This window comes from Maribacter sp., from assembly GCA_020629415.1.
GTDB lineage: Bacteria > Bacteroidota > Bacteroidia > Flavobacteriales > Flavobacteriaceae > Maribacter > Maribacter huludaoensis.
Genome location: JAHDDL010000010.1, coordinates 1 through 57,671 on the forward strand (window position 1 = coordinate 1; position 57,671 = coordinate 57,671).

The 57,671-nt window shown below is 35.5% G+C and carries 47 protein-coding genes and 1 tRNA gene (1 of these 48 running past the window's edge); 24 read left to right on the forward strand and 24 right to left on the reverse strand.

Annotation, left to right across the window (positions count from 1 at the left end; translation table 11 throughout):
- Positions 1 to 9: 9 nt before the first annotated feature.
- The 12 genes from QZ657_RS05900 to QZ657_RS05955 all read left to right on the forward strand — a co-directional run bounded on the left by QZ657_RS05900 (position 10) and on the right by QZ657_RS05955 (position 11,125).
- Positions 10 to 549: a PaaI family thioesterase gene (locus QZ657_RS05900; RefSeq protein ID WP_291965582.1), complete on the forward strand. Its 540-nt coding sequence runs from the start codon at positions 10 to 12 to the stop codon at positions 547 to 549.
- Positions 550 to 713: 164 nt separating this feature from the next.
- Complete coding sequence (locus tag QZ657_RS05905; RefSeq protein WP_291965583.1) at positions 714 to 1,307, forward strand: GNAT family N-acetyltransferase; 594 nt, start codon at positions 714 to 716, stop codon at positions 1,305 to 1,307.
- Between the two features lie 140 nt (positions 1,308 to 1,447).
- Positions 1,448 to 1,867 carry a DUF2147 domain-containing protein gene (locus QZ657_RS05910; RefSeq protein ID WP_276472070.1) on the forward strand — a complete coding sequence of 140 codons (420 nt, stop codon included), beginning with the start codon at positions 1,448 to 1,450 and terminating at the stop codon, positions 1,865 to 1,867.
- An 8-nt stretch (positions 1,868 to 1,875) separates the two neighbouring features.
- The gene (locus QZ657_RS05915) at positions 1,876 to 2,799 is read left to right on the forward strand and encodes an NAD-dependent epimerase/dehydratase family protein (RefSeq protein WP_291959484.1); all 924 of its coding nucleotides are present in this window, start codon (positions 1,876 to 1,878) and stop codon (positions 2,797 to 2,799) included.
- 443 nt (positions 2,800 to 3,242) lie between these two features.
- The gene (locus QZ657_RS05920) at positions 3,243 to 5,198 is read left to right on the forward strand and encodes an FAD-dependent oxidoreductase (protein WP_291965585.1); all 1,956 of its coding nucleotides are present in this window, start codon (positions 3,243 to 3,245) and stop codon (positions 5,196 to 5,198) included.
- Positions 5,199 to 5,212: 14 nt separating this feature from the next.
- A complete protein-coding gene (locus tag QZ657_RS05925) occupies positions 5,213 to 6,310 on the forward strand; it encodes a hypothetical protein (RefSeq protein ID WP_291965587.1) in 1,098 nt (365 codons plus the stop codon).
- Between the two features lie 219 nt (positions 6,311 to 6,529).
- Positions 6,530 to 7,108 (forward strand): Crp/Fnr family transcriptional regulator, encoded by a 579-nt coding sequence (locus QZ657_RS05930; protein WP_291959479.1) that lies wholly within the window; start codon positions 6,530 to 6,532, stop codon positions 7,106 to 7,108.
- 99 nt (positions 7,109 to 7,207) lie between these two features.
- Positions 7,208 to 7,651 carry a DUF1569 domain-containing protein gene (locus QZ657_RS05935; RefSeq protein ID WP_291965588.1) on the forward strand — a complete coding sequence of 148 codons (444 nt, stop codon included), beginning with the start codon at positions 7,208 to 7,210 and terminating at the stop codon, positions 7,649 to 7,651.
- 4 nt (positions 7,652 to 7,655) lie between these two features.
- On the forward strand, positions 7,656 to 8,282 hold the full coding sequence (locus tag QZ657_RS05940) for a hypothetical protein (protein ID WP_291965590.1): 627 nt from the start codon (positions 7,656 to 7,658) through the stop codon (positions 8,280 to 8,282).
- A gap of 184 nt (positions 8,283 to 8,466) precedes the next feature.
- Positions 8,467 to 9,318 (forward strand): hypothetical protein, encoded by an 852-nt coding sequence (locus tag QZ657_RS05945; protein WP_291965592.1) that lies wholly within the window; start codon positions 8,467 to 8,469, stop codon positions 9,316 to 9,318.
- 99 nt (positions 9,319 to 9,417) lie between these two features.
- Positions 9,418 to 9,990 (forward strand): Crp/Fnr family transcriptional regulator, encoded by a 573-nt coding sequence (locus tag QZ657_RS05950; RefSeq protein ID WP_291965594.1) that lies wholly within the window; start codon positions 9,418 to 9,420, stop codon positions 9,988 to 9,990.
- A gap of 31 nt (positions 9,991 to 10,021) precedes the next feature.
- Positions 10,022 to 11,125 carry an alpha/beta hydrolase family protein gene (locus QZ657_RS05955; RefSeq protein ID WP_291965596.1) on the forward strand — a complete coding sequence of 368 codons (1,104 nt, stop codon included), beginning with the start codon at positions 10,022 to 10,024 and terminating at the stop codon, positions 11,123 to 11,125.
- Between the two features lie 72 nt (positions 11,126 to 11,197).
- On the opposite strand, the gene QZ657_RS05960 is transcribed toward QZ657_RS05955, so the two are convergent.
- Together QZ657_RS05960 and QZ657_RS05965 are read right to left on the reverse strand one after the other, a co-directional pair.
- Positions 11,198 to 13,444 (reverse strand): FUSC family protein, encoded by a 2,247-nt coding sequence (locus tag QZ657_RS05960; RefSeq protein ID WP_291965598.1) that lies wholly within the window; start codon positions 13,442 to 13,444, stop codon positions 11,198 to 11,200.
- A gap of 113 nt (positions 13,445 to 13,557) precedes the next feature.
- Complete coding sequence (locus QZ657_RS05965; protein WP_291965599.1) at positions 13,558 to 14,724, reverse strand: glycosyltransferase; 1,167 nt, start codon at positions 14,722 to 14,724, stop codon at positions 13,558 to 13,560.
- 287 nt (positions 14,725 to 15,011) lie between these two features.
- Here QZ657_RS05965 and QZ657_RS05970 point away from each other — a divergent pair, with 287 nt between their 5' ends.
- From QZ657_RS05970 to QZ657_RS05980, 3 genes are read left to right on the forward strand one after another with little or no spacing between them, the layout of a single operon-like run.
- Positions 15,012 to 18,101: a hypothetical protein gene (locus QZ657_RS05970; RefSeq protein ID WP_291965601.1), complete on the forward strand. Its 3,090-nt coding sequence runs from the start codon at positions 15,012 to 15,014 to the stop codon at positions 18,099 to 18,101.
- Position 18,102: 1 nt separating this feature from the next.
- Positions 18,103 to 19,350: a hypothetical protein gene (locus tag QZ657_RS05975; protein ID WP_291965603.1), complete on the forward strand. Its 1,248-nt coding sequence runs from the start codon at positions 18,103 to 18,105 to the stop codon at positions 19,348 to 19,350.
- Positions 19,331 to 20,878 carry a glycoside hydrolase family 2 TIM barrel-domain containing protein gene (locus QZ657_RS05980; protein WP_291965605.1) on the forward strand — a complete coding sequence of 516 codons (1,548 nt, stop codon included), beginning with the start codon at positions 19,331 to 19,333 and terminating at the stop codon, positions 20,876 to 20,878. The genes QZ657_RS05975 and QZ657_RS05980 overlap by 20 nt, the downstream gene beginning before the upstream one ends.
- Before the next feature lie 57 nt (positions 20,879 to 20,935).
- Here the strand turns inward: QZ657_RS05980 and QZ657_RS05985 are convergent, their stop codons facing one another.
- From QZ657_RS05985 to QZ657_RS06005, 5 genes are all read right to left on the reverse strand, one after another.
- Positions 20,936 to 22,165 (reverse strand): glycosyltransferase, encoded by a 1,230-nt coding sequence (locus QZ657_RS05985; protein WP_291959447.1) that lies wholly within the window; start codon positions 22,163 to 22,165, stop codon positions 20,936 to 20,938.
- A 69-nt stretch (positions 22,166 to 22,234) separates the two neighbouring features.
- A complete protein-coding gene (locus QZ657_RS05990) occupies positions 22,235 to 23,491 on the reverse strand; it encodes a sugar isomerase (RefSeq protein ID WP_291959445.1) in 1,257 nt (418 codons plus the stop codon).
- A gap of 36 nt (positions 23,492 to 23,527) precedes the next feature.
- The gene (locus tag QZ657_RS05995) at positions 23,528 to 24,667 is read right to left on the reverse strand and encodes a response regulator (protein WP_291959443.1); all 1,140 of its coding nucleotides are present in this window, start codon (positions 24,665 to 24,667) and stop codon (positions 23,528 to 23,530) included.
- A 270-nt stretch (positions 24,668 to 24,937) separates the two neighbouring features.
- Positions 24,938 to 26,167 carry a glycosyltransferase gene (locus QZ657_RS06000; protein WP_291965607.1) on the reverse strand — a complete coding sequence of 410 codons (1,230 nt, stop codon included), beginning with the start codon at positions 26,165 to 26,167 and terminating at the stop codon, positions 24,938 to 24,940.
- Between the two features lie 265 nt (positions 26,168 to 26,432).
- On the reverse strand, positions 26,433 to 27,680 hold the full coding sequence (locus QZ657_RS06005; RefSeq protein ID WP_291965609.1) for an oligosaccharide flippase family protein: 1,248 nt from the start codon (positions 27,678 to 27,680) through the stop codon (positions 26,433 to 26,435).
- Positions 27,681 to 27,904: 224 nt separating this feature from the next.
- Between QZ657_RS06005 and QZ657_RS06010 the strand changes: the two genes are divergently transcribed.
- The 3 genes from QZ657_RS06010 (at position 27,905) to QZ657_RS06020 (ending at position 32,429) form a co-directional block, all read left to right on the forward strand.
- Entirely contained in the window at positions 27,905 to 29,965 is a 2,061-nt protein-coding gene (locus QZ657_RS06010; protein WP_291965611.1) for a tetratricopeptide repeat protein, read from the forward strand.
- Positions 29,966 to 30,226: 261 nt separating this feature from the next.
- Positions 30,227 to 32,014 (forward strand): sensor histidine kinase, encoded by a 1,788-nt coding sequence (locus tag QZ657_RS06015; RefSeq protein WP_291965613.1) that lies wholly within the window; start codon positions 30,227 to 30,229, stop codon positions 32,012 to 32,014.
- A gap of 1 nt (position 32,015) precedes the next feature.
- Positions 32,016 to 32,429: a response regulator gene (locus QZ657_RS06020; RefSeq protein WP_276472048.1), complete on the forward strand. Its 414-nt coding sequence runs from the start codon at positions 32,016 to 32,018 to the stop codon at positions 32,427 to 32,429.
- A gap of 19 nt (positions 32,430 to 32,448) precedes the next feature.
- Here QZ657_RS06020 and QZ657_RS06025 read toward each other — a convergent pair whose 3' ends face one another.
- The 11 genes from QZ657_RS06025 to QZ657_RS06075 form a co-directional block, all read right to left on the reverse strand.
- On the reverse strand, positions 32,449 to 33,156 hold the full coding sequence (locus QZ657_RS06025) for a LytR/AlgR family response regulator transcription factor (RefSeq protein ID WP_291959433.1): 708 nt from the start codon (positions 33,154 to 33,156) through the stop codon (positions 32,449 to 32,451).
- Positions 33,157 to 33,477 (reverse strand): Hpt domain-containing protein, encoded by a 321-nt coding sequence (locus tag QZ657_RS06030; RefSeq protein WP_276472046.1) that lies wholly within the window; start codon positions 33,475 to 33,477, stop codon positions 33,157 to 33,159.
- Positions 33,474 to 34,538: a sensor histidine kinase gene (locus tag QZ657_RS06035; RefSeq protein WP_291965615.1), complete on the reverse strand. Its 1,065-nt coding sequence runs from the start codon at positions 34,536 to 34,538 to the stop codon at positions 33,474 to 33,476. The genes QZ657_RS06030 and QZ657_RS06035 overlap by 4 nt, the downstream gene beginning before the upstream one ends.
- Complete coding sequence (locus QZ657_RS06040) at positions 34,538 to 35,668, reverse strand: FIST signal transduction protein (protein WP_291965616.1); 1,131 nt, start codon at positions 35,666 to 35,668, stop codon at positions 34,538 to 34,540. Before QZ657_RS06040 ends, QZ657_RS06035 begins: the two co-directional genes overlap by 1 nt.
- Positions 35,669 to 35,679: 11 nt before the next feature.
- Positions 35,680 to 37,656: a PAS domain-containing sensor histidine kinase gene (locus QZ657_RS06045; protein ID WP_291959428.1), complete on the reverse strand. Its 1,977-nt coding sequence runs from the start codon at positions 37,654 to 37,656 to the stop codon at positions 35,680 to 35,682.
- Positions 37,649 to 38,191 (reverse strand): heme NO-binding domain-containing protein, encoded by a 543-nt coding sequence (locus QZ657_RS06050; RefSeq protein WP_291959427.1) that lies wholly within the window; start codon positions 38,189 to 38,191, stop codon positions 37,649 to 37,651. The genes QZ657_RS06045 and QZ657_RS06050 overlap by 8 nt, the downstream gene beginning before the upstream one ends.
- 80 nt (positions 38,192 to 38,271) lie before the next feature.
- Positions 38,272 to 38,673, reverse strand: coding sequence for a response regulator (locus QZ657_RS06055; protein ID WP_276472041.1), 402 nt, complete (start codon positions 38,671 to 38,673; stop codon positions 38,272 to 38,274).
- A gap of 120 nt (positions 38,674 to 38,793) precedes the next feature.
- A complete protein-coding gene (locus QZ657_RS06060; RefSeq protein ID WP_291965618.1) occupies positions 38,794 to 40,044 on the reverse strand; it encodes an NAD(P)/FAD-dependent oxidoreductase in 1,251 nt (416 codons plus the stop codon).
- 10 nt (positions 40,045 to 40,054) lie between these two features.
- The gene (locus QZ657_RS06065; protein ID WP_291965620.1) at positions 40,055 to 41,062 is read right to left on the reverse strand and encodes a 4-hydroxyproline epimerase; all 1,008 of its coding nucleotides are present in this window, start codon (positions 41,060 to 41,062) and stop codon (positions 40,055 to 40,057) included.
- Positions 41,063 to 41,071: 9 nt separating this feature from the next.
- Positions 41,072 to 42,658 (reverse strand): aldehyde dehydrogenase (NADP(+)), encoded by a 1,587-nt coding sequence (locus QZ657_RS06070; protein ID WP_291965622.1) that lies wholly within the window; start codon positions 42,656 to 42,658, stop codon positions 41,072 to 41,074.
- 107 nt (positions 42,659 to 42,765) lie between these two features.
- Complete coding sequence (locus QZ657_RS06075) at positions 42,766 to 43,683, reverse strand: dihydrodipicolinate synthase family protein (RefSeq protein WP_291965624.1); 918 nt, start codon at positions 43,681 to 43,683, stop codon at positions 42,766 to 42,768.
- A 133-nt stretch (positions 43,684 to 43,816) separates the two neighbouring features.
- Between QZ657_RS06075 and QZ657_RS06080 the strand changes: the two genes are divergently transcribed.
- From QZ657_RS06080 to QZ657_RS06105, 6 genes are all read left to right on the forward strand, one after another.
- A complete protein-coding gene (locus tag QZ657_RS06080) occupies positions 43,817 to 44,659 on the forward strand; it encodes a helix-turn-helix domain-containing protein (RefSeq protein WP_291965626.1) in 843 nt (280 codons plus the stop codon).
- A gap of 87 nt (positions 44,660 to 44,746) precedes the next feature.
- Positions 44,747 to 44,830 (forward strand) — tRNA-Leu (locus QZ657_RS06085).
- Positions 44,831 to 44,939: 109 nt separating this feature from the next.
- The gene (locus QZ657_RS06090; RefSeq protein WP_276472035.1) at positions 44,940 to 45,839 is read left to right on the forward strand and encodes a MerR family transcriptional regulator; all 900 of its coding nucleotides are present in this window, start codon (positions 44,940 to 44,942) and stop codon (positions 45,837 to 45,839) included.
- A gap of 14 nt (positions 45,840 to 45,853) precedes the next feature.
- Positions 45,854 to 47,311 (forward strand): phytoene desaturase family protein, encoded by a 1,458-nt coding sequence (locus QZ657_RS06095; protein WP_291965627.1) that lies wholly within the window; start codon positions 45,854 to 45,856, stop codon positions 47,309 to 47,311.
- A 6-nt stretch (positions 47,312 to 47,317) separates the two neighbouring features.
- The gene (locus tag QZ657_RS06100; RefSeq protein WP_291965629.1) at positions 47,318 to 48,157 is read left to right on the forward strand and encodes a phytoene/squalene synthase family protein; all 840 of its coding nucleotides are present in this window, start codon (positions 47,318 to 47,320) and stop codon (positions 48,155 to 48,157) included.
- Positions 48,157 to 48,603 (forward strand): sterol desaturase family protein, encoded by a 447-nt coding sequence (locus tag QZ657_RS06105; RefSeq protein WP_291959415.1) that lies wholly within the window; start codon positions 48,157 to 48,159, stop codon positions 48,601 to 48,603. Before QZ657_RS06100 ends, QZ657_RS06105 begins: the two co-directional genes overlap by 1 nt.
- A 21-nt stretch (positions 48,604 to 48,624) precedes the next feature.
- On the opposite strand, the gene QZ657_RS06110 is transcribed toward QZ657_RS06105, so the two are convergent.
- The 6 genes from QZ657_RS06110 to QZ657_RS06135 all read right to left on the reverse strand — a co-directional run.
- Positions 48,625 to 49,179 carry a TlpA family protein disulfide reductase gene (locus tag QZ657_RS06110; RefSeq protein ID WP_291965631.1) on the reverse strand — a complete coding sequence of 185 codons (555 nt, stop codon included), beginning with the start codon at positions 49,177 to 49,179 and terminating at the stop codon, positions 48,625 to 48,627.
- Positions 49,180 to 49,257: 78 nt separating this feature from the next.
- Positions 49,258 to 51,531, reverse strand: a complete 2,274-nt coding sequence (locus QZ657_RS06115; protein ID WP_291965633.1) for an aconitate hydratase — start codon at positions 51,529 to 51,531, stop codon at positions 49,258 to 49,260.
- Positions 51,532 to 51,696: 165 nt separating this feature from the next.
- Positions 51,697 to 54,471 carry a bifunctional aconitate hydratase 2/2-methylisocitrate dehydratase gene (locus tag QZ657_RS06120; protein ID WP_291965635.1) on the reverse strand — a complete coding sequence of 925 codons (2,775 nt, stop codon included), beginning with the start codon at positions 54,469 to 54,471 and terminating at the stop codon, positions 51,697 to 51,699.
- A 366-nt stretch (positions 54,472 to 54,837) separates the two neighbouring features.
- Entirely contained in the window at positions 54,838 to 55,791 is a 954-nt protein-coding gene (locus tag QZ657_RS06125) for an AAA family ATPase (protein ID WP_291959410.1), read from the reverse strand.
- A gap of 4 nt (positions 55,792 to 55,795) precedes the next feature.
- Complete coding sequence (locus QZ657_RS06130) at positions 55,796 to 57,259, reverse strand: peptidylprolyl isomerase (RefSeq protein ID WP_412759644.1); 1,464 nt, start codon at positions 57,257 to 57,259, stop codon at positions 55,796 to 55,798.
- A protein-coding gene (locus QZ657_RS06135) for a peptidyl-prolyl cis-trans isomerase (RefSeq protein WP_291965637.1) crosses the window boundary here: on the reverse strand, positions 57,228 to 57,671 show its 3' portion. 438 nt of this gene lie beyond the right edge of the window; 444 of the gene's 882 nt are visible here — the last part of the coding sequence; the start codon falls outside the window, past its right edge; it ends in the stop codon at positions 57,228 to 57,230. The genes QZ657_RS06130 and QZ657_RS06135 overlap by 32 nt, the downstream gene beginning before the upstream one ends.

The following is a 57,671-nucleotide window of genomic DNA, read 5'->3' on the forward strand; positions in this document are numbered from 1 at the left end:
TAATTACATATGTCCGTTTACCAGAAAATAGAAGCTTTAGCCTCTAAAGTACTTAAGAAGAATACCATATTTAGACTTGGCTTTAATTTATCGCCAATGTATAGAAGAAGTACCGCTAAAATAATAGAGGTTTCAGAAAATCTATTGCATGTAAAAATCATCATCCCCATTAGTTATAAGAACAAGAACTACGTAAACTCCATTTTTGGAGGTAGCATGTTCTCTGCCGTAGACCCAATCCCTATGATTCAACTGCTGAGCATTATGGGAAATGACTATGTAGTCTGGGATAAATCTGCAGAAATACTCTTTAAGAAACCTGCAAAAGAAAACCTATATGCAGATTTCAATTTTACAGAGAAAGAACTATCCGACATTAAAGAACAAGTAGCCGAAAAGAAAGAAATTACGGTAATTAAAAAAACGCAGCTAACCAATAAAGAAAAATCCGTTATTTTTTGTGAAGTCATCAAAACCATTTACATAGCAGAAAAAGATTTCTTTAAACAAAAACAAAAGAGTAAAAGAACAGCTAAAACCAAAAATTAGTTGGTTGTTTGTTCCATAAAAATATAGGTTTTGAGAGGTATACTATATTAAAAAGGCTCGTTCACTTTCTGACAATACCACTGAAATAAATTACAAAACCTTAAAAAAATCTTCTCCCGCCCCACATACGCTATATTTAAAGCTTCTCTAATGCTTTAAATTATATGAACGTTGCTATTTTAAACACAGATATACAACTAGAAAATGAAAGAGTACTGTTACTACCCTTTCACCATAGACGGCACCAGGAACTTAAAGAAATAATATTCGATGATTCTATTTGGAAGTTCATGGGAATGCACATGAAAAATGATGAAGATTTTAGCAATTATATCTTTAATACCGCCACGGACAAACAAATTGGGATTTGCTATCCTTTTCTAGTTATTGATAAAGAAACCAACCAAGTTGCCGGTAGCACCAGATACGGTTATATTAATAGTGCAAGTGAGAAGTGTGAAATTGGTTGGACCTGGTATGGAAAAAAATTTCAGGGCACAGGGCTCAACAATGCTTGTAAATATGCGCTTTTACAATTCGGATTTGAAACTGTAGGTTTTAGAAGAATTCAGTTCAGTGCAGATGAAGAAAATATTAGGTCACAAAAAGCTATTTTAAAATTAGGCGCCACAAAAGAAGGCATTTTCAGAAACAACTACATTGACCAAAATGGTCAGAGCAGAAATGATGTATATTTCAGTATTATAAAAGAAGATTGGCGTGCAATTAAAAAGGAAAAATTTTCGACGTTCCAATAACGACAAGTTTTCAGCAAATAGCTTCAACAAATAGTATTCATGGACAGATTATCTATATTTTTTACCATCTTTGTTCTCTGGAGTTTCGGCTGAAACTGACAACAGACAAGTAAAATTGAAACTAAAAAATAGCACAAAACATGAAAAATCTATTCTTCCTATTAGTAATGACAATAAGCTTTATCAGCTACGGACAAACAATTACCGGTCAATGGGAAACGTATGATGACGAGACCAATGAGAAAAAGGCACTCATAGAAATTTATAAAACAAACGATACCTATTTTGCCAAAATAGTAAATAGCTATAAAAGTGATGCAGACAAAGTTTGTGAAAACTGTAAAGGGGCTAAAAAAGGTCAAAAAATTAGAGGCTTGGTAATTATTGAGGATATAAAAAAGGATGGTGATGAATATAATGATGGTACCATTCTAGATCCCGAAAACGGTAAAGTATATAAGTGTTACTTAGAACTTGAAGAACCTAACAAATTAAAAGTTAGAGGTTATTTAGGGTTTTCATTATTGGGAAGAACCCAATATTGGATAAGAAAGCAATAACAAGATTTATGCACACTATACTTGGCGCCAATGGTCAAATAGGAATTGAATTAGCAAAAGAACTTAACAAAAAGTACACTTCTAACATAAGGCTTGTCAGTAGAAACCCTAAAAAGGTTAATAATACCGACGTACTTTTTTCTGCTAATTTACTTCACAAAAAAGAAACCGAAGAAGCCGTAAAAGGGAGTGAAATTGCATATCTAACAGTTGGTCTACCCATGAATACCAAAATGTGGGTAGACCAATTTTCCACAATGATGCGTAATGTAATAGATGCATGCAAGAAGCACCAAGTAAAACTAGTCTTCTTTGATAATACCTATATGTATGCACAGAACGATACTCCTTTAACCGAAGAAAGTAAATTTGCACCTGTTGGACCAAAAGGAAAAGTAAGGGCAGAAATTGCCAATATGCTTTTGGCAGAAATAAAATCAGGCCAGTTAGAAGCTGTTATCTGTAGAGCTCCAGAATTTTATGGTCCCGGTAAAACCCAGAGTATAACCAACGAAATCATTTTTAACAATATTAAAAATGAGAAGAAACTTAAGGTATTTATAAAAGACAATACTTTAAGAACATTAATTTGGACTCCGGATGCGAGTAAGGCCATGGCTTTGATCGGTAACTCCCCAGATACATATAACCAAACTTGGCACTTGCCATGTGATGATGCTAGACTAACCTACAAGGAATTTATAGCTAAGGCATCCGAGATTTTTGGAAAGTCGTTTAAATACTCCGTTGTTCCAAAAATTGCATTTACAATTGGCGGTCTCTTTAATTCGCAACTTAAAGAATTACAGGAATTACTGCCTAGGTATAAACATCATAATATTTTTATTTCTACCAAGTTTAAAAATAGATTTCCAGATTTTAAGGTTACCACCTATCGTGAAGGTATCGAGAGAATAAAGAATGAATTATAGATATTTAAATCCTACAATTCATTTATTATTCATATACCTTCTTACAAACCTGCAGTTTTACAAATAACACTCTAACTAATTTACCAAATCTTAATAATTAACACTAGTTTTTTGTGAATTCACATCAACCAAAACAGCTGTAACTATGTTTTACATGATTCTAAATTAAAAATTCAGCTAAAATTTCTGATAAAAAACTAGACAAGTACGGTAATTCAATTTCCCTCCTTAAAAGAAAATTTAAAATTTCTTATTATTACTACTACGGATTATATAGAAAGAATGTGTGCTTAACTATTATTCTAGTTAAGATTTTACAACATAGAAATCCTATCAATTTATTTACATCAATATTTTTTTAATTATTGGTCCAAATATTTTTTCAACCACAGTTCATAAAATATACCGAACAACTAAGAATCAACTCAACCTATTGACCCAAAATGAAAAGAAGAAAGTTTTTTGAAAAATCTGTAAAAGCAACTCTAGGTGCAAGTGTTATACCGCTGACCGGATATTCCAACGAATCGGAAAAAGTAAATAGTACAGGTACTTCACCAAAAAAACCATTTGGAAATACAGACCCCAATCAATGGCACCAAATGGGTACGGGCAAAAAGCCAAGACCGGACAGACGTAAAACGGAAACTTATGATGTTGCCGTAATAGGTGGTGGAGCTGCAGGCATGTGTGCCGCAATAGCAGCTGCAAGAAACGGCTCTAAGGTAGTTTTAATTCAAGATCGCCCCGTATTGGGCGGTAATTCCTCAAGCGAAATCCGTGTTCACCTTAACGGAGTAAATCACTTAAGAAACGGTTTACCAGAAAGGGAAACCGGTATCATAGAGGAGATACTTTTACACAATCGCTTTCATAACCCACAAGACTCCTACCCCGTTTGGGACCATATTCTTTACGACTTTATTACCAAAGAAGAAAACCTTCATCTTAAATTGAATACCACGGCAATTAGGTCCGTAATGTCAGAGGATGGTAAGATTAAGGCCGCATATTGCTGGCAATTGACCACTGAAACAGAATTTACCATTGAAGCAGAAATTTTCATAGACTGCTCTGGTGACGGCCTACTAGGTGCTACCGCCGGTGCACTTTACAGAACCGGAAGAGAAGCCTCTTCTGAATTTAACGAGAAATATGCACCCAAAGAGGCAGATGGTTGGCAAATGGGCTCTACCGTACTATTGGGTTCAAAAGACATGGGTAGACCTATGCCTTTTGAACCGCCACATTTCACCCTTAAATATGACGCGGAAAAATCTCATAAAGGAAGACAATTAAAACCTTTTGAACTAGGTTTTTGGTGGGTAGAGGTAGGTAGTGATGAAGATATAATTGGTGAATTTGAAGATAACAAACATAAACTTTTAGGATATGCCTATGGGGTTTGGGACTATATGAAAAACTCAGGTAAATTCCCTGAAACAGAAAACTATGCTTTAGATTGGGTTTCTTCATTACCTGGCAAAAGAGAAAGCCGCAGATTTATTGGCGATTATATCCTTAGCGAACCAGATTTGTTGAAGAACAAACAGTTTAAAGATGCAGTGGCCTTTGGCGGTTGGTCCTTGGATGAACACAACCCTGGCGGAATTGAAAACCTTAAAGAACCGCCCAGTTACTTTCATGAAGATTTTGAAGAGCCGTACCAAATACCATTTCGTTCCCTATATTCTAAAAATGTTCCAAATCTGTTATTTGCCGGCAGAAATATTAGTCAGACTCATATAGCCTTGTCATCTTCGCGAATTATGGCTACATGTGCGCTTGAAGGGCAAGCAGTAGGCACTGCGGCAGCCTTGTGTGTACAAAAGAAGGTGCTACCGCGTACTTTAGGTAACGCACATATTAACGATTTACAAGAGCAATTGATAAGGGACGATGCATTTATTCCCAACAGACCTGCAAATGACAGCACAGATCTGGTTAAACGAGCAGCATTGATATTTGGCTCTAGTACATCTTCTGGCAATGCACAACTATTGAACGATGGTTGGTCCAGAGATTACAATGACAAACCACATCATTGGCAATCTGACGGACTACCTGCGCATGTTCAAATTGAATGGGATGACCGTATAAATATCTCACAGCTTGAGTTAAAATGTGATACCAATGTAAAACGAAATTTAATGCTACGTAGAGATAGTTTAGAAAATGATGTGTATACCACTAAGGTTCCAAAGGAACTACTACAATCCTTGGATATAGAAGCTCGTATAGATGGTAATTGGGTTAAAATAGGTAGTATAGATAAAAACAGAACCCGCTTGATCAAATTCAATTTTGAAACCATAGAGACCACAGCGGTCCGTATAAATTTAAAAAGTACCTATGGCGCAGATCATGCCAAATTATTTGAAGTAAGATGTTATAGTTAACTTGAATATAACATATGAAGCACATCATCTATTTCGCCACATTTTTTTGCCTTTTTATATGGGTCAGCATTATTTCTACAGATGAAATCAAACATACATTACATGTTATTCATAAAGGCATCAGTTTTACTGAGCCTGTTGCTTGCACATTGGTAGAAATAACCAATGAAGAAGCATTACCACATGAGTTTTACATGGATGTAGAATCTGTAGTATGTGGCGATAATCAATGTAGAATAGACGTAGTTCGCATTTATTGGGATGAACTGGGACGGTTTAACAAACTTGTGCTACCTGATGATGTAGCATTGGAAAAATCTGAAGGCGAAAGTTTTACCGAAGATGATTACAAAAAATTACATAGAATATTAAAGAATGAAAATTCTGCTCTAAAAGATGTTTATAAAGATGAAATTGTAGGAACGGTAGGCAGTGAAGGTGTAGATGCAATGTCCGGTGAAACCATTTTACTAGAAAAATCGGCTTATGTAAAAGGAGCGGTCTGGACCTGCTATTCCCTCTGGCATTGGGCTCACGGAGATGTAAAACGGCACATTAGAGATATTACCGGAAACTCATATTCCACCAAGCAATTGTTATCTTTTTTAAGTAAAAAGGATTATCAGCTCTTTGCACTTGAACAATTAACTAGAAAAAAAGAGTTTTCAGATAATACGGTCACTGCCATTTTAAACGCAATAAGAAATAATCCTGAACTATTGAGAGCCAGCATGCGGTACTGGAATAGTGCTCCAGGCAATATATACCAATACAGTGCCGAACAATTATTACCTATGGCCAACTCTGCAAATAAGATCTTATACTTAACCGATATTTTACACACTGACCAAAAAGTAAATACTGCCTTTATCAATAAAATAAATTCTTTGATATCTGAATTCAGCTATCAAGAAATTGATCTATATTTAAGTATTCTAAAAGAAAAGAATTTAATTACGAGCAAAACTACTTCACAATTAACCTCGCTTTTAAAAACAGATAATTTTCTAATAGCCCGTAGGGTGTATTACTTTTTAAAGTCACAAGAATTGTCCGCAGATGATAAATTAATAATTGAAGACTTTTATAAGCAATGGAAAAGTAAACTCTAGACCAGTAGTACTAGTTTTCAAAACCATCTATTGCCTTTTATTTTAATACTTATTTGAAATTTTCATTTATGCCTTTGGCTGTGCCTGTTTAGTTCAATGAACTATAAGAGAATATCTTATTAAGATTAATAACTAAAAGATAACTAATGAGTATTATTTTATCCGTAGCTTAGATACTGGAAATTGTACTCCGGCAGGGTCATTGAAAACAAACTTAAAATGCAAACCAAGCACTTTTTAAATAACATATTTTCTACCGATACATTTACAAAAAGCCAGCTAGATATAATTATTCCAAAATTTAAAAAAGTAAGCTTTTCAAAAAATGAATATCTGTTAAAAGAAGGTAAAATTGAAAACCATTATTGGTTCATTGAAAGTGGCTTTGCCCGTTCTTTTGTAAATGACACGAAAGGAAATGATATAACTACCAACTTTTATGGTCAAGGAGAAATTGCAATAGACTGGTCATCGTTTTTTCTTCGCAATCCCACAAGAGAGAATATACAGGCTTTGACGGACATTAATTGTTGGCAATTAGATTTTGAAACCTTTCAAGAACTATTTCATAGCATAGAGCCGTTTAGGGAACAAGGTCGGAAAAAACTAGTCAGTTCTTATTTTAGTCTTAAAAATGAACGCGTATCGTTTATAGCAGATGAAGCAAAAGAACGCTATTTACGTTTAATACAAGAGAAACCACATATAATTAAAAACGTTTCTCTACAGCATATAGCCACCTATTTGGGTATTACCAAATATTCCTTGAGCCGTATTCGCAAAGAAATTACATCATAAAATCCGTTTTTGCCATAAGGCAACTTTTTAGTTGAAAATCAAGAATATATTTGACGTAATAGTTAAACAAATATTCATCAATTTTTAATCTACCGGATTATGAAAAGTATATTCCATAAGGATACCAACTCTGAATTAATAGAGCGCATAGATAAATTGCAAGAAAAGGACCATGCGCAATGGGGCAAAATGAATACCTACCAAATGTTGAAACATTGCACATTGAGCGAAGAATTGTTTCAAGGTAAAAAGAAGTACAAGCGCTTGTTCATAGGCAGGCTGTTTGGTAGTACGGCTTTAAAAGGTATTGTAAGGAACGAAAAGCAAATGAAGAAAAATCAACCTACACATCCGGCATTCAAGATAACCGGTACGGGTGATTTTGAGAATGAAAAAGCCAAATGGATCAATTTATTAAATAACTATACCAATTTTGAAAATTCTCCCCTCACCCATCCATTCTTCGGAGAAATGACTTATGATGAAATTGGCATATTCGTATACAAACATACGGATCATCACTTAAGACAATTTAATAGGTAACTATATGCTACAGACCACATTTATAATACTTACGCTGTTGACCATGTTCTTATTATACAGAGGAACGGGAAAAAATAAGCAGGTAGTTTTTCTAATCTTTTTTTGGCAACTAATAATAGGTTTTTTATCATTTACCGAAGTATTTAAAAATACCCCGTTGTTATTTCCATTGGCAATTGTTGGCACTATTATAATTACCGTTTTTTGTGTAAGCAAATTGGCAACAGAAAAACTGAACACAGACTATCTACTAGGCATTCATATGATAAGAATTCCGGTAGAACTATGCTTGTACCAACTTTTCCTAGATGCACAAATTCCTAAAATAATGACTTTTTCAGGGTATAATTTTGATATTTTAATAGGAATATCAGCGTTGGCATTAGTGCTGTATCGATTTCTAAAAAAAAAGGATATCAGCAAAAGGTATTTTAAAACTTGGAATATAATTGGGATCTTATTTCTTTCCAGCATCGTTATCATTGCCATATTATCTGCTCCCTTACCTATTCAGCAATTCGCCTTTGACCAACCTAATATTGCACTTTTAGAATTTCCATATAGCATGTTACCTACTTGCATTGTTCCCATAGTGTTCATCTCCCATATAATGTTGTTGAAAAAACTATAGTACCAACTGTTGATATAGCACAAGGCAACAATTTATCGTGTAGGACAAGACTAGTCTTGTATGAACAAACCCTTTAATATCAGTATCATAAGCTATTAAAGATTTAAAATCACGTATTCCTATTTTAACTTAAATTTTTAAATTTTTAAATAACGGCGTAGTATTTTTAGCACAAACACAGCCATTGCCAAAACATTCTATATTTTTATTTGCAGCCGTACTAGCCTCGTTTTTAGGGTTTGGTCAAGATAATGTCATACTATTAAAGGGTAAAGTTACAAGTAGTAAAAATGATATAACTAACGTGCTGGTCGTTAATCTTAATTCTAAGAAATCTACCATTACAGATTCTTTGGGGTTATTCTCGATTGAGGTTAAATTAAAAGACTCGCTTCGCATTCGTGCAGTGCAATACCTACCAAAAGATATAGTAATTAGCAAATCTCACATGAATAGTAGTATGATAACTATTCAACTCATTGATAATATTATTGATCTAAATGAAGTTACAGTTACGCCCTATAATTTAACCGGAGATATTGACAGAGATATAGATAGATTGCATTTAGAACCAACCGTAACATCCTATTCTTTGGGACTACAAAATGCAGATGTAACCAAAATGACCCAAAGCGAAAGGCTGTTACAAGAAGCTGATAGAGGAAAATATGTTAGTCTACAAACAATGGATGAGTATGGTAAATTGAACGAGATATTGAGTTACGTAGGTTTGAGTGTAAAGGTCAACACCCATAAAATCATGAATAGGTTCTCTGGCAGAACCAAGTCACTTGAGGAAATGGTAAAGCGTGATGAAAACATGGCTTTGGAAAAAGAAATAATTTATAAATTTTCAAAGCAAACGATAGCGGAACAATTTAACATTCCAGAATCTAACGTAAACGGCTTTCTCACCTATTGCCTTTCGCAACCTGATTTTAATGATTTATCCAATTCAAGAAATATGTCAGAAATTTGGACTTACCTTGAAACTAAAAGTACAGATTTTAAGCGTTTGGATATATCCAAAGAGTAATACGAATTCTAAAAAATTACCGTATTTGTAACCAATGACATTTTCTAACTTACAAATGAGATGAAAGATAAAAAGTAAGTTACAGTAAAAACATACCTAATGTTAGACTATTTTAAAAAATATATAGAGAAAAATACAACTTTACCTAAAGAGCTTTTAGATACTGTAACAAATTGTTTTCATTATTTTGAAGCAACAAAAAATGAGATCATAATTCCACAAAATAAAATCAGTAAAAAACTATTCTTTGTTAAGAAAGGTTGTCTTCGTGTGGTTTGTACCAGGGATAATGGTCAAGAATGGACAAGACAAATTGCAACCGAAAATGATTTTATTACCATTTTTCCAAGTTTTATAGAGCAAAATATCAGTGCTTCTTATTTACAGGCTGTAGAAACTAGCTCATTATATTATATTTCACATAAAGATTTTATACAACTGAATGCCACAATACCTGCTTGGAGGCTGTTCTATACAAGGGCTTTAGAAACAACTTATGCCAATAGTATAAAGAGAATAGAACAACTAATAACAATGAGCGGCAAACATTTATATGATGATTTTAGAAGCAACCAAAGTGAACTGATGGCAAGGTTGCCGAACAAGGTTCTTGCCAGTTATCTTGGATTGACCCAAGAAACGCTAAGTAGGTTGAAAGCCAAAAAACAATAAAATTGATAAAAGTCAATTTTATTTTAAATGAATGACGATAGTTTTACCAAAAAAACAAATGGATTACAAAGTACTACTAAATGCTTTTAGAGCACTATCTTTTTTAATTCTGTTTTCATGTAAAAATGACCATGATGTACCACCTACTTTTAAAACTTATTTAAAGACACATACTTACGCTATAGGTCAATCTAAAATGGTAATTACAGACGCTACCAGAAATAGGCCGCTAATTACCGAGATTTGGTATCCTACCAAGGATACCACTAAGGTAAATGCAACTTTGGATTATCCTTTTAAATTACCGCCTACTTCAAAAGACGCAGCTTTTATAGCTAATAAATTTCCACTTATTCTAATATCTCATGGTACTGGCGGTAATAGAATAAACCATTCTTGGTTAGCAAGCGAGTTGGCATCTAACGGATATATTGTTGCGGCTATTGATCATTACGGTAATACTTACGACAATAAAATTCCTGAAAATTTTGTAAAAGCTTGGGACAGGCCCCTTGATGTCAGCTTTACTTTAGATCATATTTTAAACAACTCCAAATTCAAAAACATCATTGACCCTTCAAAAATTGGTGTTGCCGGGTTTTCTTTAGGTGGTTATACTACCATTGCCCTAGCCGGCGGGGAAATTGACTACGAGGCATTATCTAATTTTTCTAAAACGGACGAAGGTAAAAACGAATGTAATACCCCTGAGTTTGGTGATATATCTAAATATATGAACCCTAAAATCATTGAGGAAGGCAATACTACCTTTAGACATTTGAAAGATAATAGAATTACAGCTTTTGTAGCAATGGCACCCGCCATAGGTCAAGGTTTTGTACATGAAGATCAATTGTCAAAAATCAATGATTCCATTTTGATCATCAGCGCAGAAAATGACTCTAGGGCACCGGTTAAAACCAATGCCGGGCACTATCATAAAATGATCAAAAAATCTAGACATATAATATTACCAGGTAAAGTTGGCCATTATGTATTTATGAACGAAGCTAAATTGGTATTGGAAAAAGAAGCTCCTTTCCTATTTAAGGATGATGCTACAGTTAACCGTAGAAAAATACACAACCAAGTCTCTAAAAGCGCTCTCAAATTTTTTGAAAATCAATTTTACTAACTCAAAAGTCTAGATTGTAATACATGAAGCTATAGAGTGGATCATTCCTAGTGACTAAAAACTAAAGGAACATCATAAACTTGATGTTAACCTTAACATGGTAGAACTTAAAGAATATAACCAACGTAACTGCTCCCAAATAAGTTGTTCTTCTTGGTGCTTACGCTTTACGGCAACATTATCTACGTTACTTAAGTTAACGTTTTCAGATTCAAACTTTGGTAATTGTTCTTCAAACAACACTACCTCATCTAAATTTAATTTATTGTCGTTCTCAGCTACATTGGCCAGAGAATTTAATACAAAAGAAAGATTTTCATCGATCTTACTTACTATACCGTTAAAACGTTCAGAAGCTTCAGTGGTTGTATGATGCTGAATATATATACTTAATGATGCCAACGAGGATAAAAAGTTATGGTTCAACTCTACCAGTTCATAGATCTTGTTTAAGTTCTTTTGTTTTGAATGTGGTTCCTGTGTCATTCGCTGAAAGGCGGAACTCAGGTTAGAAGTCTCTAGGAATGCATTTTTACGTGCCAAACGATAACTGGTAGGTACATTACCTTTGTGGATATAAAAATCAGCAATTTTCGCCAGATATACTTTATTGGCTTCAACACTTTTGGTAACATCTTTCTGTATTTCTTCAAAGCTCCAACTAGGCCATAAAAATAAAAATCCTACATAGGACAATGCGGCGCCCAAAAGCGTATCAATAATTCGGTATTGAATTACGGTCATTACATCTGGTTGTAAAATACCGTAGATAAACACAATGCTGAGGGTAACATATATGGCAGATGCCTTGTAATTCTTTTGTAGCATGGATAGTGCAATAACAAACGAAATCAATGCCAAGGTTGCATACACATATACATCTTGTACCAAATAAACAATTACCGTAGCAATGGCACCGCCAATTAAAGTACCGGTTGTACGATCTTTAGATCTTGTCTTGGTAAGACCATAGTTAGGCCTCATGATCAAGATAATGGTCAGCAAAATCCAATACGGATTTTGAAAATCGAATAAATTACCTAGTACAAAACCGATCATTAAAGTAATTGCCATACGTAACGAATGCCTAAAGATAGTAGACCTAAAACTTAAGTTTCGCAATAGAATGCGCGGACTATAATCTTGAGAGATCAAGAATCGCTTTAAAATTTCCTTATCGATAAATTCTTCTGATGCAACATCGTGATCACTTAACAGCCACTTTATACGTTTCAGTTTATCGAACTGCTTTTCTTGGTATTCCAAAAAATTCTGAAACATTATATATGCTTCGTATGCCTTTGCATCCTTAGTTTTTATAAGGTCTTCTATTTTTGTTCGTATTTCATCAAAACGCGCATTTAGCTTATCATGTTTGGGTAATTTACTGGGCTTGTTACCAATCTTTGCAATGGTCCGTAATTGCTTTGCCATTTGAAATATGAGGTTTTGAAACAGTTTGGTAAATTCAGGATACATTTGAAACTGCTTATCCATTTTGGTATAGTTGACCGGATTAGCACCTGCAGTCTCTAACATTTCTATTAGTTGTACCAAAACCAGCACCCGTTTACCATTGTATACAGATCTACCAGAATTTTTACGTGATAGTATAAGAATTTCGCGAAGTGTCTCGTGTTGTTCGGTCAATTGGCTCTGCATCAAGAACAAGCTTTTTAGTAGCTTTTTTCTATTAGAATGCCCATCTATAAGTTTTCCTCGCTTTTTCATCAACTTACCGGTACTGGCTATAGTTTCATATAGGATCTCTTCTGTCTGTCCTTTAGGGTTTATTTTATACCAAAGAAGAGATACTGCCAAATACCAAAGTCCGCCAAGACCTACCAATAAAGAATATTCATAAATTTTTAACTGGCCAGGCGTATGGGCAAAGCTTAATATCAATGCCAACAATCCTGAAAAACTAATGAGGGAAGCTCTAAATCCGTAAGATGAAATTAAAGAAATACCAAAACTAGTTACCCCTAAAATCAGCAAAGAAAGCCAATTGGAGTAATGAACATAACCGCCAATAAAACTAACGACCATAACCAAGGCAGCAGAAAATAAAATACCGTATACCTTATGCTTAAGACTACCGTTAACATCACTGGGGTTACACCAAAAAGCTCCAAAACAGATAGCCACACCGATCTCTGCATATCCTGTTACAATACCAATTGCCAATGGTGTTACTACGGCAATTACCTTAAGCACGGATTTAGAAAAACTTGTGCTGCTAAGAAACTGTAACAGTTCTTTAAAAGATGTTGTAATGTAATCTTGAATTTTGCCCAATACCGTAAGAATGTACCACAAAGATACACTTTGGTAATAACAGGCATTGACTACATAAAAACAAAAAGTGCTGAGATAACCTGATCTCAACACTTTTATGAAACTTAACCAATAAACCTAAATTTTTAATAGTATTATCTGTAATGCACGGCTATTTGTGCAAGTTGACCTACAATTTTAACGGAGTCTTTCATAGAAAGTTTAGAACCATCTGCATGGATCCATCTTTTAAGCGGTTGTTCACATATCATATCTTTAACGATAGTTTTACCGAAATACTTTTTCATTCTCATGAACAGTTCCACATCAAAAAGCCATTTGGTAACAAACTTTTTATTGAACATTTTTGAGGCAATTTCCCTATCCATTACTTTGGCACCACATTGAGTGTCCTTAAAAGGCATTCCCAAAATAGTTTGAATGATCAAGTTTATGGTAGTACTTATAATTTTACGGGCAGATTCCTTTGTGATATTGGCACCCATTCTTGCAATACGGGAACCACTTACTATTTTAAAATCTGAACTTTCAATAGTTTTTACCAAATCATCAAAATCCCTAAAATCCGTAGAAAGATCCGCATCTAAAAAACCTATATAATCTAACTGTTTATCTTTTACCAAATGAAGAATGCCCTGCCTTACAGCTTCTGCCTTACCACCATTCTGTTTACAGTTGTAGATACTGATATTATCAGGGTTCTCTTTTTTTAGTTCCTCAAGAACCGCCAATGTATTGTCCGTACTACCATCATTTACAAAGCATAAACGATACCCTAAATTTTTATGGGCAAAATCTTTGAATGCTTCACTTGAAAGTCGCTCTTCCTCATTATAACAAGGTATGACCACACCAACACAATTCTTTTGTAGTATACGTGTATCGGATTTTTTTGATTCAACAACGGTCTTGGTTTTAGGTGCCCCAATAATTCTCTTAATTCTAGCTGCCATCTCATCTAAACTCACTGGTTTTTTAAGATAATCGTTTACGCCCAAAGAAAAATTCTGCATGATAAGCGACTCGTCCGTATTACCGGACATTACTAAAATTGGCGTATCGTTTCGCATAAATAATCGAATATATTTTACCACTTCCGTACCGGTACATGAAACAAGTTCAGTTCCGGACATCTCGGGCATATTCATATCAAGTAATACCAGATCCGGTTTAAAAGAATTAAATAACTGTATACCAGTTTCTATTGAATTGGCGGTCTGTACTTGGTAACCTAACTCTGACAGTCGTTTCTCAACAGAGAGAAGAATAAGCTTTTGGTCGTCTATAGCTAAAATTTTCATACGCTTGGTTATGATTAGTAATGGTTAACAGTGACAAATCTACATACCAAGTACTAAAATCAGGAAACCGACAAGATGGCTGACAGTTTACTGTAGACGAATGGTTTATTACAATAGACCACAATAAATTATGCTTTTTAAACAACAGACCACACAACGGTATATCTTATAATAGCTATTGAAATTGTAGGTATTCTATTATTAAAATTTAAACTAATCCCTTTTAATTGTAATCATCATCTTATATATTTAATACCTTTATATTGAATTAGATTCTAATACAAGCATTGAAAAAAAAAACCAACACTCTTTTAATACTGGCATTAATAGTAGGTCTGGCTTTTCATGGTTCAGCTATTTTCTTTACGTTAGAATCTACTTATGATGCCTTAATTCATTTATTCTTTGCCGACCATTATGCCAGTAGCTGGTTTGACCCCTGGGAGTATAGATGGTATACGGGTTTTACCGTACAGTCCTATCCGCCATTGGTACATCAGCTCATAGGCATTCTCTCATATATTGGCGGCTTAAAATTTGGCATGTATACCGTTGCCCTAATAGCCATAGTACTTTTTATAACCGGTGCATATAGGTATACCCTTTTAATGACCGGAAGCCGAAGAATAGCAGGCTATGGTGCCGTAATGGCCGTTTTCTCATCAACGTTCGTAGAGACCTTACATATTTTTGGGCAACTGCCAAGCGTTTCTGCATTGTCCATCTTATTACACGCAATGACAGAAATATACTTGTGGATCAAAACAGGTAAAACGCGTTATTTTATTACATCGGCAACCATGCTTGCGGTTACGGTAACCTCACATCATGTTACGCCCCTTTTCGGTATGGTATTCTTCATTGCACCTTTAATGGGCATGGCGGTTATGGATGCCGCCAGGGAAAAAGTAGCATCGTATAAAGCGCTTACCTTTAAAGTTTTCTGGGGTACCACATTACAGCATTTTTGGCGAATTGCGAAATTTGGCGGAACGGCAATATTTTTGCTCGTATTCTGTATTTTTCCATATTGGTATAACTCTAAAAGAAACCCCATTACACAAGTTGCCATACCACATGGGTCAAGAGACAATTTCTTGGAAATAACGTCATCAGGTCTTGTGTTCTTTCTGATTCCGTGGGGCGTATTCCTTTTTATACTACCCTATTTCTTTTACAGATATTTTAGTAAAAGGTATGTTTTTTTCGGCTTATCGTTTACCCTATTGACCATACTGGGAACGGGAGGCACCACCCCCATACCACGTCTCATGTTGGGCGAAATGGCATTCAATATTTTAACTTTGGATAGGTTTACCTTATGGGCCACCATTATGGCGCTTCCCATATTTGCAGAATTTGCCTACCGGATGGTAGAAGGTGACCTAAAAACCTTGATACAGGAAAAATTCGGCGGGGTCTACCATAGAGTCTTGGGCGGACTGATTGCCGGAGGAATGCTTTTTATGGTATTGTTTACCATGACATTAGGCTATTTTAGACCCTCGCAGCCCGCTAAAATTAAAATGCTGCCCATAGTAAACTTTTTGGGTGCGGATTCACATGATTCATGGCGCTATCTACCGTTAGGTTTCGGTGATCAAATGGCATGGCTGTCCGCCCAGAGCGGAGCCATGACGGTAGATGGCAATTACCATTCTGCAAGGCGACTGCCAGAGTTGACTACCCGGGCCATTGAAAGAATAGAGAATTCTAAATTTAGGGGTGTAGAAGGTATTGGTTCTTTACAACAGTTTTTGACCGTACCTGAAAAATACAACTTAAAGTATATTTTCTCTAACGATAAATTTTATGACCCCATACTCTACTATTGTGGTTGGCAACGTTTACAGCAACTAGAAAACGGAATTATGGTATGGGAAAAACTAAATGTTGCCCCAATACCACAAATAATGCCCAAGCAAGATGTACCCACTATCATGAAGATCATGTGGGGTGTTATACCGTTGACCACCGTGCTAATAGCCATATTCGTAAATATTCAAATGATATGGGTAAGACTTTTAAAATCTAGAAAAACGCCGGTACACTCTTTTATGAAATTAGAGTTGCCTTACAACAAATTTCCTTCCAAGTTATTGACCTTTTCCCATTGGTGGGCATTGGTAGTGCTTATCTGCATAGGGTATGGCATGTATATTTTTTACGTAAAGAACGTTGCACAATTATCTCCAAACAACGTAGTAGAATCGTATTATGATGCATTGGACTTTAAAGAGTTCTCCACTGCACACTCCTACTTAGATCCAGAAGACAATATAGACATAGCGCAGTACATGCTAGAAGTTTCCGTTACAGATGGCATATTAAGCTCTTATGCAAAACTAGATTCTTTGGGCATAGAAATATATGATGAGACCGAAAATAGCGCAAAGGCAAAAGTTGCCACTAGATGGATCACGCCTTTAGAAAATGTTTTTAATAACGATTATCATGAATTGGTAAAACGTAAGAACAAATGGTACATTAAATCTAAGAAGGTAGACAACGATATTCCGCCAGACCAGTTATTTACTGCCAACGGCACAACCTATTACAACCATGGTAGACGAAAAATAACTACTCAAGAAACCTACCATGAAGATGTTCTAAAACAGCCGGTACTAGAAATTTTATCTGCAAAATTGGTTAAATACAAAGGGCAGTACAGTGTTATAGGAGAGCTACAGAATGTAGACAATACACCTGCAGATGTGGTCATAAAGGCTACTTTGTACAATGACGATGACAAAGAGCTGGCAAATTACAATGCCAAACATCAAATTAAACATAAGCTAATGCCCAAGGAAACTACGACCTTTAAAATAAATTTTGAAGGTATAGCGTGGTCGTCCACTAAAGATACCTTGCCCCCTACTTTTGACCCGGACCAGTTTACACCTGTCAGTTTTGAAGAACAACCTACCAAGTTCAATTTACAATCTGCCGGAAATACCGCAAATACAGATTTGTATAAACACGTGGCATTACAAAATCTTAAATATACCGATCAAGGTTTTGAAGGCATTTTGTTCAATTCTGGCGTACAAGAAGTTACCATACCGCAATTGATCATTTCTTATTATGATGAAAATAGTGAACTATTGTGGGTAGATCATAAATTTATTACGGAAGGTGTACGCATTCAACGCAAACAATTCTTTAATTACAAACCTTTGGCATTAGATAGTTTAGAGATTATAAGTAGCAGTTTAGAAAATTGTTTTGTAAACGGGTTGCCCAATAAAGCCATTGCGGATAAAATTTTTCCTGACAGAAAACTGATTCATGGCAAACAGCAGACCCAACCTTTTAAAGGCAAAGGCTATGACTATTTAAAATTTGAGATCAATAGTTATATAGGTAATCCAAAATAGTATGGACGGTAAAATTTTATACATTTTAGCATTTATACTACTTGGTTGTTCCAATAAAAAAGAAGAACAAACCACCTCATTTACCAAACCCGCGGTAGAAATAATTTCCAATACCACCAACAGTATTGCGGGTGAAGCAATTACACTCGTATTCAAAACTGAAGCAGATGTTAACACTATTAAACTGTACATAAAAAATGCATTTGGCAGTACGTTTTTGTCTCCCACGATATCCGAAAACGAAAATATTGTATTCCACATTCCTAAAAACTACACTAGAATTGCCGGTCCGTGTAAATGGAAACTACTGCTAGAAGGGCACAACATACAAGAGGGGAAATTTGATGTTGCAACCAATGCGCCTAAAGCTACATATATAGAATCATATTTTGGTCCACGTAGCGTTACAGCAGGTTATAATGATTACTCTATGTTAACCATTGCCCCTACCGATGCTTTCGACAACCCCTTGGATGACGGCACCAAGATTACAGTAAAATATCAGTTTCAAGAAAATATCGATGAAACAGAAATTGAAACAGAAAGTTTTTTTGCTTTTTACAATGTTAGGTCCACTTTAAAATCTGGCAGAATATTGGTAACCGCGGAATGTAACGGCACGACCTCCAAAGAACTTGCTACGATCGTATATCCGGATAATGCCACAGATTTTACTATAAGCGGTACTAGCGCACATAATTATGCGGATGGCAACCAAATAATCACCTTTACTTCAGATATCATCAAAGACAAGTATGGCAACATTGTAACTAATGGTACATTGGTAACCTTTGTTATAAAAACGGACAAAGATGCTTACCTATATACCATAGGGACAACCATAAACGGTATAGCCGAAGCAAAAACACTACACCCAGATGAAGCTGCCAATTGGGAAATACAGGCATTTGTAACCGGAGCCGCGGAAAGCAACACTACCAACTTTACTTTTAACGCTGCTATTAAAGACTACCCCGTTCATTTTTCAAAAGGAAATAGAAATTTGGATATTGGACCGTTTGAAAGTTTTATGAAACAGTTAATACCTGATGGGCTATTGACACAATTGGATATTTACGATGCTAATGGTACATATATAGACACTAAAAAAACAACATCTAAAAACGGAGTATGTACAATATTTTTAGGCGAGCATTTTCTTGAAGATGGCGACTATATTTTAAAATTGACCGCTGCAGGTATTACAAAAGAATTCAGAAAGAATATTCATGGCGATACAGTTAAATAAAACACTATACAGAACTGTGTTAATAGTCACATTCTTGGCTATCAACACACTAATAATATATGGAATAGGTGCTGCTTGGACCTTTATGAATACCGGTGCGGACAAAACTTCTATGCTGCATTTAGAGGTACCTATGGAAGATGTTTACAAGCCAAACCTCAACTGGACAAATTTAGACAACCCGGGCCGTCCTATGGAAAAGCAAGCCTTGGGTGAGATTACCAATGATTATATGAATGCATGGCACGTAAGAAATATTGCCTACAAAAAAAATGACCGTTACGGAATTGAAGATTTTTATACGGACAGTGCACGTGTAAGACTATATGACATAATAGACTTAAATCTAAAGAACAATCATTGGTACAAACGTACCACGCTAAACCACAATCCGGCATTGGATTTTTATACGGCAGACGGTACCATGGTGGTGTTCAAAGACCATAATGTTGAAGAGTACCAAGAAGCCTATGAGGGCGAAAGTCTTCTTTTTAAGGAAAAAGACACGACCAGCTACCAGGTTATGATGCTGTTGGAGGACGGATTTTGGAGAATTAGACATCTAAAGGAAATTGCCGCTCCTATTGACACTTCCAAAATAAAAAAACGAAATATAGAGGCGCAACTTAAAAAAATCAATACTCAAAAAGGTCTTAACTACTATCCTAAAGACTCCCCTTGGGATACTTTTGGCAAACGTTTTAACGACACCATCATAGAAAAAGATTTTGAAATAATACACGATATGGGTTTAAATACAATTCGTGTTTTTATTCAATATGAGGATTTTGGCAAAAATAGGGTCGATGCAAAAAAGCTTGACCTTTTAAAGAAACTATTGGATAAGGCAGAAGACAACAACTTGGATGTTCTTATAACCCTATTCGATTTTTATGGAGATTATGATATTTCTAATTGGACATTGACCCATAGACATGCAGAAGCAATTGTAAATGCGGTAAAGGACCATCCGGCTCTTGTAGGGTGGGATATTAAAAATGAACCCGATCTGGATTTTGAATCTAGAGGGAAAGAAAATGTCTTACAATGGCTAAAACAAATGATTTTAGAAATTAAAAATTGGGATACCAAAAACCCGATTACTATAGGTTGGTCTAGTCCAGAAGCTGCTTTAAACCTATCTGAAGAAGTTGATTTCATTTCTTTTCATTATTATAAACAACCTGAATATTTTATAGAATCGTTTAAAATTCTAAGGTATTTAACACCAAACAAACCTATTGTGTTACAAGAATATGGAGAATCTAGTTATGACGGTATGTGGAGCTTATTTTCTGGCTCTAACGAAAAACAGGCAGCTTACTATAAAGAAATGCAAGGGTATCTAGCACAAGAGAACATTCCATATCTATTTTGGACACTTTATGACTTTAAAAAAGTACCTAGCTCAGTTGCAGGTAGCTTACCTTGGCGAACAAAAAAACAACATTTCTTTGGTGTTTTAGATTCTGTAGGAAATAAGAAACCCTCATATTATGAATTGGTTATAAAAAATAACACGAAATAATGGTATAAAAAAAGGCTGGTTACCACACCAGCCCTCAAATACTAACCATATCGATTCTTAGTGAACCAATTTTTTCTCCACAGCGGCTATATCTATATTAAAACCGGTTTCTTTAGACTTTTGTATTGCCTTAAAATAGTCTATATACATCTGTGTAATAGCGGACATTGGTAATGAGCATGCCGCTTTATAATTTTGTTTTGCAAGTTGTACACGGTACGTGTCGTCCGTAATAATTTTTTCAATGGCATTTGCCAATGACGACGTATCATGCGCATCAAAAAACTCGCCAACATAGCCTTCTTCTTTTACCAAAACACTTAAATCACCTAAATCTGGTAGCGCTACTGCATTACCATAACTACCTGCTTGATGCAATACGCCAGAACTGCCAGTGGTAGAAGTATATGGAAAAACGGTAACAGCACTATCTCCAAATATTTGGGGCACATCTTCTTCCGCTACATAACCAGTATATCTAATTTGTGGTACATGACTATATTTCTGCTTCATTTCTTCCAAATATCCAGGTGTATTGGGGCTATCCGTACCTGCAATGACAATTTCAATATCTTCATTGGTACGAGCTCTAATTTGTTCTACGGCCTCTATGAGAATTTCAACCTTTTTGTAGGTACCGAATTTACCGAATGCCATTACTTGTTTAGGACCTTCAGGAAGTTTAAAATCTGGTTCCGGGGGAGTTTCAAAAGCTCCATGAGGTATCAATGCTACGTTCTTAACCTTATACTTATCTTCTAATGTAGTTACATATTTGCTTATAGTAACCGCAAGAACATCAGATGCCAAAACAAATTTTGTCAACGTTGTACCTATAAAATTATAGATACTTTGCAACACTTTATTTTTAGTAAAACCTGCATTTTCCAAATCTACCTGCTCAAGAATATTATGCAACAATGAGATGGTAGGTATACCTTTGCTCTTACAAATAAAAGGAAGCATAAGCCCTAATGCCGCAGGTATCTTTTTATCGCCAAATTTTAAAAACTGTAGATTAAATAAGACCGCATCTGGTTTTACCTTTGATATGGTCTTACTGATATTGAATATATTGCTATAACTATTAAAGCTCCAACATTCCTTTACCGTAATTTTACAACCTTCGCCCTCAAAATTTAAATCTTTAGGACCATCGGTTCTATCTGTAATCAGTATCAATTCTGTCACCTCTTCTTGCAGTCTAAAATGCTTTACCAAATAATAACCATATTCTGTTAAGGTTACTTTGCTAGGTGGGTATGCGGTTACAATGGCTAATTTCATTTGATTTGTATTTTATTAAATAGGTCTAATTTTTTTTTAATGTAGCTATACTAGATATGTATAAATAATTTATTCTTGGATGATTTTGGAATCTACTTTGTTCTTAATGATAAAAAATAAGAGTTGCGCTACCAGTAATATGACCATTGCAATAATTTGCATATGTACTACTGTTTCTAAATTATTATGATATATCATTATCAGGGCAACTTGAGAGAAACCTAATAATCCTGACAGTATTACGGGCGCGTATTGATTTAATGATAAAAAATAATAAGCAAATATGTTCGATATAGCGAACAGCGAGGTTGCCAACGCATATTTCCACAATAAATGGGCAATGGACAAATAAGCATCACCGAACATTAATGTAATAATTAGATTGGGGAAAAGAAAGCACACAAATACAATAAACGTAGATAAACCACCAATAAAGAATACATACTTAAAGAGAACGGGAGCAGTTGGCTCACCATCCTTTTGTTTCTGAATTACGGTTGGCATCAATAGCATTACGAACATCCAAGCAACAAAATAAACAACCCTACCGATCAACGCCAATGATGAATACAAGCCCGCTTGTTTATCATCAAAATAATGCTTGACCAATAGAATATCACTATTGTTTATAATAATTTGAGTAAGCTCATACCCGGCAGTTAATCCTATAAATATCCAAACCTGTTTTAGATCTGCGGCAGCTAACTTATCTTTAGAAAATACCTGAACACCTTTAAAATCTGAAGGGTATAGGCCAAACACAAAAGAAAGGGCTATACCTGTAGCAATTAATATACCCGGTTCAAAAGGCACTAAAAGCAAAAGGGCAAAAGTAAGGAGCAGTCTGCTCCACATTTCCGTTTGGTAGGTACCTGCCAATTTTCCAAAATCATGGCCTCCTTGAAATCTTCCCCTATTTACACTCATAACAAAGTATAAGGGTATGGCAACCGCAAAAATCATAAACATATAATGGTTCTGGGTATTGAACAGTTCTTGAAGATTCTTGGAAAAAATGAGAACAGCAATACCGGTAAATACGCCAAAAACCAGTGCATACCTATACATGGTATTTTTAAATGCTATCCAGGTATAATCTGTAAACAATACCGCAAATTTTGTTGTGGCCAATTGAAATGTCATTCCCACAAAAGAAAGTACCAATAGTAACGTGACCAATAATGCAGCATCTGCAAAAGCTTCAGGACCTAACAATCTACCTAATAATAAATTGTACAGGTAATTACCGCCATTTACCAACAAAGCACTACCCATAAACAATTGTTTAGGGGAGATTCGCTTAAGGGCTAATTTTATTGCTGTCATTTTAATAGGTAATTTTTGGGGGGTTAAGAGGTATGGTTATCGATAAACAACTGCAATTTTGGCAAGTTGGCCAACGATTTTCACAGAGTCTTTCATTGACAGTTTAGATCCGTCTGCGTGTATCCATCGCTTTAAAGGCTGCTCACAAATAAGTTTCACAGCTTCTTTCTTACCAAAGTATTTTCTCATTCGTATAAACATTTCAACATCGAACAGCCACTTGGTAATAAATGGTTTAGAAAACATTAGCGGTACCACAGAACGGTCCATGACCTTGGCTCCGCATTGTGTATCGTTAAACGGCATTCTTAAAATAGTACGTATGATGAGGTTAATTGTCATACTTATGATCTTACGGGCAGACTCTTTGGTAATATCCGCACCCATTCTACTCATTCTAGAACCGCTGACAATTTTAAAATCAGATTTATCAAGTGTTTCTACCAAGTCATCAAAATCTCTAAAATCCGTGGAAAGATCGGCATCTAAAAAGCCTATATAATCTAATTGAGGGTCTTTGGCCATATGTAACATACCTAAGCGTACCGCTTCTGCCTTACCGCCATTTTTTTCACAATCGTAAATACTAATATTACTTTCGTTACCTTTTCTCAGTTCTTCTAAAACTTCTAAGGTTTTATCTGTACTACCATCGTTTACAAAACAAAGATGATAACCGAGGTTACTGTGCGCAAAATCCCTAAATTCTTTACCTAAAAGGCGTTCTTCTTCATTATAACAAGGTATGACAACTCCCACGCAATTCTTTTGCAGCATTCTACCCGTACCGGCAGCGTCAGTATTAATTTCTATTACCGGTGCGCCAATTAGTCTTTTAATACGAGCACTCATTTCTGACAAACTCACAGGTTTCTTCATATAATCATCGATCCCTAGCGTAAAGCCATCCATAATTATATTCTCCTGTGTATTACCGGACATTACTAAAACAGGAGTATCCTTTCTACTGCCTGCTTTTATATATTTAACAACTTCTAGACCGGACATGTCCGGCATATTGATATCAACAAGCACCAAATCCGGTTTAAAGGAATCATATAAGTTTATGCCTTTTGTACCAGAATCAGCGGTCATTACATCATAACCTAGTTCGGTAAGTCGTTTTTCAACAGATAATAAAATAAGCTGTTGATCATCTATAGTTAGTATTTTCATGCTATAAGTAAGTAAGATTTAACTTACATATAACGCAGTATTTTACAAAAATTGTAAGATTTAAACAGATAAATAGTAAAATAATATTAAAGTCAAGTTGGTTAAACCTCTGAAACTTACCTAAAAACGGGTGTTTTTAATATCATTTACATTCAAGAAAACTTGTTTGTTAAAAATCATTTTACGTATTAAAACCACTATTATTGGTATTAAATAAAAGGGAGCAGCTAACCACACTACTCCCCTTTTCACTAAACCTAACCAAATAGTTCATGCCATTAATTCTTTTTCTACCAAAGAAACGTCTAACGTAAATCCTTTAGATTTTGCCAATTGTAATGTTTTAAAATATTCAATGTACATTCCTGTAATAGTTGACATAGGTATTGAACAAGCCGCCCTATAATTTGCCTTAGACAAATACTTTCTGTAAGAGTCATGTGCTAATATATGCTCAATGGCTTCTGCCAAGGAGGCTGCGTTTTCAGGCTTAAAGAATTCACCCTTATAACCTTCTTCTTTTACCAATATACTTAAGTCCCCCAAGTTAGGTAATGCTACTGCCTTACCGTAACTACCTGCCTGATGCAATACACCAGAACTACCTGTAGTAGAAGTATACGGAAAAACCACTACGGCACTTTCATTAAAAATGACCGGCACATCTTCTTCTGCTACATAACCTGTAAAACGTAGCTGTTCTACATGTGCATACTTCTTCTTTATACCGTCTAAATAACCTGGTGTATTAGGGCTATCGGTACCTGCAATTACAATTTCAATATCTTGGTTGCTACGTTTTCTGATCAACTCTACTGCTTCTATCATAATCTCTACCTTTTTATAGGTACCAAATTTGCCAAAAGCCATTACTTTTTTTGGTCCAGATGGTAATTTATAGTTTGGCTCTGGTGGAGTTTCAAAAGATCCGTGCGGAATTAAGGCTACATTTCTTGACTGATATTTATCTTCTAAAATAGTTTGATATTTACTTATAGTCACCGCTACAATATCTGAAGCCAATACAAATCTTGTAAGCACGTTACCGGCAAAATTATACATCTTCTTTAAAAATGTGTTAGAGGTAATACCGGCATTTTCTAAATCTACTTGTTCCAGTATATTGTGCAACAAAGAAATGGTAGGTATACCTTTTAATTTTGATATAAAGGGTAACATTAAGCCAAGTGCCGCAGGTATCTTTTTGTGCCCGAACTTTAAAAATTGCAAATTGTATAATACGGCATCGGGCTTTGCCGAGGCTATGGCTCTATTAATTTTAAAGAAGTTGGTGTAACCATTAAAATTCCAACATTCTTTTACCGTAATCTTACAACCTCCGCCCTCAAAGTTTAAATCTTTTGGACCATCAGTTCTATCGGTTATTAAAATAATTTCCGTTATATCTTTTTGAAGTCTAAAATGTTTTACCAAGTGATAACCGTATTCGGTCAATGTTACTTTACTTGGCGGATAAGCGGTTACAATGGCAAGTTTCATAAGGTTAAGTTTATAGTTCAACTGGGTTATTGTTGTTACAAATATCCAACTAAGAGAAAGAAATTTAGGGCCATATTAGGTGGATCAAGAGTTACTGTAGACGAATGGAAGAAATGCTTGGTTAAACCTTATGCAGTCTTATCCAATTATTATCTATCCTCCATATAGCACTGCTTAAATATGCCAGTTTTTATAATAGTTTTGGACATGCAAAAGCCCGAAGAGGGGGAGTTTCTTCGGGCCGGGCATAGCAACTTTTTAAATATCAAACTATCTTGTTAAGAATGGTATTATGCGTAAAATAAAGTAGCTGGGCAACCAATAAAGAAACCATGGCTATAATCTGTACCTGTACCACAATGTATAATGAGCTATGAAAAAACATGATCATAATTATTTGCGAGATACCCAAAATACCAGATAGAATGACCGGTAGGTATTGATCAAGAGATAAAAAGTAATAGGCAAATATATTTGATATAGCGAACAGCGATGTAGCCAAGGCATATTGCCATAACAATGGCGCCATGGAGAGATATGCTTCCCCGAACATTAATTGCACAATCAACTCAGGAAAAACAGCACAACATATGATAATCGTTACAGATAAGACACCTACATAACCAACGTATTTCATTAATAATGGTGCTGTAGCCTCGCCATCTTTCTGCTTTTGTACCACGGCAGGCAATAAAAGCATGACAAACATCCAAGCTATAAAATAAACTACACGCCCTATCATGGCCAGAGAAGAATAGAGACCGGCGGTAACATTATCAAAATAGTGTTTTACCAAAAGAATGTCACTATTATTAATAATTATTTGGGTAAGCTCATAGCAAGTGGTCAGTGCTACAAAACTGATTACCTTACGTTTATTCTCTTTGGATAAAGTTACTTTTTTGATAAAACTCTTTATATCTAATGTGGTAGGAATTAAGCCGAATACAAATGATAGACCAATACCTAAAGCTACAATAAAAGCTGAATTGAAAGGTAACAGCACTAACAAGCCCAAGGTGATGAACAATCTACTCCACATTTCTGCTTGATATGTCATGGATAATTTTTGATATTCCTGTTTGCCTTGATACCTTCCTCTATTAACGGACATTAAAAAATATAAGGGAACGGAAACAGCAAAGGTTTTGAACAGTAAGTCAGATTCAGTATGGAATATTTCCTGCAAATTTTTTGAAAACGCAAAAAGTATTATGCTTATTAATAAACCAAAAATTAGAGCATATTTATATAATAGGTGCTTAAGTGCCACACGATCATCATTAGAAAATAAAATAACAAACTTTGCGGTAACCAATTGAAAGGTCATACCCAAAAAGGAGAGTACCAATACCAATGTGATCAATAAAGCGGCTTCACTATACGCTTCTGGACCAAGTAATCTACCCAATATTAGGTTGTAAAGATAATTTCCTCCGTTTACTACCAGTACACTCACCATAAATACCTTTTCAGGGGAAACTTTATTCAGTACCAGTTTAATTGCCATCATGGTTATGTTTTTTTAAAGTCCTAACATAGACTTGGTTAGAGTTCAAATATCATAAAGGCTGTTATCATTTTTTAAGTGCATAAGGTAGATAACCGTTAGCTGTAGACGAACGGTAATTATCCTACTTCCAAAACGGTAAAGGCAATTTTATCTTTACAATATTGATTATGACAAATAAATCGCAATAATTACCGTTAGGTATTTGTAGTATAAATCTCACATTAATGATTAAAAAAATAGTTTTCCTTATTCTTTTAACTTCTTCACTGTTAAAAGCCCAATCTGATATGACCGAAGGTTTTGGTTTATTGGAGAAAGGTGACTTTCAAAAAGCTGAACTTTTTTTTGGTGAATACCTTAAGACAGACCCGGACAACAAAACAGCATTGCTCTGTTATGGCCGGGCAGTAGGGTTAAGCGGAGAGCCCCAAAAAGCAACCGGTCTTTTCTCCGACCTTTTAAAAGATTACCCTGGCGATTTTGAGATTTTGATCAACTATAACGAATCTTTTTTATGGGCCAAAGAATATGAACAAGCTAAACCCCTATATGCGGATCTAGTTGATAAATTTCCCAAGAAATTTGGGGCCGTACTCGGTTACGCCAATACCTTAAGTAACTTAAAAGAATATGAATCTGCCTTAAGCTGGGTTGAAAAAGCTATAGAATTACAGCCAGAAAATGAAAGTGCAAAGGTCTCTAAAAAATTTATGAGACTTGGTTATGCCAATGCCTTTGTAAATAATCAACAATACGGTAAAGGAGAAGAAACCCTAAAAAAAATATTTGAAGATTTTCCTGAAGACAAAGATGTACTCATTAATCTTGCCAACCTTTATTTAATTACAAAGCAAGCGGACAAGGCTAAGAATATGTATGTCAGGTATGCTACTACCCCTAAAGATTCCATTACCGCTTTAAACGGTATAGCGTTGGCAGAGCATTTAGATGAAAATGATAAAGAAGCCTTGATTGTTGCTAAGAACGCAACGGTAAAAGTAGATAAGATAGATGACGTACCACTTACTGAAAATACCTATGATCGTTATGTGCAAGCTTTGATCTGGAACAAAAAATTCATACCTGCCCGTAAAAAAATAGATAGTTTAGAAGTTCATTACCCAAATAGAAATTGGATACATGCCCTTAGAGCTACCTTAGGTCTGTACACTGGCGACTCAAAAGCAAGTGTTGTAAGTTATGATAGAATCTTAGTTAACGATAGTGCATCTTTTGATGGAAATCTGGGAAAAGCCAATGCCTTATTTGCATCTGATAAAATAATACCGGCATATCATATGGCAAATCAGACCTTAAAATTCTACGATAATCAAAAAGATGCCAAAGGTTTTATTGAGAAGTTGAACTTAATGCACACACCAACGATCGAAGAACATGCCGCTTATACTTTTGATAATGGTAACAATACGGCCTTTTATACCAATACCACGGTAGACATACCTTTTTCAACAAAGTTTAGGACTACTTTCTCCTATTTCTTTAGATCTACGGAAAATACGGTTACGGATAATAAGGCAACTTCTCATGTAGCTTTAGTAGGGCTACAATACAAGTTATTTCCAAAAACGGTTCTTAAAACGGTTTTAGGATTCAACAATTCTAGATTTTTGGATGAGGCATATACTCAGCCGGTGCTTGATATTAAATTGGATTTACAACCATTTAAGCTTCAGAACTTAACATTGGGGTACCAGAGGGAAGTACAAAGCTTTAACGCAGAATTGATTGAACGAGAGATTGTACAGAACCACTATGGCTTAAATTATAACTTGGGAACCAATGTAAATTTTGGCTGGTATACGCAACTGATGCATACTCGGCAGAGTGATGAAAATGTAAGAAATTTACTGTTCACGTCTCTTTATTATAACGTGCTTAAAAAACCTGCTTTGAAAATGGGTGTCAATTATCAGTACATTACGTTTAAGGACCAAGTACCAACTATATATTTTAGTCCTGAGAAGTACCAAGCAGTTGAACTATTTGCAGATGTTCGCGGTAAAATTTCCGAAAAAACCACATATATGGCCAGTGCAGCTACGGGTATTCAAAAAGTAGAAGATGATCCTAATACCAACATCTTTAGAGCCGAAGCTTCTGTACAACATCAATTCTCAAAAAGATTTAGTTTAAACGTTTATGGTAAGTATAGTAATATTGCCTCAGCCACCGCAGCGGGGTTTGAATTTACCGAAATAGGATTAAAAGCAAAATGGTTGTTTTTGAAAAAACCTTTATTCTACAAAAAGTTAGATCTAGACTAAATTTTAAAAAAAGAAATTTTTAAGATTACACCAACAACCATGTAAATTTTCACAGATTGTATATACAATTAAAAAAAACTTTAAACAAACTTTTTACTTCTTGCAAATTATCTCTAAATAGACCGTTTTTAAGGGGGAAAATGTTCCAAATTTCTATATAAATTTTAATAAATGTAGGAATTTTACTTATATTAGTGTAAGTTTTAGAACACTTAAAAGAACTTGTTATTCTATTGAAAATGAAACTCTAATTAAGCCAGTATGTGGAAGAGAGTTTTGAAAATGTTTTTAGGTCTATACCTTCCGTTATTGGCCCTAACTTTATATGTATTTTATACCCAAAAAGGGAAGCAACTTAATGCTCTTTCAGAATATCAGAAAAGAGATGCCAAAATTAAAAAGGAATATTTTTTTGAACAGTGCAACACCTTACTTAAAGATACCCAGTACTGGGCACATTTAGAATATCCTGTAGGTTTTGATCCTATGGGAAAGGATAAGGCTTTCATGAACCGTTATATAGAAGTGATAAAAGAAATAACGGATTATGACCAATTTCGCTTTATAGACTTGAACGGACAGGAGTTTTACAGAGCCGTAAGAAATAATGCAGATTCAGTAACTATAGGTAATCTTCAAAATAAAGAAAATCATCAATACGTAAAACAGGGCCTGGAGCTACATCAAAATCAATTATACCTCTCTCAAATAAGCTTGAACAGGGAAAATGGTGTAATAGAAAAACCTAATAAACCAGTAATTAGGGCCGTTGCCCCTATTTATGATACTACAAAAACCAAAATAGGTCTGGTAGTCATCAATTTTAAAATGAAAAGAGTACTTGATCAACTTAAATCTAAAGTAGCGGATACAGAGCTTTATTTACTTGACGAAGAACACCGTATCATCAGCTCCAGTATACATGAAGAAGATCTACCCTATGAAACTGGTAATAAAGACAATATTTTTCCTAGAAAATTAATTACCAATGTTCAGGATATAACAAAAGACAGTACCATTTTTGATGAAGAGCATATTTGGAGGTTTCAGCCAATTGTTCTTAATGGAACTGAAAATTCATTTGGCTCAACCTCCAAAGTTCCGGCAGAAATCATTGCTCCATCCAACCTATATATGGTCCTAGAGATACCACCAAGGTTAATAGCATCATATCTAGAACCATTGTCAGATAGTTTAAAGACCTTTAGTGTAATTTCTATTGCCGGTTTATTGACCTTATGTTATGTATTTCAAAAAAAGAAAACAGAAAAAGACCAATTTTATAAAGAGCTGGAAAGCAAGAATGTATTACTGACCAGAAGTAGGGACAAACTTGAGGAAAGTAATGTCATGGTAAATGAAATGAACAATAGCTTAGAAATAAGAAATAAGCAATTAAGTGATTTCAACTATTTAATTTCTCACAACTTACGCTCTCCGGTTACCAGTATGTCCGTAATCGTTGAGATGATACAGAATGAGAAAAACCCGGAAATATTAAAGCAACTACTACCAAAACTAGATGATGTAGCCAAAAGTATAACTCATTTAACAGATGATATCAACGACTACGTGGCCATACTGGACAATAAAGAAATTAAAATCGTCGATTTAAATCTAGAAGCGCTTATAGAAGAGGTAAAGCATGAATTTACGGAAACACTTTTAGATAATACTGGTTTTGAAGTTCGCCTAAACCTTAAGGCCTGGAATCATATTTCATATTCTAGGTTCTACCTACAAAGCATAATACACAATTTCATTTCCAATGCCATTAAATATAAAAAAGATGAGGATACATCATACATTGAATTTGAATCTACCATTGAAAACCAGCAAAAGGTACTTTATGTTAGGGATAATGGTATAGGTCTAGATCTAGATAAACATGGCGATAACATTTTTAAGTTATACAAGAGATTCCATAGAAATATTTCAGGTAAGGGAATGGGACTATTTTTGGTAAAGTCTCAATTAGAGGCATTAAACGCAACAATAACAATAGACAGTAAAGTAGGAGTAGGAACAACTTTTAAACTTATATTTTAATATGCACACTAAACCCAACATTTTATTGATAGATGATGATGAACTTTATCTCTATTTAATGACTAAAACTATCAAGCAATTATCAAATGAGCTTATTATTAGCACATTTACCGATGGCGAAATGGCCGTTGAGTATATTGCTAAATGTACAGAAGAAAAAGTTGAATTACCAGAGGTGATATTTTTAGATATTAATATGCCGTTTTTAGACGGGTGGGGATTTTTAAATGAGTTTAAAAAATTAAAACCCAAAATAATGAACAATATTAATATCTATATGGTGAGCTCATCTATGCGTGATAGTGATATTAAAAGAGCGTCTAACTTTGAAGAACTTACCGGTTACGTTGTAAAACCTGTAAACAAAGTAGAACTGGCAGAAATCTTTAAAAAAATATATCACGAAAATTGGTAGAATTTTACTGTTGTAAAATTTAGAGTAAATTCAATCTTCGCATTAATTCTGGACGGTTAGATCGGCTTATGGGAACTACATTTTTGGCAATTAGTACACTATTATCTTCAATATCAATAATTTTAGTAAAATTGATGATGTAAGACCGGTGTATTTGTAGAAATAATTTCTCAGGTAATTTCTCCTTAATTTTCTTAAGTGTAGTATGCACCCTATGCTCCTCTTTTTCCGTTTTTATCTCTATATAATCACCCTTGGCCTCAATGACTAAAATGTCATTAAGTTTCAGTTTGATCAATCTTCTATCAATATTGATATATAAATCTTCTTCTTGTGCGTTTTCTTGGTTAGCTGTTGGTATTTGTGGTCTTTTAGCAGAGCTATTTTTTATTTTGAGCAAACACTTTTGAAAACGTTCCAGAGTTATGGGTTTTACCAGATAATCTACAATACACTCATATTCGTAAGCCGCAATTGCAAAATCTGTATCTGATGTAGTCATAACCACTTTAGGGGGATCTTTAAGGGTCTGTACAAAATCTACACCGCTAAAGCCTGGCATATGAACATCTAAAAAAATGACATCTATACTATTTTGATTTAAAAATTTAATGGCGGAAATAGCATTATCAAATTCTTCAATGACATCTAGCTCGGCAACTTTGGTACATAGCTGCTTTACGATTGCTCTTGCCATAGCCTCATCATCAATTATAATACAGTTCATTTAAATCGTTTTTATGTATTCTTCAATAGTGGCTAGAACATTATCGAATTTGGTTTTACTCTCATATTTACCTTCCAATAATTCCATTTCATAGGTAACTGCCAATTTATAAGAGTCATGCATGCCTAAAATATTAAATTTATGTTTTAGTTTATGAACAATCTCGGCAGTTTCTTTAAACCTGCTGTTGTCTATATGACCAAAATATTCGTCTTTTTCTAAAGGAAATTCACTTTTGACAACATCTATGAATTGACCTCTAAAGCCCTCATCATCACCAGCAAGCTCATCTATATAACTAAGGTTCGGTTGCTCTATCATTTATTCTTTTTTAAAGTTATAAAAAATGTAGTACCTACATTTTCTTCAGACTTCAACCGCACATCACCTTCATAAAGTACCGCAATTTTTTTAACAATTGCAAGACCTATACCTGTGGCGTTATTGGCTGTTTCCAATTTTTTGAACATTTGAAATATACCTTCTTGGTGCTTGGCCGGTATTCCTTTTCCATTATCGGAAACACTGAATTTCCAATACACCTCATCTGGTTCGTACCCAATTTCTATAATTCCGTTTTCTACATGTTCCGTTGCCGTAACCGCATTTGTCAACAAATTCATGAATAATTGCTCTAGTCTAGACCTCTCGAACACCATGTGTGGCAATTCTTTAGGATACTTAAAGGTAATGTTCTCAGGTACAAAAATTGTTCTTTCAATATCCCTTAAACTGTCCTCTAAATTGAAGGAAGATTTATGTTCTTCTGTCTCACCCATTGTGGCATGGTTTAGAATACCGGTAATGAGTTTGTCCATTTTTGTTAGGTTCTGCGACACCAATTCGCAATTTTCTTTGCTGGTCTCAGAAAATTTATCTTTCTCATCTTCCATAATCCAGTTCATCAAAGCATTGATGTTTCTTATGGGCGATTTTAAATCATGCGAAACCATCTGCGCATAATTATTTAAAGATTGGTTCTGAATTTCCAAACTTTTAAGCAATTTGTCTTTCTCTACGGACATATCTGAAACCTGAGATGCCAAATTACTAATGTTAATGGCCAAGTGCTCTGCGTTGAATTCATCCTCTATATTCTGACCGAACAATTGATCTTCATTAAGATTATCCGTTAAGCTACGAATGGCATTCTCTAATGAAACAAGAATCTTTTTTTGTTGTTTTGCTTCTTTCTGTAATTTCTTATTCGCCTCAAAAAGCTCATCTGAACTAATTGTAGAAGCTCTATGCAGCATAGAGAATTTATCATCGTAATTCTCGTATGATTTTTCTATTGCTTCTAAGAATTGTGCCATCTCTGGATTAGATTCTATATCCGCAGGTAAATATTTTCTTATTTGTCTTTTTAAAAGAGAATGCATTATTCGCTAAATAAGGTTAGTGTCATAGTCTGGTTATGCAATTTACAACTATCCTGACCACTGAACGGAGCCATTTCACCATATGAGTAAAACCCGCTTATAACGGTATTATTGCCAATTACTGCCTTTACCTCCTCAATTTCTTCCTCGGTACGCTGATCCATGACCAACTTTCTACCTATACAACTGATCAACAATGCCAATTCTGGAGACTTCTTTCTACCTTCCATAGCCAACTCTGCCGCTTGTGAGGCACCGTTAGCTATATCATCTACGGAAGACATCATTAACTGTACCCTTGCCCCTTCCGGAACATCGCCCGCAAGTAACATGGTATTTTCCTTTTCATCTATATTGAGTATAGTTCTAACCAATGGATCTGAATCTTCTGTCGCTTTTACGCTAAGCGGGTAAAGCAATGCAGACTTTGGCAATTCATCTGCTTTTTCGCCTAAATACGTTTTGTACAAATCTAAAGCAGGTTTACCATCTAGTTCATAAAGCAAATTACCTTTAGATTTGGTTATAATACGTTCAGGACCAAAAGTGGTCCATCCGCCAAAATTAGAACTTGTTATTTCTAGGGTATCACCGTAGAAACCAATAGCGATAATCTCCCCTTCCTTTGGCTTTTCATTATACGAAGCCAATGTTTTTTCAAACCGATCATCATCTCCACAGAGTCCGCCGGACAGTCCGAAGGTTGTTTCTTTTAAATTCTCTAGTCCTACTATTAGAGCACTGCCGTTTACGGTACTACCTTCAGATATTACGAATAAATGTTTTAAATTCTCTTTGGGAAATTCAGCTATTAAACTTTCTCCCAATTTTTGATCATCATTTTGAAAATTATGTACATTGCTCCGTTTTACCAAAACTGAACTTTTCTCAAATTCTATAGCGGTCAAAACAACGGTGCCTTCCAAAACTTTATCATCAATAATCTCTCCTGAAGTTGTGCCAAAAACAATATGCCCATTAGGAAACAACGCCCTAACCTCATCATAGATCAAATCACTATCAAGCATATATCTATTGCCAAAAACCAGTACCAAGGGTTCATTTAAATGCATGGAACTTTGTAGTACAAAAGGGGCATTTGGTTTCTTAATTGCTTGTACGATTTTCATATTAATTTGTATTAGTTATGGTCTTTTTTTATAGTGAAATGAAACTGGGTACCTTCGCCTACAATGCTATCTACCCAAACTCTACCCTGGTAACGATCAATAATCTTCTTTACTATTGAAAGACCAATACCTGTAGATCTTTCATTATTACCGATAGATTGAAAAATATCAAAAATCTTTTTATGGTACTCTTCTGGTATACCTACGCCATTGTCACTGATCGTAAACTGCCAAAAATCGCCATCATCCTTGTACAGGACCTCTACAAGACCTACTTCCCTTTCTATATGAACAACGGCATTACCTATAATATTTTGAAAAACCTGGTGTACCTTAATTCTATCTGCCATGATGGTGGGCAGCTCTTTTGGTATTACCAATTTTACATGTTCAGGTATAAAAATAGTTTCGCCAATATCTGTAATAACTTCATTAAGGTCTACTTTAGAATCATCTAAGGCAGAACTATTGGCGGTAGAATATTCAAGAATACCATGTATCAATTTATCCATGGAAGCCACCTTTTCTTGCATAAGGGCAAGATTCTGTTTACCTCCTTCATCTAAAACATCTTTATAATCATCGCTTAACCAAGTGGCCAAAGCACTAATACTTCTAAGTGGCGATTTAAGGTCATGAGATACAATATGTGCGTACTCTTGTAAACCTTGGTTACTGTTCTCTAAATCTTTAACCAGCTGTTCTTTCTGTAATTCTAATTCTTTTTGCTTTGTTACATCTAAATGAACACCTACCGAGCCTACTACATCACCAGCTTCATTATATCTTGGTGCTCCACTTATTAACCAATGCTTTTTCTCGCCAAACTTGTTCAGTATTTCAACCTCAAAAGAATTAGACTCACCACCAGATTCTAATTTTAATTTTGACGTTAATACATTCTTGTTTTCTACATGAAAGAAATCTGTAGCATTTTTTCCTATAAGCTCATTCTCGGAAAAACCGCTCATATCACAAAAACTTTGATTAGCTAAAAGGATAGTATCTTTTTCATCTAATTCTAACAGGCCTAGGTTCATATTGGCGATGATATTACTATACTTTTCCCTTTCCGCTTTTAATTTAGTTTCAGCTTCATGCTGTTTGGTAATATCCTCTAACATACCTAAAACAAAGCGTGTTTCGTTACGTATGTTCTTAACGGCATTAAGAGATATTTTTAGATATAAGATCTCTCCGCTCTTATGTATATATTTTTTTGATATTGTAAAATCATCAATTTCACCATCATACATTTGTTGCATTAACAATTTGCTCTTCTCTTCATCATCAGAGGCGGTAATATCCGCTATACTCATATTTTGGAACTCTTGAGAACTATAGCCTAGCAAATTGGTCATTGCGTGGTTTACTTTTAAGATTTTATCCGTGTTGGCCAATACAATACCTAGCGGTGATGCATTTACGATAATATCCAATTGTCGCTTTTGTTCAGATAACATTTCCGTTACCTCCATCTCTTGGGTAATATCACGTACTATACCTTGGGCCGCTATTGGTTGTTTTTCTTTATTGAATATTAAACTGGCATTAATTTCTACCCATTTTTCAACATCATCTTTAACAAGGATTTTGGCCCGGTAGTTTTTAAGCATACCAACCTCTTTTAAACTACTGAAAGATTCTATGGTGTACTCCATATAATCTTTGTGTACCAATTTCCAAAGATTGATATCTTGTTCCTTATGATCATAACCTAAAAAATCTTTAGCAGATTGGTTCATGCTTACCACATTATAGGATAAGTCCATGACCACATAAGGATCTATAATATTGATGAAAACGCCATCTAGTTCGGATGTTTTTTCGCTTAAAAGATTTTCAAGTTTGTTATTAGACTCCCTTAAATGGCGTGCAACCTCGTAAAGCTCATTAGATTTTTCTTCTAATATTCTTTCGGCTTGTTTGCGGGCCATTTTTTGCCTTTCCAAGGCTTTTTTAAGAAGGGTAACCTCTTTACTATCCATGTTGTACAACATCAAATTTTACTTCAGTACCATCTTCCTTAAGAAGTTCGTAAGTAATATCGGCCTTGCCATTAAAGTGTTCAAAAGATTTTTCTATTAAACCATGTGCCAATCTATATAGCCCTCTTGAAGAACTATAGATCATGGAAATGGAAGTATCAGTTTTCTCAAGAATCTTAAATGTAGGCAATTCTGCTTCTGGATATAGTTTTTTTACATGCACATGAATATGGTCTTCAATTGAATAAAGCAAACCGATAGGAGAACGGTAACTTTGAATAACTTCTGGATGCGCATTTTTAAGACTAGAAAACAAATAGAGTCCAAATGCGTAAATTAGATCTCCGGCAGGTAAATCTACCTCTTCACTCAATTGGGTAATCAATGCCACCATTTCATTGAATTCGTAGGTGGCAACAGATGTATATATGCCCTGGGAAGGCAAATCTGTTTTTTCAATAATATTATCAACAGTCTCTAAACCGAATTCCGATTCGACCATTTCTAAAAACTCGGTAAATACAATTCCCTTCATTTGAATTTTTTTACAATATATTCAAACGTAGGAAAATTAATACGTAATTGTATAAAAATGTTGTGAAATGAGCTTTTTTGTTAGCCTTTTACTAGTTGGTTAATGCTCCAATACTGTAAAACTGCATTTAACTTATACTCATAATCTTCATATTTCAAAGGTTTAATTACATAACCTGCAATACCGGCCTGGTAACATTTTAACAAATCTGCCCTATTCTCAGAGGTCGTTAAAATAACAGTAGGTAAATATTGAAGTACGTCATCTGCCTTTAATATTTCTAAAAATTCTATACCGTTCATTCTAGGCATGTTCAAGTCTAACAGAATAATATCCGGTAATTTCTCACCTGATCTTAAAAAGTCCAATGCCTCTTCACCGTTCTTTGCTTCTATGATTGAATGTTTTAGCTCAAGTTTAGAAACTGTTCGTTTCAACTTCATTACTTCAATTAAATCGTCTTCTATTAATAATATATCCATTGCATAAATATTTGAGTGTCAAAAGTCTTACAATCACTCGATATAATTTGACTTGTGTGGGCGAATGGTCATTTACTGTCGGTGAATGGTAATTTGATTACGCTGAACAAATTCGCAAAATTATTTAAATGTTCTGTTAGGGCTAAAAGCAGCTATATTCATGGTAGTTTTTTTATTTGATAAAATCTCTGCAACGAGCTTACCGGTTACAGGACCTAAACTCCACCCCATCATAGCATGACCCGTTGCTATAGTAAGATTTTTAAATTTGGAAGAATTACCAATATACGGTAGGCCATCTGGCGAAACAGGGCGCAAACCTGTACTTACATTCGCAATTTCGTCCTCGTTAATTTTAAGATCAGGATAAAAGGATCGGGCCCCATTCGCAATTGCCATTACCCGCTCATTTCTAATGATTTCATTATTACCTGAAAACTCCATGGTACCCGCAAATCTGGTAAAACCGTTCATTGGGGTTACCGCCATTTTAGATTCCATCAATATTGCAGGTATAGAAATACCCGTACTACGCTCCACATTTATACGATACCCTTTACCTCCTTGCAGCGGTAGTTTTAAACGTAGTTTTTTTGCAAGCTCCCCACTCCAAGATCCAGCTGCCAAGACAACGTTATCTGGCCTATAGCTGCCATTTGTAGTTATGACTTCCGTAATTTTATCACCGTTAGTTTCAATATCAAGTACTTCTTCGTTCGTTTTTATGATTACGCCCTGTCTCTTGAGATAAGCTAGAAGTTTGGGCATAATCTCCGTCGGTGTCGTATGACCGTCACATTCGTAGTGTATGGCTCCTTCGGCATCAATTCTAACATTTGGTTCTAGTTGATGTAATTCTGTTTTGTTTAATTCTGAAACTTCAAGTCCCTCAAAAGCTACCCTTTCGGCAATTTTTCTTTCATGTAGATAAGCTGATTCGGTTTTATAGAGCATTAACAATCCTTTACGTTCTAGTTGAAAATCACCCAAATCGCCAGACTTCTTCATATCTGCAAATAATCCTCTACTAATTAGGTTAATTTCTTTAATTGCCGGAATTGCCTTTTCTACTTTGGCCGGGGTTGATGATTTATGAAAATACCACGCCCATTTTAAAAAGTCTGCGTCTAACCTAGGTTTCATATAAAACGGACTAGCAGAATTGAACATCATCTTAATCCCTTTTGCTATCATACCTGGTGATGCCAAAGGAATTATATGGCTTGGAGTAATATAGCCTGCATTTACAAATGATGCGCCAGAAGTGATATCGCCTTTATCGATTACCGTTACCCCAAAACCTTCTTTAGTTAGGTAATAAGCGGTGCAAAGCCCAACAATGCCACCACCAATAACAACAACACCTTTCATATACTAAACATTAAATTACCTGAAATCCGTAAGCATATGGATCATCATCATCAATAGTTATGGTATTGTGTCCATATATTTTAGCCCAGCCCTTTATACTAGGTATAATTGCAGGTTTGCCCGCCAATATGGTTTCCTTTTCTACAGTACCAATAAATTGAGAACCTATATAGCTTTCATGTACAAAATCTTCACCAACGTTCAACATTCCCTTGGCATGCCATTGCGCCATACGCGCAGAGGTACCTGTACCACAAGGTGAGCGATCAATAGCTTTATCACCATAAAACACAGCATTTCTAGCTGTAGCGCTATCAGAAATTGTTTTACCTGCCCACAAAATATGGCTAACGTCCTTTATGGTGCTATCCTCTGGATGAATAAATCTGTTCGGGTATTTTATATTGATTTTCTTTCTGATTTCTTGACTAAACTGAACTAGCTGAGCGGCCGAATAATCTTGAATTCCGTTAAAATTCTTTTGTGCATCTATAATGGCGTAAAAATTTCCTCCGTATGACACATCAAAAATCAACTCGCCCAATACAGAACAATTTACCGTTAGCTCCGTATCTACCAAATATGATTTTACATTGGTCAATTTTACCCACACTACTTTATTTTCTTCTTTATGATATGTAATGTTCACCAAACCGGCAGGAGTTTCCATACGGATCATTCCCGGTACTTTAGGGACTATCAACTCTTCTTCCAAGGCAATGGTAATGGCTCCTATAGTTCCATGACCGCACATGGGCAAGCAACCACTGGTCTCAATAAATAAAATTCCAAAATCGTTCCTTGGATCGCTAGCCGGGTAAAAAATGCTACCGCTCATCATATCATGTCCACGAGGCTCGTACATAAGTCCCTTTCTAACCCAATCATACTCCCTAAGAAAATGCTGGCGTTTCTCGCTCATTGTGGCACCAACTAAATCTGGACCGCCCTGTTTCACCACCCTAACAGGGTTACCGCAAGTATGGGCATCGATACAAACAAAGGTGCTACTGGCCATGTTAACAGTTTATAATAGTTTAGTTTTAGTGTATTCGCCCTCCACAAGTCTGGTAATGTTAAGCGGATTTTCATTTTGCAAGGCCAGGGGCAATAATTTATTTGGCCAATCCTGAAAAGATACCGGCCTGACCCATCTTTTAATTGCAGAAGTTCCTACAGATGTAAAACGGGGATTGGTAGAAGCGGGAAAAGGACCACCATGGACCATAGATGAATTTACCTCTACACCGGTGGGCACTCCGTTAAATAAAATACGCCCAACCTTACTTTGCAGTGCATCCACAATTTCAGCGTTATTTTCCAAATCTTCTTCAGAACCTAAAATAGTGCCGGTTAACTGACCTTCTAAATGATTTAAGATATTTTCCATCTCAACCGTATTTTCACATTCAACTACTACGGAAAAAGGTCCAAAAACTTCATTGTGCAATGTTGTATTCGTTAAAAAGTTTTCACCGCTTACTTTTAGAATAGAAGGTTTTGCAGTATTCACACCGGTATTTTTGGTATAATCTGCAGTAATTATTACCCCGCTCTGTGCGGACAATTCTTCTTTACCCTCATTATATTTAGAGTATATGTTGGGGTGCAACATACAGGCAGGTTCTAGTTTTAAAATTTCTTCGGATAGCGATTTAATGAAACTATCCAATTTTTCCCCTTTTACGGCCAATACCAAACCAGGATTTGTACAAAACTGGCCGGCACCCAATGTTATTGAAGAGGCATACTTTGAAGCCCATGCATTACCTTCATTTTCCAATGCCGAAGGTAAAATTACAACTGGGTTGATACTACCCATTTCTGCAAATACGGGAATAGGTTCCTTTCTTTCATTCGCTAATTTATATAATGCAGTACCCCCTTTAATACTACCGGTAAACCCAACAGCTTTTACTTTAGGGTGTCTTACCAACTGTTGCCCTACTTCAATACCGCTACTATTTAAATTTGAAAATACACCATTTGGCATTCCTGTTTTTGCTGCTGCCTTAAGTATGGCATTGGAAACCAATTCACCGGTACCGGCATGCATAGGATGACTTTTTACAATTACAGGACAACCTGCCGCAAGTGCACTGGCGGTATCTCCGCCAGCGGTAGAAAATGCCAATGGAAAATTACTGGCACCAAAAACCGTTACAGGACCTAATGCAAACAGCATTTTACGAATATCAGATTTTGGCATAGGTTCTCTGTTTGGCTGTGCTTGTTCAATAACGGCCTCTACCCAAGACCCCTCTCTCAATAAATTTGCAAATGCTCGCAATTGGCCCATAGTACGGCCACGCTCACCTCTAGCCCTACCTTCGGGCAAGCCAGATTCCTTGCAGTAGGTTTCAATAAGTTCCTCTCCAAGAGCTTCTATTTCTATAGCTATGGCTTCAAGAAATTCTGCCTTTTTGGTTCCAGTAAAATCTTTATAAACTTTAAAAGCACTTTCTGCTAAAGCAACGGCCTCATCTATTTCATTTGAAGATGCCTCGTAAAAAGTCCATTGCGTTTCTACATTTTTTTTAGGATCAAAAGTCTTAAAAGTTTTATTTCCTTGTTTTGAAGATTTGTTCCCTATTGCATTTGTACCGCTTATCATTATATATGTTTATGGTGTTGCCCAAAAGTAATTAAAGATGCCGAAACAAATTTTAATTCTTTCCTTACATTTCTGTCCTGGAATACTATCATAAAAATACTATTAGACTAATTGATATTCTTATAATCAGGCAATTTAGGTCTTGTTGCCATACCTTGTTCTATAATAGCTGCAACTCTTTCACGCTCCTCACCTCTTAAAGGCAATCTTGGTGCTCTAACATTTTCGGTTCCTATACCAGTTGCCACTTCCGCCATTTTTATGTTCTGTACCAACTGCGGACTAATATCCAATTCTAACAATGGTAAGAACCATTGGTAAACTTCTAAAGCTTCTTTGATTCTGCCAGCTCTGGCCAGTTCAAAAACAGCACAAGTTTCGGCAGGGAAAGCACATACCAAGCCGGCAACCCAACCATCAGCGCCCATAAGGGTACTTTCAAGACCTAAAGTATCAACACCCGTTAAAACATTAAGTCTATTCCCAAATCTTGTTTTTATACGGGTTATATTAGAAATGTCCCTTGTAGATTCTTTGACCGCCTGTATATTATCACAAACCATTAATTCATTTAACATATCAAGAGTTACCATAATACCATAGTCTATGGGATTGTTATAAATCATAATTGGTAAATCTGTGCTATTGGCCGTTTCTTTAAAATAAGTAACCGTCTCATGGTCATTGGCTTTGTAACGCATTGGTGGCAACATCATTAAACCGGTTGCGCCACATTGCTCAGCAACTTTAGCAGCTTGTATTGCACCTTTTGTTGTCTGCTCGGCAATATTTATAATTACCGGAACTTTACCTTCTACAAGGTTTACGGTCTCTTTCATCAAAACCTTTTTTTCATCGTTGGTCAACGTACTTGCCTCACCTAAAGTACCTCCCAAAATAATGCCATTTACACCAGCCTCTAATTGAGCTTTAATATTAATGGAGAACATATTTAGATCCAATTCATCTTGATCCGTAAATTTTGTGGTAACCGCTGGCATTACGCCCGTCCATGAAATACTCATTTTGCTTTCTTTTAGTTGATACCCAAAATTAGGGATAGCACCTTGTAATACATGTCGCCATATTATCCAGACATGGTACTATTTTACCATCTTACATGTTCAATTTCATTTTATAATGATAAATTAGATGCATATGAAAGTGTTTCCTTTTAAAATACCAAAGCCCTTAGATGAACATTTAATAGTTCAGGTTGATAAAGAACCTATATTTTATAACAAGCTTCATCAGCATGAAGAAATACAGATAAGTTACATTGTAAACGGTAACGGTAAATTGTTGGTGGGTGATAGTATTCATCAATTTTCCACGGGAGATATCTATGTTATTGGCAGTAACCTGCCACACGTTTTTAAAAGTATACCTGGGCAGATAGATGCGCATATGATCACTGTATTTTTTACGAAAAAATCCTTTGGCGCAGCATTCTTTAATCTCCCCTATTTTAAAGACTTAGGCGACTTCTTTGCAAATGCCACAGGCGGATTCAAAATAACATCAAACCAAAAGCAAATTGCCCAACAATTAATAGAAATACAGTCTAATCAAAAACTCAAACTGTTTATTTCTTTTTTAGAGTTAATAGAAGAACTTAGTAAAGCAACTACAGAACCTTTAAGTACATTTATATACTCTAAAACCTTAAGTTCTACAGAAGGTGAGCGTTTACAGGATATTTTCGATTTTGTATTCAAAAATTTCCAACAACCCATTTCGTTAGATGAGATAGCAAAAATGGCATGTATGACACCAAATGCTTTCTGTCGTTTTTTTAAACAACGAACAGATAAAACGTTTTTTCAATTTTTAATAGAACTACGCGTTGCCCATGCCTGCCAATTATTAATTTCAAATAAAGAACTAACTGTTAATATGATAGCCGAACTTTCTGGTTTTAATTCCATCTCCAATTTTAATAAGAAGTTTAAAAAAATAAAAGGAATAACCCCTACCCAATACCAACAATCAATACTTTAAAAAGTAAACTTCGTTTTTTTATATCATTATTATATTTCAAATTGAACTATAGGTTTCTATATTTGCCATTCATTTTACTACAAATAGGCCCACGTGGTGAAATTGGTAGACACGCTACCTTGAGGGGGTAGTGTTCGCAAGGACGTGCTAGTTCGAATCTAGTCGTGGGCACAAAAGGTTAGATTTAGGTCTAACCTTTTTTATTTTGATAATTTTAACTCTCATCTATCCCACGGCATATTAATAAATTGTAAATTTGTTTAATTCTTTTTCAGAAAGTATGAACAATGTAAAAAAGCAATTTAGTATTAGGGACCTTGAAAACCTCTCTGGTATCAAGGCACACACCATTAGAATTTGGGAAAAAAGATACAATCTTTTATCACCGGAACGTACGGATACGAACATTAGAACTTATAGCCTTTCTAGTTTACAGAAGCTACTTAATGTAACCCTACTATACAATAACGGACATAAAATTTCAAAAATTGCTAAAATTTCTGATAAAGACATTCCCTATGTTGTACGTGAAATAGTAGCAAAACACAGTCATAAGAGCCAAGCAATCAACGCTTTTAAATTGGCAATGGTGAATTTTGACCAGACCATGTTCTTTAATACATATAATGCTTTACTAAGCGAAAACTCTTTTAGAGAGATATTTAAAGAGACTTTTGTTCCTTTATTAAACGAACTTGGATTATTATGGCAGACAGATACCATCAGTCCTGCACATGAACATTTTATGAGCAGTTTAATTAAACAAAAAATCTTATTAAATACAGAAAAGCTTCAGCATTTAGAGCCCACTAAAAAAGATAAAGTCTTTGTTGCCTTCTTACCCGAAAATGAAATTCATGATATAGGTTTATTGTACATTAACTATGAAATTATTCTGAAAGGGTATAAGTGTATTTACTTAGGACCAACAATACCCATGGAAAATTTAGAAGATGTTCTAAAATACTTTGATGACATATATTTTGTATCATATTTTACAGTGTACCCAGAAAAAGACAAGGTAAACAAGTATCTAGAAGATTTCTCTGAATTAGTTTCTAAGTATAACAATCCTAATTTCTGGATTTTAGGTAGACAGACCAATTTCATTGAAGAAGATACAAAGCCTAACTTCTGCAGAACCTTTACTTCAATAGACAGCTTAGTGAACAACCTATAATTGCACAGAAATAAATGAATAAAAGTTGTATTGTAATCGGTTCTGGTTTTTCATCATTATCGGCATCATGTTACTTGGCAAAAGCCGGTTGGAACGTTACCATATTTGAAAAAAATGAATCTGTTGGAGGTCGTGCATCACAGTTTAAAAAAGACGGGTTTACCTTTGATATGGGACCAAGCTGGTATTGGATGCCGGATATTTTTGATAAATTTTTCGCCGATTTCAATAAACAAACATCAGATTATTACCAACTGGACAAACTAAGTCCTGCCTATAAAATATTTTTTTCTGACGATGTTATTACTATTGGTGATAGTATGGATAAAATTTGTACGGAATTTGAACGGATTGAGCCGGGAAGCTCTAAAGCGCTAAAAAAGTTCATTGCACAAGCCCAAGAAAATTATGACATAGCTATCAATAAGGTTGTTCTTAGACCAGGACTTTCACCCTTAGAATTGGTTACCAAAGAGACGATATTTAAAGTTGATCAATTTTTTAAGACCATTAGCTCTCAAGTTCGCAAGGCTTTTAAAAATCCTAAGTTGGTCTCTACCTTAGAATTTCCCGTATTATTCCTTGGCGCCAAACCCAATAATACTCCGTCATTTTATAATTTTATGAACTTTGCCGATTTTGGTCTAGGTACATGGCATCCTAAAGGGGGCATGTACCAAGTAATAAAGGCTATGCAGAACTTAGCAATAGAATTAGGCGTTACAATAAATACAAATTCTCCGGTAGATAAAATCATTGTTAACGAGGGTAAAGCTTCGGCCATTGTCTGTAATGGAAAAACATATACAGCCAATAAAGTACTAAGCGGTGCAGATTACCAGCATTCTGAAAGCTTACTAGATGCAAAACACCGGCAATACAGTAGTAATTATTGGGAGAAAAAAGTTTTTGCACCATCATCGCTGTTATTTTACATTGGTTTTGACAAAAAATTGAACAATGTAGAACATCATAATTTATTTTTTGATACAGATTTTGAGTTACATGCCCAAGAAATTTATGATAACCCAAAATGGCCAACAAACCCTTTGTTCTACGCCAATTTTCCTTCTATTACAGACAGCAGTATGGCTCCAGAAGGTTGTGAAAACGGATTCTTTTTGGTACCGATCGCCACAGCTTTAGAGGACACCGGAGAACTTAGAAATAACTATTTTAATATAATTATGGACCGTTTTCAAGAAAGAACCGGCCAAAACATTAGAAATAATATTATATTCAAGGAAACATTCTGTGTTAATGATTTTGTAGAACGCTACAATTCTTATAAAGGAAATGCCTATGGTATGGCCAACACCTTAACACAAACTGCTTTTTTAAGACCAAATTTAAGAAGTAAAAAGGTAAAAGATCTTTACTTTACAGGACAACTGACAGTACCTGGACCAGGAGTACCACCGGCTTTAATATCGGGAAAATTAGTGTCAGAATTAATTATTAAGGATAACTAGTGATTTATGAAAGCTACTTTTGATCAAGTTTCGCACCAGTGTAGTAAAGTCGTTACAAAACGATATAGCACCTCTTTTGCTTTAGCAACAAAAATGCTTCACCCATCTATACGCAGTCATATTTATAATATTTATGGTTTTGTGCGCTTTGCAGACGAAATTGTAGATACCTTTCATGATTATGATAAAGAAGTACTTTTTGACAAATTTGAAAAAGAACTTGAAGATTCTTTAAAAGATAAGATTAGCCTAAACCCTATCTTAAACTCCTTTCAGTACACTTATCATAAATACAAAATACCAAGGCATTTGGTAGATTCTTTTTTAAAGAGTATGCGTATGGACTTGGTCAAGAATATTTATAGAACAGATGCGGAATATAAAGAATATATCTATGGCTCTGCAGATGTGGTAGGTTTAATGTGCCTACAAGTCTTTGTAAAAGGAGACGTAGAAGAATATAATAAACTGAAAGAATCTGCCATGGCACTGGGTTCCGCTTTTCAGAAAGTAAATTTCTTGAGAGACGTAAAAGCAGATTTTGAAGAATTGAATAGATCTTATTTTCCAAACACAAATCTAAAAGAGCTAGATGAGGTGTCAAAAAAGAGAATAGTTGATGAAATAAAAGCTGATTTCAAGAAAGGCTATGACGGTATTGTTGCCTTGCCTGCCGATGCAAAATTTGGTGTTTATACAGCCTATAAATATTATTATAAGTTGCTGAACAAATTACAGAGCACACCTTCCTTGGAAATAAAAAATGCAAGAATACGTGTTCCAAATTATCAGAAATTTGGATTACTAGCACGTTCTTATGTGAAATTTAAAATGAATTTAGTATAATGAATATAGTTATTTGGATATTGATTTTTCTAGGAACATTTTTGTTCATGGAGTTTATGGCGTGGTTTACGCACAAATATATTATGCACGGTTTTTTGTGGAGTCTTCATAAAGACCATCACAAAAAAGATCACGACTCATGGTTTGAAAGAAATGATGCGTTCTTTATTTTTTACGCAATTGTTAGCATGTCCTTATTTTACGCGGGCACTACCGGTTTTTGGTATGGTTATCCTTTAGGATTTGGAATTTTGGCTTACGGTATAGCCTACTTTCTTGTACACGATATATTTATTCACCAACGTTTCAAACTCTTCAGAAACGCAAATAACTGGTATAGCCGAGGTGTACGTAGAGCACATAAAATGCATCATAAACATATAGGTAAAAGCGATGGCGAATGTTTTGGAATGCTTTTCGTACCCTTTAAATATTTTAAAAAATAAGATTCACCAAACAATTTTAGGTTATTCAGTAATCAGTTGATTTAGCAGATTGTTTACTTTTTCATTATCCCAATCTGCAATGGCATTTTGGTGAATTACTATAGCACCATTTTTGTCGATTACATAAGATCCAGGCGGTTTTAATAATGACAAAGGACTTGGTTCTCCTATAATCTGATAAGTAACGGGAAAAGTATATCCCTGTTCTTGCATAAAAAGTTCTACAGGTGCTCTTTCTTCATTAGTAATAATATAGAACTTGATCTTATCACCAAAAGTTTCATACAAATACTGTATATCTTTCAATTGAGCCTGTGAAGGCATATGCCATGAGGTCCAAAATGTAATAAAGGCAACCTGTCCTTTTGCTTCATCAAAATTAAAGAACTTCCAGTTTGCATCTTTCAGCTTCCAATCGTAATCGGTTATTTTACCACGCTTTTCCGGTTGAATAATTGTTGGGGAAGTGGCAAAAACCCTGTTGAGAATAATCTTGCTATAATCACCCAAAGGGGTAACAAAAAAAGAAAGCACAAAAGCAATGATCAATAAGGTAAAAACCGTTTGTCTCTTCATAAAAGTTTTATAGGGGTCAAAACTAAAAAACTCCTGATTAATATCAGGAGTTTTCCTCACAAATTTTAAGTTGTTGAATTATGAGGCATTTTCTCTTTTAATAACGTTCAATGCAGAACCTTCCCTATACCACCCAATTTGGGCTTCATTATACGTATGGTTCAATTTAATAACGTCTTTACTTCCATCTGCATGAACTACTTCTACCGTTAATTGCTTGTCCGGTGCAAATTCCGCAATATCTATGAAGTTAAAGGTATCATCTTCTTGAATTAGGTCATAATCATTTTCGTTAGCGAAGGTCAAACCAAGCATACCTTGCTTTTTAAGGTTTGTTTCATGAATACGTGCAAAAGATTTAACGATTACGGCTGCAACACCTAAGTGACGAGGCTCCATTGCCGCATGCTCCCTAGAAGAACCTTCACCGTAGTTATGATCACCAACAACAATACTTCTAATACCTGCCGCTTTGTATGCACGAGCCGTATCCGGTACTCCGCCAAATTCACCGTTCAATTGATTTTTGACCATGTTGGTCTTTTTACCAAATGCATTAACGGCACCAATTAAACAGTTGTTAGAAATATTATCTAAATGACCCCTAAATCTCAACCATGGTCCTGCCATAGAAATATGATCGGTAGTACACTTACCATACGCTTTGATCAACAATTTGGCACCCATTAAACTTTCATCCTTTATAGGAGTAAAAGGCTCCAGTAACTGTAATCTTTCAGAATCTGGAGACACCTTGACCTCTACACTAGAACCATCTTCATCTGGTGCTAGGTAACCTGCGTCCTCAACCTCAAATCCTTTAGGAGGCAATTCCCATCCCGTAGGCTCATCGAACATTACTTCTTCACCTTTTTCGTTGATAAGTTTATCGGTCATAGGGTTAAAATCCAATCTACCTGAAATGGCAATTGCAGCCGTAATTTCAGGAGAAGCTACAAATGCATGAGTGTTAGGGTTACCATCTGCACGCTTTGCAAAGTTTCTATTGAAAGAATGTACAATACTATTTTTAGGTGCATTTTTTGGATCGCTATAACGCGCCCACTGCCCTATACATGGTCCGCAGGCATTTGTAAATATTTTTGCATCTAGCTTTTCGAATATTCCAAGTATACCATCACGATCAGCGGTATAACGTACTTGCTCTGAACCAGGGTTGATACCTAGTTCCGCTTTCATCTTAATTCCCTTATCAATAGCTTGTTGTGCAATTGAAGAAGCTCTGGACAAATCTTCATAAGAAGAATTCGTACAAGAACCTATCAATCCCCATTCAACGGTTAATGGCCATTCATGTGAGGTAGCTTTTTCTGTCATATCACTACCTACCTTGGTAGATAGATCCGGCGTAAAAGGACCGTTCAATAATGGTGTTAACTCAGAAAGGTCAATTTCTATTACCTCATCAAAATATTGCTCAGGGTTTGCATATACCTCTGCATCTGCAGTTAAATGCTCCTTTACTTCATTTGCGGCATCTGCAATATCGGCTCTATCGGTAGCTCTTAAATAACGCTCCATAGATTCATCATAACCAAATGTAGAAGTAGTTGCACCTATCTCTGCACCCATGTTACATATAGTACCTTTTCCTGTACATGACAAAGATTTTGCACCTGACCCAAAATATTCAACTATTGCACCTGTTCCACCTTTAACGGTAAGGATTTCAGCTACTTTTAATATTACATCTTTTGGCGCCGTCCACCCAGAAATTGTTCCGGTCAACTTTACACCTATCAATTTAGGAAACTTAAGTTCCCAAGCCATACCGGCCATTACATCAACCGCATCTGCACCACCAACACCAATTGCCACCATACCTAATCCTCCGGCATTTACGGTATGAGAATCTGTACCGATCATCATACCTCCTGGAAAAGCATAGTTCTCCAATACTACTTGGTGAATAATACCTGCACCCGGTTTCCAAAAACCGATTCCGTATTTATTTGATACTGATTCCAAAAAATCAAAAACCTCTGCACTAGTGGTATTAGCGGATTTTAGATCTGCCGTAGCACCACTTTTGGCTTGGATCAAGTGATCACAGTGCACTGTAGTAGGCACTGCCACTTTTGGCTTACCAGCTTGCATAAATTGCAATAAGGCCATTTGTGCAGTAGCATCTTGACAAGCAATACGATCCGGAGCAAAATCAACATAATCCTTTCCTCGGGTGAATGCTTGGGTCGGTGCCCCGTCCCATAAATGAGAATACAAAATCTTTTCAGAAAGCGTAAGCGGCTTACCCACAATCTCTCTTGCCTTGTCTACGCGTTCAGACATTGTAGCGTAAACTTTTTTAATCATATCTATGTCAAAAGCCATAAAATCTATTTATAAAATTTGTTAAACTATCTTATCTGTACAAGATACAAAATGTACAGTGATTTTAAGAGCGCATATGAAATTAAGAATGATTATAAAAAGCTTGAACAAAAAAAGCCCGAGTACGAATACCCGGGCGTGATATGAATAATAGTTATTAGTTAATTATCTCACCAATTGTTTTGTAGATGGTTTAAACTTTGTCAATACAATACCATCAACGGCCGCTTCATATTCTGCCATTGTAGGGGTTCTTCCTAAAATAGTAGACAATACCACCACTGGGGTAGATGACAATAATGATTCACCTTTTTTCTCACCAGAATCCTTTACTACCCTACCCTGAAATAAACGTGTAGATGTAGCCATAACGGTATCTCCTGGCTCTGCTTTTTCCTGGTTACCCATACAAAGGTTACAGCCCGGTCTTTCTAAATAAAGCATGTTTTCATATTTGGTACGTGCCAAGCCTTTTGGTGCACTATCATCAAATTCAAACCCTGAATATTTTTGAAGCACTTCCCAATCTCCTTCAGCTTTCAACTCATCAACAATATTATATGTTGGTGGAGCTACGACCAATGGGGCATTAAATTCAACTTTACCTTTTTGTGCCTCAACGTTTTTCAACATCTGAGCCAATATTTTCATATCGCCCTTATGAACCATACATGATCCAACAAATCCAAGATCTACTTTCTTAGTTCCGCCGTAATAAGATAACGGACGAATATTATCATGTGTATAACGCTTGGAAACATCCTCGTTATTAACATCTGGATCAGCAATCATTGGCTCGGCAATTTCATCTAAATCAATAATTACCTCTGCATAATATTTAGCGTCCGAATCTGGTCTTAAAGAAGGTTTAATACCTGTTTTAAGCTCCGTTATTCTAGCTTCGGCTTTATCAACAAGCCCTTTAAGAACTTGTTTTGCATTGTCCATACCCTTTTCTATCATAATTTGAATACGGCCTTTTGCAATCTCTAGCGATTCAATTAAGGTATCATCTTCAGAAATACAGATAGATGCTTTGGCTTTCATTTCAGCGGTCCAATCAGTAAACGTAAACGCTTCATCTGAAGTTAATGTACCAATATGCACTTCAATTACGCGTCCCTGAAATACGTTCTCGCCTCCAAATTGCTGTAGCATTTGTTGTTGAGTGGCATGAACTACATCACGAAAATCCATATAAGACTTCATTTGTCCTTTAAAGGTTACCTTGACCGATTCTGGAATTGGCATTGAAACCTCACCTGTGGCCAGTGCCAAGGCCACTGTACCTGAATCTGCACCAAAAGCAACACCTTTGGACATACGTGTATGAGAATCACCACCTATAATGATGTCCCAATCCCCTACCGTAATATCGTTAAGTACTTTATGGATCACATCTGTCATGGGAAAATACTTTCCTTTTGGATCACGACCGGTAATTAGACCAAAATCGTTCATAAAGCTCATTAACCTAGGAATATTGGCTTTGGATTTATCGTCCCAAACCGATGCTGTATGACAACCAGATTGGTAGGCACCATCAACAATTGGGGAAATAACCTTAGCGGCCATCATCTCCAGCTCTTGAGATGTCATTAGACCCGTTGTATCTTGAGAACCTACAATATTGACTTCTGCGCGAACATAAGAACCTGCATGCAACGTAGCGCCCGAAGTACCTACAGCATTTTTATTGAATATTTTCTCTACAGCAGTTAAACCTTGACCTTCAATAGAAACTTCTTTTGAAGTTGCATAAACCTGAGGAACAGCTATACCCAATGTCTTGGCTGCAAATGTTTGAAGCTTTTTACCAAAAACTACGGCATAGGAACCACCTGCTTTCATGAACTCCATTTTCTGAGGTGTAAATGCAGCGGATACATCTTTCAATTCAACTTTACCATGATAAAGTTTTTTCTCTTTGGTATTGATCGTAAGTACTGTACCTGTTGCAACGGAATACATCTGTTTTAAAATAGGCTCGCCATCTTCATCTACAATAGTATTACCTGCTTCATCTTTCTGCTTTACCCAGTTTTTAAGGTCTAGACCTATACCACCGGTTACACCTACAGTTGTTAAGAAAATTGGAGCAATACCATTGGTACCGGCAATTACCGGTGCTATATTGATAAATGGCACATAAGGACTAGATGGTATACCTGTCCATAATGCCACATTATTTACACCAGACATTCTAGATGAACCAACACCCATTGTTCCTTTTTCTGCAATCAGCATAACACGCTTATCTGGATGCTGCTCTTTCAAAGCCAATAATTCTTGTTGCATCTCCTTGTTATGCTCAAACATACATTGGCCATGTAGTTCACGATCAGATCTTGAGTGTGCATCACCACCTGGCGATAATAAATCAGTTGATATGTCGCCCACGCCGGCAATATATGTTACCACCTCAATTTCTTCTTCTACGTCTGGTAGTTTCGTAAAAAATTCTGCTTGTGCGTAACTTTCTATAATATCTTTTGCAATGGCGTTACCATTTTTAAAGGCTTCTTCTAAACGAGAAGTATCCGCTTCGTAAAGAAATACTTGAGTTTTTAGAACTTCAGCAGCCTGTTTTGCCAAAGCTTCATCAGAACCTAATGCAATATCCAACAGAACTTTGATAGAAGGTCCACCCTTCATGTGAGATAGTTGTTCTAGGGCAAACGCCGGTGTAATTTCATTAACGACAGATTCACCAAGAATAATTTCTTTTAAGAATTTTGCTTTTACCCCAGCGGCACTGGTTGTACCCGGTAAAACATTATAGATAAAAAACTTTAGAGAATCTTCTCTATATTCATTATCCACATCTTTGATTTGCTCAATAATTTTACTAATTAATTCAGCACCATCAATTGGCTTTGGATGAAGACCTTGACCTTTACGCTCTTCGATCTCCTTTAGGTAATCTTTATAAATGCTCATTAAAAATTGATTTGTGTATTTGTTAGACTAACGCAAGTAGTTTAATTTCTTATTTCGTTCTGAAGATTTGTTGTTGAAATGAGAATCATGATAACTACAAACTGACAGAATGTATTGATTTAAATATATATTATGGAATTAGCATAATATATATCCGTTTAAAACCATCAATGTCAAATGTCATCTGTTATTTAATATTAAGTTAACGCAATTTCGTAAAATTACGTAATATAGAACGCATTTAAAATTAAATAAGTATGATTACCTATTTTTTCTCAAATGATATGAAAAGTGCGTAGTAATTAAACATTTATGGCGTTTAAATGACTTTATTTCATTTAAAAATGCAGAAAATAGGCTGTTTTATTAAAGTAATTTATCTATAATATCCTCTTCACTGATACCTTCTGCCTCAGCTTTGTAATTTTTTATGATACGATGACGCAAAATTCCTTTTACAACGGCATGTACATCTTCAATATCCGGAGAAAACTTACCATGAATGGCGGCATTGGCCTTGGCTCCCAAAATAAGGTTTTGAGAAGCTCTTGGCCCGGCTCCCCAGTCCAAGTATTGCTTTACATAATCTGAAGCCGAGTCTAAATTAGGCCTAGTACTATTGACCAATTTTACCGTATACTCAACAACATTATCCGCAACGGGTACCCTACGTATTAAGTTTTGAACGTCAATTATATCTTGGGCATTGAATAACGGGCTAACCACTTGCTTTCTATCTGCCGTTGTATTCTTAACAACTTGTATTTCTTCCGCTATACTGGGGTACTTCAATTCTATAGCGAACATAAAACGGTCTAACTGAGCTTCCGGCAAAGGGTATGTACCTTCTTGTTCTATTGGGTTTTGTGTTGCCAATACAAAATAGGGCAAATCCAATTTATGTTGATGTCCCGCAATAGTTACCGCTCTTTCCTGCATAGCTTCCAAAAGGGCCGCCTGGGTTTTTGGTGGTGTTCTATTAATCTCGTCCGCTAAAATAATATTCGAAAATATGGGACCTTTTATAAATTTAAAATTTCTGCTCTGATCTAAAACTTCACTACCAAGAATATCGCTAGGCATTAAATCTGGCGTAAACTGTATTCTTTTAAAATCAAGTCCCAAAGCTTGGGCAATGGTATTTACCATTAAGGTTTTTGCCAAACCTGGCACACCGATCAGCAACGAATGTCCGCCAGAGTAAATAGAAAGCAAAATCTGTTCAATAACCTCATCTTGACCTACAATGATCTTGGCTATTTCCTTTTTAAGCTCCGCATGTTTTACAACTAGGCGTTCTATTGCCGCAACGTCTGACATATATTTATTCTTTTACCCAGTTGTTAGCGAACTCACAATCTTTGTTTTCATCATTAACGCTGATATAGGTATCCTTAATATGCTTGTCCATCCATTTTTTAATGGCGTTGTATTTCTTTTCAGTAAGTGCCAATTCCTGAATTTTTGTGTAATCTTTAGAAAAATCGGCTACGTGCTCATCATACCTATTGGTAATCTTTAGAATTTTATATTTAGGCGCTCCACCTCTTGGATCTTCTTCAAGTACAGGATATGTAATTTCATTGTCCTTTAAATTTTGTACTTGATTATATAAGGTTGGATCCATTTTTGTCAACTCAAATTTAGAATCGAAGTTTACAGGGTTACGCAACAATCCGCCATCAAATTTTGTCTCTTTTTCATCAGAAAAATTCAGTGCCGCTTCTGCAAAAGTAAATTCACCATCTATAATTTTCTTTCTAATGCTATCTAGCTCTGCCTTTGCCTCGTCCATTACTGCTTGAGATATTTCTGGCTGAATCAATATATGTCTTAAATCCAACTCTTGGCCTCTGATTTTTTCTATATAAATAATATGAAAACCGAAAACTGTCTCAAAAGGTTCAGAAACCTCACCTTCCCTTAAGCTAAAAGCTACATCTTTAAACTTCTTATCAAAACCGGTATCTTTTGTTATGCTATAAAAACCACCTTTAGATTTAGAACCTGGATCTTGAGAATACAGAATTGCCTTTACACTAAAACTAGAGTCGTTATCTTCTACATCTGCCTTGATCTGGTTCAACTTATCTATTACCTTTTGCTTTTCTTCCTCAGATGGCTCCGGCTCTTTGGTAATCTGTGCAATTTCTAGTTCAGCACCAAATACAGGTCTTTCGTCTTCAGGAATTTTATTGAAGAACTGACGAACCTCTTCTGGTGTAATTTCAATTTCCTTAATGATATCTTGTTGCATACGCTCAGAAAGCATACGTAGTTTATTGATTTTGTACAGTTCTTCCCTAAAACTGGCTTCATCGGTTTTCTTATAATATTTTAAAACCTTCTCCATTGAACCTATCTGTTGCACCAGAGATTGCAATTGACGATCACCGGTTGCATTTACCTCATCATCTGAAACCAAAATACTATCTTGAACTGCCTGGTTGGCATACAAACGATCCTCCATCAATTTACCTAGGAGTCCGCAATGCGTAATATCTTCAGTAGACGCTCCTTGGCTCTTTAAATCAATAAGTGTTTTTTCAATATCAGAATCCAAGATTACATAATCACCCACTACGGCAGCTATACCGTCAAGTTTTATTCTCTTAAAATTAACCGACGAATCTTTTTTTATTGGTTCCGCTTCTGCGATGTCTTCCATTGGTTCAGCTGCATTGGCAGAAACATCTGGTATAGAATCTTGTGCTGTTGCAGCACCTGCAAATAGTAAAATTGCGCCTATGTAAATACTATTTTTTGTTTTCGAAAACTTCAAATTCATTATCCTTGATTGCTTCATCTAATAATTCAGTTTCTAATTTGCGTAGGTAGTCCATTTTTCTACGACTTAATAAAACTTGTTCTATAGTAGGTTTAATAAAGGACAAAGGCGCAACGTCGTTAACATCTTTGGTTTCCTCTATTTTTCCCAAATATACCCCGATTGAATCCTCTAATTCAAAAAATTGTGAATTTTTTAAGTACTTATTGGCATTGTCAGCTGTTATTGGTGGTATTTCTTCAAATATTCTGGAATATCTAACCCAAATAGAATCATTAAAATTCAATTTGGTAAACTGTACACCTATGGAATCTAAATAGCGAACATCGTCGTTTTTAAATCTCTTAAGTCGTTTACCAACTTCATCTTGATTTAAAAATCCTTTAGGAAGCGCAACAAAGCGAATTCTTGC

Coding starts and splice junctions, on each gene's coding strand:
- QZ657_RS05900 (WP_291965582.1), top strand. CDS start 10: ATGTCCGTTTACCAGAAAATAGAAGCTTTAGCCTCTAAAGTACTTAAG.
- QZ657_RS05905 (WP_291965583.1), top strand. CDS start 714: ATGAACGTTGCTATTTTAAACACAGATATACAACTAGAAAATGAAAGA.
- QZ657_RS05910 (WP_276472070.1), top strand. CDS start 1,448: ATGAAAAATCTATTCTTCCTATTAGTAATGACAATAAGCTTTATCAGC.
- QZ657_RS05915 (WP_291959484.1), top strand. CDS start 1,876: ATGCACACTATACTTGGCGCCAATGGTCAAATAGGAATTGAATTAGCA.
- QZ657_RS05920 (WP_291965585.1), top strand. CDS start 3,243: ATGAAAAGAAGAAAGTTTTTTGAAAAATCTGTAAAAGCAACTCTAGGT.
- QZ657_RS05925 (WP_291965587.1), top strand. CDS start 5,213: ATGAAGCACATCATCTATTTCGCCACATTTTTTTGCCTTTTTATATGG.
- QZ657_RS05930 (WP_291959479.1), top strand. CDS start 6,530: ATGCAAACCAAGCACTTTTTAAATAACATATTTTCTACCGATACATTT.
- QZ657_RS05935 (WP_291965588.1), top strand. CDS start 7,208: ATGAAAAGTATATTCCATAAGGATACCAACTCTGAATTAATAGAGCGC.
- QZ657_RS05940 (WP_291965590.1), top strand. CDS start 7,656: ATGCTACAGACCACATTTATAATACTTACGCTGTTGACCATGTTCTTA.
- QZ657_RS05950 (WP_291965594.1), top strand. CDS start 9,418: ATGTTAGACTATTTTAAAAAATATATAGAGAAAAATACAACTTTACCT.
- QZ657_RS05955 (WP_291965596.1), top strand. CDS start 10,022: ATGACGATAGTTTTACCAAAAAAACAAATGGATTACAAAGTACTACTA.
- QZ657_RS05965 (WP_291965599.1), bottom strand. CDS start 14,724: ATGAAAATTTTAGCTATAGACGACCAAAAGCTTATTCTTCTCTCTGTT.
- QZ657_RS05975 (WP_291965603.1), top strand. CDS start 18,103: ATGGACGGTAAAATTTTATACATTTTAGCATTTATACTACTTGGTTGT.
- QZ657_RS05980 (WP_291965605.1), top strand. CDS start 19,331: ATGGCGATACAGTTAAATAAAACACTATACAGAACTGTGTTAATAGTC.
- QZ657_RS05985 (WP_291959447.1), bottom strand. CDS start 22,165: ATGAAATTAGCCATTGTAACCGCATACCCACCTAGCAAAGTAACCTTA.
- QZ657_RS05990 (WP_291959445.1), bottom strand. CDS start 23,491: ATGACAGCAATAAAATTAGCCCTTAAGCGAATCTCCCCTAAACAATTG.
- QZ657_RS05995 (WP_291959443.1), bottom strand. CDS start 24,667: ATGAAAATACTAACTATAGATGATCAACAGCTTATTTTATTATCTGTT.
- QZ657_RS06000 (WP_291965607.1), bottom strand. CDS start 26,167: ATGAAACTTGCCATTGTAACCGCTTATCCGCCAAGTAAAGTAACATTG.
- QZ657_RS06005 (WP_291965609.1), bottom strand. CDS start 27,680: ATGATGGCAATTAAACTGGTACTGAATAAAGTTTCCCCTGAAAAGGTA.
- QZ657_RS06010 (WP_291965611.1), top strand. CDS start 27,905: ATGATTAAAAAAATAGTTTTCCTTATTCTTTTAACTTCTTCACTGTTA.
- QZ657_RS06015 (WP_291965613.1), top strand. CDS start 30,227: ATGTGGAAGAGAGTTTTGAAAATGTTTTTAGGTCTATACCTTCCGTTA.
- QZ657_RS06020 (WP_276472048.1), top strand. CDS start 32,016: ATGCACACTAAACCCAACATTTTATTGATAGATGATGATGAACTTTAT.
- QZ657_RS06025 (WP_291959433.1), bottom strand. CDS start 33,156: ATGAACTGTATTATAATTGATGATGAGGCTATGGCAAGAGCAATCGTA.
- QZ657_RS06030 (WP_276472046.1), bottom strand. CDS start 33,477: ATGATAGAGCAACCGAACCTTAGTTATATAGATGAGCTTGCTGGTGAT.
- QZ657_RS06035 (WP_291965615.1), bottom strand. CDS start 34,538: ATGCATTCTCTTTTAAAAAGACAAATAAGAAAATATTTACCTGCGGAT.
- QZ657_RS06040 (WP_291965616.1), bottom strand. CDS start 35,668: ATGAAAATCGTACAAGCAATTAAGAAACCAAATGCCCCTTTTGTACTA.
- QZ657_RS06045 (WP_291959428.1), bottom strand. CDS start 37,656: ATGGATAGTAAAGAGGTTACCCTTCTTAAAAAAGCCTTGGAAAGGCAA.
- QZ657_RS06050 (WP_291959427.1), bottom strand. CDS start 38,191: ATGAAGGGAATTGTATTTACCGAGTTTTTAGAAATGGTCGAATCGGAA.
- QZ657_RS06055 (WP_276472041.1), bottom strand. CDS start 38,673: ATGGATATATTATTAATAGAAGACGATTTAATTGAAGTAATGAAGTTG.
- QZ657_RS06060 (WP_291965618.1), bottom strand. CDS start 40,044: ATGAAAGGTGTTGTTGTTATTGGTGGTGGCATTGTTGGGCTTTGCACC.
- QZ657_RS06065 (WP_291965620.1), bottom strand. CDS start 41,062: ATGGCCAGTAGCACCTTTGTTTGTATCGATGCCCATACTTGCGGTAAC.
- QZ657_RS06070 (WP_291965622.1), bottom strand. CDS start 42,658: ATGATAAGCGGTACAAATGCAATAGGGAACAAATCTTCAAAACAAGGA.
- QZ657_RS06075 (WP_291965624.1), bottom strand. CDS start 43,683: ATGAGTATTTCATGGACGGGCGTAATGCCAGCGGTTACCACAAAATTT.
- QZ657_RS06080 (WP_291965626.1), top strand. CDS start 43,817: ATGAAAGTGTTTCCTTTTAAAATACCAAAGCCCTTAGATGAACATTTA.
- QZ657_RS06090 (WP_276472035.1), top strand. CDS start 44,940: ATGAACAATGTAAAAAAGCAATTTAGTATTAGGGACCTTGAAAACCTC.
- QZ657_RS06095 (WP_291965627.1), top strand. CDS start 45,854: ATGAATAAAAGTTGTATTGTAATCGGTTCTGGTTTTTCATCATTATCG.
- QZ657_RS06100 (WP_291965629.1), top strand. CDS start 47,318: ATGAAAGCTACTTTTGATCAAGTTTCGCACCAGTGTAGTAAAGTCGTT.
- QZ657_RS06105 (WP_291959415.1), top strand. CDS start 48,157: ATGAATATAGTTATTTGGATATTGATTTTTCTAGGAACATTTTTGTTC.
- QZ657_RS06110 (WP_291965631.1), bottom strand. CDS start 49,179: ATGAAGAGACAAACGGTTTTTACCTTATTGATCATTGCTTTTGTGCTT.
- QZ657_RS06115 (WP_291965633.1), bottom strand. CDS start 51,531: ATGGCTTTTGACATAGATATGATTAAAAAAGTTTACGCTACAATGTCT.
- QZ657_RS06120 (WP_291965635.1), bottom strand. CDS start 54,471: ATGAGCATTTATAAAGATTACCTAAAGGAGATCGAAGAGCGTAAAGGT.
- QZ657_RS06125 (WP_291959410.1), bottom strand. CDS start 55,791: ATGTCAGACGTTGCGGCAATAGAACGCCTAGTTGTAAAACATGCGGAG.
- QZ657_RS06130 (WP_412759644.1), bottom strand. CDS start 57,259: ATGAATTTGAAGTTTTCGAAAACAAAAAATAGTATTTACATAGGCGCA.